The sequence below is a fragment of the Rickettsia canadensis str. McKiel genome (assembly GCF_000014345.1).
Classification (GTDB): domain Bacteria; phylum Pseudomonadota; class Alphaproteobacteria; order Rickettsiales; family Rickettsiaceae; genus Rickettsia; species Rickettsia canadensis.
Map to the genome: position 1 here is coordinate 675,858 of NC_009879.1, position 57,671 is coordinate 733,528.

The window sequence follows — 57,671 nt, forward strand, 5'->3', positions numbered from 1 at the left end:
GGGTCCCAGTCTTTTCTTTTATTTTTTCTGGATACTGTGGTCAAAAGGCCACGGTATGACACTGAACACGTTTTTTACTCCACACAACAATGCCTACACGGGGATGACATCGATTCATGCGAGGATAACATATTACCTCACACTATTAATATATATGTCTCTAGCTTTTCTTAAAATTTTCTCCTCAAGCGTAATAGCAAGATTTGAAGTATTTTCATTAAGTATCCATTGTTTATTTTTACGCATTTCCTCAAATACCTTTACTTCAATTGAATCTGGACTTATTACATTGTCTTTAATAAAAATATTTATTTTAAATCGAAAATTAGGATTAGCACGTGGGCTATACCATTCTGTAATAATCACGCCGCCGTTTGAGTCAGTTGATGCAAGAGGAGCAAAACTTATAGTCTCTAATGCTGCTTGCCAGAGATATTGATTAACCAAACCTACTACAGCTTTAGTAGATTCATTTTTTACCCTACCTGGTCTAAAAACTAATCCTTCTTCACCTGCTATAGAACCTACCTCGTCCCATTTTTGCTCTCGTTCTGTTTTTGGATAATCATCCGCTAAGATACTAGTACTTATTGCACTAAGTATAATTACAATAAATAATCCGATAATTTTTTTCATAACTAATATTTAATTAGTGTGCTTAAGGAAAAATAATAGAGAAGCTTTGACTATTAGTCAAAAATTATTTAAACTCACTTTGGCTTAAGCGTTCAATTTCATTCTTAGCTAAAAGCATAAATCTTATATTGTCATACCTTCACTGGCATGACGACAAAAATATCTTCAGGATTCTCAGGAAATTTAATAAGTACCGGTGCTGAAACACCTGAAAAATATAATTCTACTAAATCTGATTTCACGGCTTTTAAGACATCGTCTAAATATTGGGGATTAAAGCCTATAGCTAAAGACTCATCACTATTATATTCATAAAAACTTTCCTTAGCTTGTGAAGAATTAATAACCTCTTGTGCGTTACCTCTTGCTTCACCGACAGCACTAATCTCTAAGGTTTCACGAGATAACAATAATTTTACTGCTCTAAATTTTTCAACGGTTATTATCGCTATTCGATCGATGCTATCTGCAAATATTTTTCGATTAATTACTAATTTTGAGCTGCTGCTTTCTGGAATAAAAGCACTATAATCAGGAAAAGTACCATCTATAAGCTTTGATAGCATAATGGTATTTTCATTACATATAAATTTAATCTTATTGCTACTCAATAACACTTCTATATCTTGGTTTATATTTTTAGGATCTTTAACTATTTTTAGAATTTCCTCTGCACTTTTCTGTGGTAATATAACACCAAAATTCTTTATTTGTTTTTCTAATGTTACCCATGAAATTGAAAGCCTATGCCCATCGGTACTTGCAGAATAAAACTCTTTATCTTTTATGTGTAAATAAACACCGTTTAAATTATAACGAGTTTCATCTAAAGAAATCGAAAATTTTGTCGATTCAATTATTTTAGCAAAATCCGTGCAGGAAATTTTAAAACTTGCTTCAGGATTAATACTGTCCATTGCAGGAAAAGAACTAACCGGCAAAGTAAATAAATTAAATGTACAATTTTTGCCTTTGATTTCAAGTCCTGTTGTACCAAGATCAGTTAATGTAAGCTCAGAATCGGAAAGCTTTCGGACTACATCGTTTAGAGTTTTAGTAGAAACGGTAAGTTCACCTTCACTTACTACCTGTACTGCTATTTTTTGACTTAAGTACAAATCCATATTAGTAGAACTAAGCTCTAGATTACCGTCTTTTGCTGATAATTTAATATTTGCATACTCAGGTATTACATTACGTTTTTCAATAACAGAACTTGCAAACCCTAGGGACTGAACTAACATTTTTGTTTCAACTATTAACTTTAACATATTGTTATTCTCTTAATGTTCCTTGAAATTTTTGTGAGGTAGCATTCACTAAATCTTTACTAAATGAATTTAAATCAGTATCAGACAAAGTGCGATCATCAGCTTGCAGCTCTACTTTAATCGCTATAGATTTTTTACCTTGAGGTAATTTATCACCGTTATAAATATCAAATAATATAACTGATTTGACAAGCTTTTTATTAAAATTATTTATGTATGAGATTATTTCACCGACACTATGATCTTGATCAACAATAAATGCGTAATCTCTAAAATTAGCTTGGAAATCCGATACTGCAAATTCTTCTCTTTTACCGAATTTAGCTTTTATTACAGGCAAATTCGTAATATTTAGCTCAAATGCAAATATTTCCTGATTAATATCATAATGTTTCAAGATTTTAGGATGTATTTGCCCAAAATGGCCTAATAAATTTTTTCCTAGGGCTAAATTCGCTGATCTAGTCGGATGATAATATTGTGGAGCTGCTGCCCCATTCGCTACTATACATTTATCTATAGATAGCCCTGCATAATCAAATACCTGCTCTAAATTACCTTTAAGATCAAAAATGTCATAACTACGTCCTGACGAATGAGGATTCTTATTATTATATGCACCGGTTATAATTGCTGTTAAATAACTAGCTTCCGTATTTAAATCTACAAAACTAGGTCCAACTTCAAAAAAAGCCATATCTTTTATAGAGCGTGCTAAATTTTTACTCACTATACTTAACAAATTCGGCAGTATAGTAGGACGCATATAATTATCTTCTACACTTATAGGATTAAGCAAAAATAACTCTTCTTTTAATTCAGCAAACAACTTTGCATCTTCACTATTCATAAAAGAGTTAGTTACTACTTCATCATAGCCTTTGCTTGCTAATATCCTTTTAAAAATAGAGATTATTTTATACTCTCTTAGCTTATTATTATCTTGCACTAGTTCAGGTAATTTTATACTCTCTATTTTATCATAGCCATAAATACGTGCGATTTCTTCAGCAATATCTTCTAAAATAGTTATATCGTGACGCCATGAAGGAGCTATTACTTTTATAACATCATCCTTAATATTTGTAATAAAACCTAACTTATTTAATATAGACTCTATATCTTTAATATTTAGTCTAATTCCTGTAATTTTTTCTAAATAGCATGCTGAAAAATCTAAAGGTGGTTTTTTTAGCTCTTTTTCACCAACCTTTACTATTTCCGATATTTCACCGTTCCCACATATTGACAAAATAAGATTAGTTGCTATATCCAAAGCCTTTTCTGTAAAATTTCTATCAATATTACGCTCATTACGATATCTAGCATCCGTATCAATTTGAAATCTTCGACCACTAGCTGCAACAATTTTAGCATTAAAGCAAGCAGCTTCGAGTATTATATTAGTCGTACTATCGGTACAACTACTATCAACCCCACCAATGACACCGGCAAGACCATGAATACTGCATTCATCTTTTATCACTAGATCATTTTCGGTAAGTAAATATTCTTTACCATTTAGGGCGTGGAATTTAACTATGTCACTTTTGTCATACCGTTGTCCAGTATCATCATCCCGCAACTTGACCGCTGGATCCATAGCACAACTTACAGCACTAGTAATTTCATTGGATCCCGTGGTCAAGTCACGGGATGATACTTGTTTTCCCTCGTAATAACGACCTACAATAATCACATCTTTTATCTTATCTGCATCGTAAGCATGCATCGGCTGCCCGAAGCTATAGGAAATGTAATTTGTTACATCGACTAAGCTTGAAATAGTTTTTACCCCGACATTTTTCAATAATTTCCGTAACCAATCAGGACTTGGTTTATTCTTTAAATTTTTTATTTCTCTAAATGTAAATAAAGGGCAGGCTTCTTTATCTTGCACGTTAAGCTTTATTTTAGAAGTAAATGTGCTCTTTATTTCTGGGATTTCTAACTCTTTAAGTGTTCCGAGTCCTTTTGCCGCTAAATCTCTTGCAACACCGTAAACTCCAAGTGCATCACCACGATTAGGAGTAACATTAATCACAAATATAGGATCATCTAAACCACAATATTTAGTAAAATTCTCTCCAAGCACAGCATCTTCAGGTAGCTCTATAATCCCTTCAGACTCTGAAGCAAGCAGCAATTCCTCTTCAGAGCAAAGCATACCGCAGCTTTTTTCTCCTCTAATTGTGGATTCTTTAATTTTAAATTTACCGTTTGGTATTTCTATTCCAATATTTGCAAGCACTACTTTTATACCTGCCCTTGCATTGCTTGCTCCACAAACTATTTGTAGAACTCCATTCTTAGTTTCAACATCGCAAAGCTTTAACTTATCAGCCGATGGATGAGGTTTAACATTTATAATATGTGCTACTTCAAATTTTTGTAACTCCTTGGCCTTATCTATCACCTCTTCTACTTCAAGACCAATAGCTGTTAGGACTTCGGCAATTTCAGCAACTGAAGCAGATGTATCTAAAAATTGTTTTAACCATGATAATGTAAATTTCATTTCGTTAACCCTCCAGCTAAATTCGGTATATCAAAGCCCCCGAAATTATAATGTTTAAGCCAGCGCATATCTCCTTCAAAAAATTGTCTTAAATCTTTAATATTATATTTTAGCATTGCAAAACGCTCTACTCCAAGTCCAAAAGCAAAACCTTGATATTCACTACTATCGATTCCAACATTCTTAAGCACGTTTGGATGAACCATCCCGCACCCTAAAACCTCAAGCCATTGATCATTTTTATTCATCCGAATATCAACTTCGGCAGAAGGTTCGGTAAACGGGAAAAAGCTAGGTCTAAAGCGTAGTTCAATATGAGAATTTTCAAAAAAGCTTCTTATAAATTCTGTGATAACGTATTTTAAATGCCCCATATTGATATTTTTATCAATAACAAGCCCTTCTATTTGGTGAAACATTGGCGTATGCGTCATATCCGAATCGGATCTATAAGTCCTACCTAGTGCTATAAACCTAAAAGGCGGGTTACCATTTTTCATAGCTCTAATCTGCACGGTTGAGGTATGAGTACGAAGCAGCATTGGCTTACTATCTTCCTGACCTTTTAAATAAAAAGTATCATGCATCTGCCTTGCCGGATGATCATCTTCAAAATTAAGAGCGGTAAAATTATGGAAAGTATCCTCAATATTCGGTCCATTGTTTATAGTAAAACCAAACTTTGAAAATACTTGTATTAACTCTTCACTACACTGCGTTATAGGATGAATAGAACCTTGTTTATATTTCCTTGCGGGGATTGTCAGATCAATTTTATCAGCTGCAAGCTTCAAATTTAATTCTTGTTCTTCTAAAATTTCTTCTTTAACTTTTATTGTATTCTGTATTTTATCTTTTAACTTATTGATTTTTAAGCCAAATTCTTTACGTGCTTGTTCATTTAAACTGCCTAACTTCTTAAGCTCACCAGTCACTATACCGTTCTTGCCTAAAAATTCTACTTTATATTCTTGCAGATCTTTTAAGTTTTGTACTAATAAGATTTTTTCCTCAGCAAGCCTTAATATTTTTGCTATATTTTCCATGGTTTTTTCTTACTTGTTTGTTTTTTAAGTGTAGTTTAATTCCTGCCTACACCGGGGATGACATCACAGCTCATATGCCTTTCCTCTATACCTACTAACTTTGCTTTAAATATCTGCCCTATTTCTAAAGGTTTTTCTAGCTTCACCGGAATAAAATTCTCAGTATGGGCGATATTATTATTCTCTACTAATAACTCCACTTTCTGCCCTATGTGTTTTTTAAAGAACTCTGTTAACTGATTTTGCCCCTCTTGCCTTAGAATTTCTGCTCTTTCTTTCCTTATAGGCTTCGGTACTTGCGGCATACGAGCTGCGGGTGTTCCCTCTCTTTCCGAATAAGGGAAAACATGTAAATATTGTAATTCTGCTTCTGAAATTAATTTTCTTGTGTTTTCAAACATTTCAGGAGTCTCCGTTGGAAAACCTGCTATAATATCTGCACCGAATGATACTTCAGGTCTTATTGCCCGCAACTTCCAACAAAACTCTATTACGTTTGTTCTCTTATGTCGTCTTTTCATACGTTTTAATATCATATCGTCGCCTGCTTGCAAGCTAATATGAAAATGTGGCATTATCCTTTCACTGTAAGCTATAAGCTCAAAAAGTTCATCATCTATTTCTGCAACATCTATTGAAGATAATCTCAGCCTTCTTAATTCTGGAACTAAATTTAAGACTCGTTTAATCATTTGTGCAAAGGTTGGACTCCCAGGTAAATCTGAACCGTAAGCCGTCACATCAACACCTGTAAAAACTACTTCTTTAAAACCGTTTAACATCAAATGTTTTACCTGCTCTGTTATAGCTCCTATCGGTACTGATCTACTTTTACCTCTACCGTAAGGGATAATACAGAAAGTACAAAAATGATCACAACCGTTTTGTACCTGAATAAAAGCACGAGATTTACCGTTAAAGCTACTTACCAAATGACCTGCAGTCTCTTTCACCGACATTATATCGTTAACTGCTATTTTTTCATCGGTAATTTGGTAGTAATTAGGTAATAACTTTTCTTCATTACCTATAACCTTGTCTACTTCTGGCATATTAGCGTATATTTGTGGACTCGTTTGAGCGCTACAACCCGTAACAATAATTTTTAAATCAGGATTATCTTTTTTAGCTCCACGAATAGCTTGTCTTGCTTGTTTCTCAGCTGCTTTAGTTACAGTACAAGTATTAAATACCATGACGTTATCAAGACCCGACAATTCAAGATTTTTCCTTATTATCTCACTTTCATAAATATTAAGCCGACAACCGAACGTTACCACATCTTGTTTTAGAGAGTTATTCACAACAATATACTCCTTCAGCTATCAGTGTAGCAGATCCTTGCATTATTATATTGCCATTTTCTTCCTTCATATTAAGGCTACCGTGCTTAAATACTACAGTGCTTGGTGAATGGATAAAACCACGCTTTAAACCGGCAGCAAAACTACCACAAGCTCCGCTTCCACAAGCACCCGTTAACCCTACTCCTCGCTCCCAAACAGATAAATTAATCTTATTATCTTTAATCTCGGCAAAATTAACATTTACCCCATTAGCAAATAATTCTTTAGCCTGCAATGTTTCACCGACAATTTTTTGATCTTGAGACTCTAGCTTACTAAAAATAACCAAATGCGGGTTACCGACATCAACGCAAATAGTTTCCTTTAAATCAATCATATAACGCGCTGCGAATGCCCAAATTTTATCACGACTCGGCATCCAAGTTTCATTAAAACTAACAGCTCCTACATTAACGCTAATCTTATTTTCATCTTCAATACGGCATAGTAATTCTTTATTACCTACTACTATGGTAATATCTTTCTTTCCCGTATCAAGATAAATTAACTTGGCTAAACATCTTGTAGCATTACCACATAATTTAGCACTAGAGCCATCTATATTATATATAATCATTTCATAAAAATTATTATGATTTTCATAAATAATAAACTGATCACAACCAATACCAGTGTGACGATCCGCTATATTTTTTGCTAGTTGCGATAAATTATGTGCATTTAATAAATCTCGTTTATTAACAATAACACAATCATTACCGAGACCATGCATTTTTACAAAATTAATTTTACTAATCATAATCAATTATAATATTTAAGATTGTATTATAGCAATGTATTATAGCAAATTGCTTAGAATTTGCTATAATGAAGTTATATACAAATAGATTTCTATGCTAATTTCACATTTTTTAGACCCTAAAAATAATTAGGCATTTTTAAAAATTTTCGGTACAGAAAAAAATAAGGATATACTTATTCATTTCCTAAATGACATTTTAGGTTATATAGAGGAAGAAGTAATTACTGAAGTTACTTTTTTAAACACTAACCAAGATCCTAATATTGCTGCAGCTTATAGACAATCTATCGTTGATATTCTATGTAAAGATAAGCATGGAACACAATTTATTTGTAGAAGATACAAGTAAGTAAACATCCAGATTTTGAGAAAAGAGCTCACCTTTATGCTACAAAAGATTATTAAAGATAAATAATATAAGAAGATGTAAAAAAAATTGTGGTATATGCAAACTCTGAGGAGTAATATTTTTAGCCATTGTCGATTTTATTTTATTCACCGATAAAAAAAGATTTGTGATCAAATCATAGATTACTTGATACTAAAACTTATCAGCACAACTTACAAGATTTTTATTTTATCTTTTTAGAACTATAATAAAGAAGTATATCAATTAGAGCACCTTCAAGAAAAATTGGCATATTTCTTTAAACATGCAAATGAAAGCACTCTAGAAAAAATGGAACATTTGATAGGTCATGATTTTATTATTAAAAAAGCTTTTTATGTTTTGGATCAAGCTCACTGGTCTGAAGAAGATTTTAATACCTATGAAAAAATTATAAAAACCGAAATGGCTAATTTAGCTGTAGAAATAGCAGAAAATTATAGATGTTGAAGCTAAACGAATAGCTATAGGTGAGGCTAGAGGAAAAGCTAAATTAAAAGAAGACAAAAGCAATTTAGCCAAAAAATGCTTACAAAAAATAGACCTTTAGATGAGATCATAGATTTTACCGGTTTAACCGCAGAAAAAATCAAGAAATTAAAGTAGAAATGAAAGTACTCAATATCATGCTAAGCCGTGACCTTGGCGGAATTCAACAAGCATTTTTGGATTATAGCACTGCCCTTGAAATGCAAAAAATTGAAGTTATAAATACCACTTCTTACAAAGCAAAAATAAATTCTTTTTTACCTAAAAAAAGTTTAAAACTACCAAATATAGTACCATTTGATTTACTCTCGGTACTTATTCTTAAATATATAATTTATAAAACTAAGCCCGATATAATTATAGCACACGGTAATAGAGCAATAAATTTTAGCAAACTTGCTAAAATAGCTAATATTAAGTTAATCGGTATTGCTCATAATTATAATTTAAAAGGACTACGTAAATGTGATTTTGTTATTGCTCTGACACATCATATGCAAGAATATTTACTAAAAAATAACTTTGCTGAATCTAAAATATTTATTCTACCGAACATGATAAATATTACTAAAGATTTTGCTCCAAATAAAATAGATTTCTTGCAGAACGAAGCTAATAAAGAGAAATTTGAAGGAGACTCTTTCACTCGAACTGCAGCGTATACAAGCTTACTTGAGGCTTCGAATACCGGATCAACGTACAAATTACCTTTAGAAGGACGTTATACAAGAAGTTTAATATATGGAAAACCTATCGTAATTTGTGTCTTAGCAAGACTTGTTGCTAAAAAAGGTGTTGATGTTTTCATTAAAGCTATAAAAATTTTAAAAGAAAAAAAATATGATATTCAAGTAGTTATAGGTGGAGAAGGAGAAGAAAAAGATAATTTAATTACTTTAGTACATACACTTAATTTGCAGAATCAAATATCATTTACCGGATGGATTAACGATAAAGATAAATTCTTTGAGCAGAGCAATATTTTTTGTCTTCCATCACTACATGAACCGTTTGGCATTATAGTACTTGAAGCAATGGAGGCAAGTATTCCTATCGTTAGTACAGATACTGAAGGACCTACAGAAATCTTAAGCAACATGCAAGACGGACTTATTTGTAAAGCCGGTTCGATTGAAGATTTAGCAGAAAAAATTGCTTATCTAATAGATAATCCACAAAAAGCAGAGGAATTTTCTAAAAATGCCTATCTAAAATTACAACAAAATTATGATGTTAAGGTTGTTTCTAAAAAGTTACAGCATATTTTAGAAAGCTTAATATAATAGTTTAAAGATTCATAATGAAAATAGTGATAATGCATCTTCCAAGTGGTAGCTACAATTTAACGATCCAATGTTTAAAATTAAGGAATCATTAGCTAATAACTCTGATATTGAACTGGTAATGAGTAATGTGCTAGTGGCAAAAGCACAGCTTAACCTTGTTAAGGCTTATAGATTTGCACAAATTAATTTATCATGTAGAGCAAATCAAACAAAAAAATAGCAAGAAAATAAAAGCACCAAATAAATCAAAATTTGCTAATAATTTAGGACTAGCAAGCTTACTGAAAATTATGAATTAAATTTATGGGGGACAGCTGCAAACACTAGCAGCAAGGCAACTAAAAAAAACTTTCCTTGCAATTAAGTACAGCAAGGAATCGGTACGTTTATCAGTTATAAGTAATGTCACTATAAGTTACTTTAATCTTTTAAGCATTAGACAAACAAATATACCTAACTGAAAAACTAATTAAGGCTCAAACGGAAATTTATAAATTAAATCAGAAATTATATAATCTTGGCTTAGGTGATCTAATATTGGTTAGCGAGGATCTGCATTTAAGCTAGCAGACAGGCGTTATAAACGTGGTAATATAGTTACTTAAATACACAATGCTGACCACAAAGCAAAACATACTACAAAACGAAATTGACGTAGTGGAGTGGCTATAAAATTTTCACAACTAACTTCTATAGTGAATATTTTCCATGCTTTGAGTGGGAATTGGTGAACACATTTTCATACCGCATCTTGACCGCGTATCTCAGGACATAGCATATTTTTAAAAGACCACGAGATTCAAATCACGGGATGACATTAACCTTAATTAAAACCATGTTAAAAACAATAATGAGGAATTTGATATTATAATATTACACGTAATTTAAATTATAGAAATAGTATTAGGAAATTAAAATGTTTGGTATATCTTTCTTAAGATGATAGATTCCTGCTTGCACAGGCATGACATACATTATATTGAACAAGCATGACTGCCGTTATCATCATCTTCACGGATAAATTTTTGCTTTACCTTAGAATTATTATTATACGGCTTACTATTTTTTACCGGTGGATAATTTACAGGCTCATAATTTGTAACAGGCGGTGTATAATTTTGGTTTACCGTAGCATTTGGACAAGTATGTTTTAATATATCACGCTTAGTTTCTCTAAGCATTGCTTTTATCTGCTTTAATTCCTCTTGCATCTTTTTTTCTTTATCGCTATTGTCTTTTCTAACTTTTTTATTTGTTCTACTTAAAGTCATATAATCATCAGATTCAACTTCACCAGCTTCTGCTTTTTGCCTTGCTATATCCCTTTTAATCATCTTAAGATACATTTCACGATTTCTCTTTACAGGATCAATTCTCTCTCCTCTTAAAGCACTGTCGCTATCATAGTCATCATAGTCATCATCGTTATCATAATCAAGATTACCTTCTACTATATTCTTTTTAGCTAAAGTAATATATTTATTATTATATAAAGGTTTTCTTTTGCCGCCTTTAGCACCTTTACTATCAACTAATTTATTATTTGCAGATTTTTGAAAGTAACTTCTCAAATTATCGGTACAACCTGCAAGTAAAAAAATTCCTAAAAATAATATTATAATCTTTTTAAACATAAATTTATATTATTCCAAAACTTTTATTATAATTAATGCCATATAATATCCAAACTTGCAAGAATAAAACACTAAAGTTCTATGTGCTTAATTAAATTATTGTTATTTTGAGGTATTTTTGGTCTTGTTACATGGATCAATTGCCCAATTATCATCCCCACGACTTGATCGCGGGACTAGTTAAAAATACTGACACTATTAGTATTTTAAGTTATATTTTTGGATACCGCATAGTCAAGAGAGCTACGGTATGACATTGAACGCGTTTCTCGATCCATGCAACAAATGCAACAAAGCCTATGTCTGCTTGCAATGACGCAAAACAAAATTTAAATCACCTCTTCTATTAGGTTACTTAATAACTTATGCCCTTCTTTTCTTCTTTTTAATAAATTGTGTGAAGCATCCTCTAATATCTTTGTATTACTTATCAAATCAAGTATTTTATCTGCTAACTTTCCTGCAGAAATATTATTCTGCTCTAAACACCATCCTGCTTTTGTATCTTCCAACCATTTTGCATTGTAATATTGATGATTATCCGCAGCACTAGGTAGTGGAATAAAGATCGCCGGTAATCCTATATATGTCAACTCTTCTATCGTAGAAGCTCCTGCTCTTGAAATCACTAAATCAGCATCTTTATATTGCAATGCAATATTATCAAAAAATTCAGCAAGTTCATAAGTAATGTTTAATTTTAAGTATATATCTTTTATTTTTACTTGATCATCTAATGCAGCTTGCTGAATTATATGTAATTTCAGTTGCGGCTTTTTTTGTATTAAAATTTGGATACTTGCAGGTATTAACTCTGAAAACAGTTTAGCTCCTTGACTACCACCAAAAATAAATATTGTAAAGAGCTTATCATTCCGTGGACCTGCCACAGAACCTAGATTTCTAATATTTTTTCTAACTATCCCACCGGTAACTACTATTTTATTTTTTGCAAATTCCGGTAAATTTTTTATGTTTTTATAAGAAATAGCTATCTTTTTAGCAAAGCTTGTAAAAAATTTATTAACTTTGCCAAGGTAAGAATTCTGTTCATGAATTATAATCGGTACTCTTAAAAAAACTGCCGCAAACATTGAGGAAATAACAGGATAACCGCCAAATCCTACAATGACAGAAGGCTTTATATTATATAATAATCTAATAGCTTTCAAAACTGCAATTGATAATCTTGGTAAAAACAAAAAAATATTACCTGATCGTTTTAAATCTAGTATATGAAAAATTACCTTCATATCCTGACTTATATACTTCTTGCATCTTAAATCAATAATAAAATGAACTTCATACCCACGTTTTATTAATTCTTCTCCAAGCGCAACTGCCGGGAAAAAATGTCCTCCCGTACCACCTGCTACCAAAATTATTTTTTTCATATTTCAATATTATGAATTTTATACGAATTTAAAGGTGTTCGGTGTCTTGTAAAACCAAGAAGCATACCAGTAGCGATAGCAATTGCAAGCGTTGAAGAACCACCGTAACTAATAAACGGCAATGTCATACCTTTAGTAGGAAGTAAATTTAAAGTCACACCCATATTAATTATTGACTGAAGCCCTAATTGGGCAATTATACCACTAGCAGCAAATTGTACAAATTTATCTTTTTCATTTAATAGCTTAATAAGACTTCTTAATACTATAAAAGCAAATATACCTATAACAATCAGACAAATAATAGCTCCAAACTCCTCACCTGCTACGGCAAAAATAAAATCTGTATGTGAGTCAGGTAGCACCTGCTTTACTGCCCCCTCCCCTGGGCCACGTCCATATAAACCGCCATGCTCAAAAGCCTTAAGAGACTTACTGACCTGATAATTCTCGCTACTATCGGGATCTAGAAATGAATTAATTCTTTGCGTGACGTGCGGTAACCAAAAATAAGCAATAGTTATTCCTAACATAACTAAAAAACCTGCTAGAACAATCCAAAATATCGGCATACCCGCAATAAATAGCTGAATACCGAAAACTGCCGTAATCATTACAAGCATTCCAAAATCTGGCTGAATAATTACGAGAATAGCAACAATAGAATAAAGTATTACACAAATAGTAATACTTGGAAAATCATCATTAAATTTTAACGATAATATCCAACCTGTAACAACTGCAAAAAACGGTTTAGTAAATTCTGAAGGCTGAATAGATAGACCTAGAATATTAATCCATCGTACCGCTCCTTTTATTTCATAACCAAGAAATTTAACTGCTATTAATAAAACCACGCTAGCAACAAACCCAAGTATTGCAAAACGCCTTAACCATTTCTTATTAAGACATGAAAATAATAATATAAGCCCTGAAGCGGCAGCTAAATAAAATATTTGTCTAGATGCAAAATAACTTTCCTCAAATCCTACTCTACTGGCTACTGCCGAACCTGAAGTAGTAACTAACATTAAACTAAAAGCAAATAAAATTATTAAAGAAATTATTATTTGCCTATCAGTACTCCTCCACCATAATTTAATAAAGTTATTAGATATTTCGGTATTTTTAAACATTTTATGGTTATAAAATTTTTATTTTGTTGTTAACAAAAGACTTTATTTGGATATCTGTAAAAATGCTCAAGTAGCTTAAGCTAGGCTTATATGACTCAAGAATATTATAACAAATTAATTATATTTGCTACTTTTATTTTATTGCTCAAACTGAATTATAGTAATTTCAATTTTTTAAAAAAGAAATTTATATGATTTGTAAAAATTTAATTGAGAAATTACCTATAATTCTACAAAAACACTATAATATTAAACCTTATTCTAATAACAAAATTACATTAGAAGGAAAAATGAATATTACTATATCAAAAATATTTCAGTGTTTCTCTCCTTTCTGTAGAGCAGTATGGGATCTTACTTCATATCCAGACAATAATCTTCCCGTTGCTGTGATACTAACAAGTGATAAAACTTCACCTATAATTTTAATGCATCGTATTTTTTATTATAAAAATAGAGCTGCTTATCACTTTTATTCAAAAATGATTCTTATCACAGATAATATAATACTTGAATTAATAAGATTTAGAATTGCGATCAAACTACTATATCATCTTGAAAATAATAAAATAATTATGGATTATGGAAGATATGTTTTATATTTAGGAAAATCGCTAATTCCTATACCTTTACATCTTATTATTGGCAAGTTTTTTACATATAAAGAAACAGAAAACGATAAAATATTTAATATGCGAGTAAAGATGGTACATACATTATTCAGTAAAATATTTGAATACACAGGTAAATTTAAAATAGAGGCTTTATAACAATTAAAAAAGTTACAATATTAGGGCTACAGGAAATTTTGGTCGTAAGATATCGACAAAGACTTGCACTTGCTAATGTACAACTCATTCTTGCAGAGGTCATGACAAATAAAATTTACAATTATTAAAACACGATATAGAACAGCTTATTACAGTTAGCTACTTTTGACATAAATATAGAAATTACCGAACAATTACAAAAATTAAAACCTTTTATTGTTATAAATACTTCCAGCCCTTTCCAAAAAATAATTATAACATAACACTAGCTAGGTATTACGCTTGGTACACATTATATTGATAGCTGATTCCAGAAGATTTGCAAGCAAATTTGCTACAAATTTAAATAATATAGTAGAACAGAAAAAATCTCTAGCTATTACCGTAGGCAAGTACCGTACACTATGCTTATCTTCAGCTGTATTAGAATATTATAAAATAGATTATAACACCAGGGACAAAAAACAGAAAAAGGTCTTACAACAACTGCTGGCAGCTTAAATTAAGCTATATAGTATTTTTTTTATGTTTAGCTTTTTCCAAATATAATTTGATAAATAACTCTCCACGCTCTTCAAAATTTTTAAACTGATCATATGAGCTACAACTAGGTGCTAGCAAAATATTTTTCACTGCTGCAGTATCACCTACTGCATCCTTATAAGCAAGATCAAAAACCTGCTTAAGATCATTACATATTACAAAATCTACTATATTTTTAACCGTATCTGCAAACATTTCTTTAGCTTGTCCGTAAAAATAAGCCTTTTTAATTCTATTTAAATAAGGCATTATTTCCTTAATACCGCCTTCTTTTGGTATTCCTCCTGCAAGCCAATAAATATTATCAAGTGCCTTAATTGATTGCAAGGCAGATATAGCGTTTGTTGCTTTACTATCATTGTAAAAACTTATATTATTTATACTACCGATATATTGCATTCTATGAGGTAAACTTTGAAAACTACTTATAGCTTCAATTATTTTTGTAGACTCTTCTAATCCCATTATCTTAGCTACTGCATAACTTGCTGCAATGTTTTCACAATTATGAATTCCCTGCAAGTTTTTATTAAACGGTAATTTAAAATTACTATTACCGAAAAAACTATAGTTAATTATATTATTAACTACCGATATACCTTTCTCAAGAATTTTGGTAACAGAAAAGGGAATTAGTTTTATACGCTGCTCTTGCTGCAATTTCATAAAAATTTTACGACAATAATCATTATCAATATTAATTACTGCATAACTATTTTTATCCATGCGATTAAAAATCTTAGATTTTGCCTTAATATAGCCATTCATGTCCTTATGTCTATCCAAATGATCGGGAGTAATATTAAGAAGTACTGCTATTTTAGCTGTAAAGGTTTTTACTAAATCTAGCTGAAAAGAAGATAATTCAATTACATATCCATCCTTACTATTTTTGGCTTTTAAAGCCGGAACCCCGATATTACCTGCAACCGGGTAATCTAAACCATTACTATTTAAAATATGGCTTATTAAAGCAGTAGTAGTACTTTTACCGTTTGTACCGATTACGGCGATAAAGTTTAAATTTCTTGATTTTTCAAATAATAAATCTATATCAGAAGTAATTGATATATTGAAATGATGAGCAATTCTTACTATTTCATGAGTAAGCGGAACTCCAGGGCTTAAGACAATTTTATCTAAATTTTGCCATCTTGAATCAGATAAAGCAGCAATGAGATTTTTTCCAAATAATTCTTCAAATATATCTCTATTTGCTTTTAAATCATCGTAGACAATTACATCATATTTATTTTGCAATTCCTCGTAAACCGAAATACCAGTTTTACCAAGCCCAAAAATACCTATTTTTTGTTTTGTATGAGAATGCATGAGTTAATTTGAAAGAACATTGTAGTTTATTATCTAAGAACAGGTAGACGAAGGTCAACTTCAAAAAGAGCAAGGAATCCACAAGGCGAGGAACGCAGCGTATCTTAATACGTAAGAATGGCAATTTTTGAAGTTCATCAAGTATACTAATTTATCTCCTGCATTAATGCTTGTTCCCCTTCATTAAATTCACCTTGTCCTTTTATATTATTATAAATTAGTTGACCATTAGGATCAGGTAAATAATAATGAGGTGGAACTTCCAGTGCTTTAGCACGCTGTACTTGATACTCATTAGGTCCGGCTGTTGATATACCTACAGTTTCTTTTAATTTTTTACTACAAGCAGAAGTAATTAATAAAACAGTAAATAATAAAAAAATCTTTTTCACTTAAACACCTTTAATTAAAATTATATTTTATTGTCACCGTTATGATCGGTGTTACGAATTTTTTCAGCCATAGCTTTAATTTGAGCATTATCATAATGCTCTTTAGCCTTTTCTTCAATAATTTTTTTAGTACTATAATAATCTTCTATTAAGATAATTACTCCTATTGTAATAAAGCAATCAGCTAAATTAAATACGGGAAAACTATAATTTTTATAATAAAAATGAATAAAATCAAATACCGCTCCTCTAAACAATCTATCAATTAGATTACCGACGGCACCACCAATCACAAAACTATAACCTGCAAAGCCCCTAATCGTTTTTGAACACACCATTAGGTAGTATAAGTAACAGACTATAATCGAGTTTGTTAATATAAAAACAGCATTACTATATTGATAGTATTCACGCATTAATCCAAAACTAATGCCATAATTCCAAGTATAAACCATATTTAAGAAAGCAGTAACCTTGAGCATTAAACCAGGTTTCCATCGTAAATTATCAATAAACCACCATTTGCTTAACTGATCAATAATAACTAATGTTATTATTATACGACTACTACGAGCAAATGTTAGATAGATTTTTTTTAGTAGTAAAAGCATAAGGATTTTGTGAATGAGTAATGAATAGATCGCTAATGTCCATATTAGCCTAGCTAAAAACAAGAATCCAGTAAAAATAACCTTCGTACAAAATAAACATAATAAAAAACAAGTTTTTTTATATATTACTGGATTCCTATCAACAAGATAATAACATCGAGCGTTTTTCAAAAATTGTCTGGTACTAGAGGTCAATTTCAAAAAGAGCTAGGAGTTTGCAAGGCGAGGTGAGTTGCGTATACTTAATACGTGAGAACCAAAGCTCTTGTAGAATGACAATGCCAACTTTTAAAAGTTACCGATTATCACAAAGAAACTCAACTGTTTTATCAGCTTGCAATTCCTGATCAAGCTTAACATTTAAAGTTTTTATTTCTTGTTTAAATTGTTGAAATTTCTCTAAATTTTTTCCGTTTAATTCTATACCAGGTGTTGTTTTAACTGACATAGGATTAACATGTTTGCCGTCAATTTTAACTTCATAATGTAAATGTGGGCCTGTAGCTCTACCTGTACTTCCAACATATGCTATGATCTGCCCTTGTTTTACTATACTTCCCACTTTTAAATTTTTTGCAAAATTTGAAGCATGAGCGTAAGCAGTAGATAACGTACCACTATGTTTTACTTGAATAAATTTTCCATAACCCGACTTCCAACCTATTTCCGTTATAACTCCGTTTCCTGCGGAATATATAGGCGTACCGACTGGAGCTGCAAAGTCAACTCCCTTATGCATTTTAGTATAACCGAGTATCGGATGCTTTCTATTACCGTAATGTGAAGAAACTTTTATAACCTTTAGCGGAGTTTTAAGTAAGCTTCTTTTTACACTTTTACCATCTTCAGAAAAAAATGCATGATTATTTGCATTATTATTATGGGAATAACGATATATATTATATTCTTTGCCTGAAAGATTTAATGAAACATATAGAATTTTACCGTGGTGGGAAAATTTACCGTCTTCCGTTACGTATTTTTCTGTTATTACAGTTACAGTATCACCGCTTTTTATTTGACGCTGAAAATCGATTTGATAGGCATAAGCATTAATCAGCTCTATTATACTATTATTTGATAAACCCAGTTTTTTAAGGGCAGACATAAAATTTGATTCAATACTTACCGACGCTTTAGCAACTTTTTTATTTAAAGGTACTACAATTTCTTCAACTTTAAAATTATCACTTTCTCTAATTACTTCAATAGTTTTGAGCTTATCGATAATTATGACGATTTTATTTAAGAACGTTACCTCTGAGGTTAAATCTTCATCCTCATTTTCGTTAATTTTTGTTTCATATTCAAAAGTAATGTGTTGCCCTATTTTAAGTGAAGATGATAATTTACCATCTTTTACTAAATTTATAATTTTTTCTATTTCATTTTTAGGGATATTTTGTTCTATCAAAATTGACTTTATAGTATCTCCTTTTTTTACTACTACTTCTTTAAATGAAATCGTTTCTTCTTCAATACTATCAGGCTGTACTAAAGTTATAGATAAAGTGTTGTTAACATAATTATTAACTGCAAAAGAGATAAAAAAAACTAATCCTATAAATAATAATAAGGAAGCAGAGGTGAGGATTTTTCTAAGACGCGCACTAATAAAGGATGATGGTAATACATCATTAAAATCACAAGATAGTACAGTATCATTCATTAAAACTGCTCTGAAGATATTTGAATCAATTTTTCATTACTAATCATCACTAATAATATACACCATATATAAATAAATTACAATAGAAAATTGTAAAATTTTGTTTTATTTGTGTTTCATTAGTTTTTTATTGATTAAAATTAAATTTTAATATAAGTCAATGTTTATATCTCCTGTTTACCTAACCATAATGCTGTCAAATGTCCCAAATAGAATATTATGAGAATATTCCTTTAAATAAAAACTGTCCTATAAATAGTGAAATAGTTCTAGTAGGCGGTTGTTTTGATTGATTACATTACGGTCATATAGAATTTTACACAAAGCTAAAAAACAAGGTAAATACTTAATCATTGCTTTAGAACCGGATGAAACAATTATTAAATATAAAAAGGTCAACCTATCCATAATCAATTACAACGAGCAAAAATTTTAAGTTCTTTCACATTCATCGATAAAGTACTTATATTACCGAAACTGAAAGATTTTAATGATTATGCTCGGTTGGTACAAAATACTTATCCTTCTGTAATTGCTGTAACAAAGGATGATCTTTCCTTAATAAATAAATTCAAGCAAAATTAATTAATACTAATAAAAGTTATCGACTTACTACAACATCCTAATATAGGTACTTTCTAGCTCAAATATTAAAAAATATAGTTTTGCTAAAAATTTATCGATTTTTACTTTAACAAAAATGCATATACATTTATATTAAGTATAAATAATCTATAATATATGCTAATGCTATGAAAAATATTATTACTTTAAGTAGTTTATTGATTTTTAGCAAAATGTGCTTTGCTTCCGAGCCATTACCTTGGCAAGTAACATTCCAGCCACCGGCAAGTCCCATTATGGAGGAATTACATCATTTTCATAATTTTCTGCTTTATATCTCAACGGCTATTGTTTTATTTGTTGCTGGATTACTTGGCTTTGTATGCATCAGATTTAATGCAAAAAATAATCCCGTACCAGCAAAATTTGCACACAATATTTTAATAGAAATAATTTGGACTGTAATACCTATAATAATTTTAGTGATTATTGCAGTACCGTCTTTTAGAATATTGCGTCATGCTGAAAAAATACCTGAAATGGATTTAACTATTAAAGTAGTAGGTTATCAATGGTATTGGCACTATATGTATCCTGATCATAATAATTTGGAGTTTGATAGCGTAATGATCTCTGATGAGAATCTAAAACCTGACCAGAAAAGATTATTGGATGTTGATAATCGAATTGTTATACCTGAAAACGCTAACGTAAGATTTCTTATTACTGCAGGTGATGTGATACATAGTTTTGCTGTTCCGTCGCTTGGTTTTAAAATAGATGCAGTACCTGGAAGAATTAATGAAACATGGACAAGAGTTACCAAGAAAGGCGTATATTATGGGCAATGCTCTGAACTATGCGGCATCAATCACGGTTTCATGCCGATTGCTATAGAAGTAGTAAGTAAAGAGGATTTTGATAACTGGATTGCAAGTAAAAATAAGGTTGCGATGAATGCAAAATTAGCGGCTAATTAATTATATGAAATTTTATAGAAATTCATATTCCTATTACTATGGGTACTAGTTTTATAACTGATAATATAAATCATCCTATGGACTGGTTTGCTACTGCTCCTTTCTTTATTTTTAAACATAGGAATAATTATACTCCTTCCTATGATAAAAGAAGAGATATTATAGTTGGAAACGACGTATGTTTTGGTACAAACTCTACTATTTTTTGCCTGGAGTTAATATTTGGAGACGGAGCAATTATCATAATGGCTAAAGATTTACCACCACATAGTATTGTTGCCAGCAATCATGCAAAGATAATACGCTATAGATTTTTTGACAAAATAATAGAGCAATTACTTGAAATTAAATGGTGGAATTGGGATTATATAATAAAATCACTAAAAATATTCCAATTTTTGGAGCAGATATTGAAAAATTAACACAGGCAGAATAATAATTATGGATATAACTACTAGCGACATTAATCACGATGACTACCATACCCCTCACGGTTGGAGACGATGGCTTTTTTCTACTAATCACAAAGATATCGGCATTATGTATATCATATTTGCCGTTTTTGCTGGAATTGTCGGCGGCTTATTTTCTCTTCTCTTTAGATTAGAACTTGCAATGCCTGGCGGAACATTCCTTAATCATGATTTCCAGCTATATAACGTGCTTATCACAGCACATGCAGTTATTATGGTATTCTTTATGATTATGCCGGCTTTATTCGGCGGATTCGGTAATTACTTTGTACCTCTATTAATAGGGGCACCTGATATGGCATTTCCACGCCTTAACAATATAAGTTTTTGGCTGTTAGTTCCTGCTTTTATCTTACTTATAGGATCAGCTTTTGTTGATGGCGGACCAGGAACAGGCTGGACACTCTACCCGCCTTTAAGTAATTTGAGCGGTCACCCGGGAGCAGCAGTCGATATGGCTATTTTCAGCTTACATTTAACGGGTCTTTCATCAATCCTCGGATCAATTAACTTAATCGTTACTATCTTTAATATGAGAGCACCAGGAATGGGGTTGTTTAAAATGCCATTATTTGTTTGGTCTATTTTAGTAACTGCATTCCTCATAATTCTAGCAATGCCGGTACTTGGTGGAGCTATCACTATGCTACTTACCGATCGTAACTTTGGCACTACTTTCTTTAAACCTGAAGGCGGCGGTGATCCGGTATTATTTCAGCATTTATTTTGGTTTTTCGGTCATCCTGAAGTATATATAGTAATACTTCCGGGTTTTGGTATAGTAAGTCAGATTATCTCAACTTTTTCACGCAAACCTATATTCGGTTATCAAGGTATGGTTGGAGCTATGGTGATAATAGGCTTTGTCGGGTTTATTGTATGGGCTCACCATATGTTTACAGTTGGGCTTTCTTATAATGCACTTAGATATTTCACTGCCGGAACAATGATTATAGCAGTGCCGACAGGTATCAAAATATTTAGCTGGATAGCAACTATGTGGGGTGGTTCTATTACGTTCCTAACACCTATGCTATTTTCAATAGGATTTATCATATTATTCACGATCGGCGGTGTAACCGGCATAATTCTATCAAATTCAGCACTTGATAGAGTACTGCATGATACATATTACGTTGTTGCACATTTCCATTATACGATGTCGCTCGGTGCTTTATTTACAGCATTTGCAGGATTTTATTATTGGTTTGGTAAAATGTCAGGCAAACAATATCCAGAAGTTTTAGGTAAAATTCATTTTTGGATTACCTTTATAGGCGTTAATTTAACTTTCTTCCCACAGCATTTCTTAGGTCTTGCGGGCATGCCAAGAAGAATACCGGATTACCCTAAGGCTTTCACCGGCTGGAATATGGTTTCATCGATAGGAGCAGGTATCTCTATGTTAGCTGCTCTTTATTTTGTATTTATCGTTTTTTATACTTTAAAATACGGCAAAGATTGTCCAACCAATCCTTGGGGTGACGGTGCTGATACGCTTGAGTGGACACTTACCTCTCCACCGCCATTTCATACATTTGAAACACCACCATGTATTGAAGAGTAAATATAATTATAAATGTTATTTCTATGGAATATAACAAAAGTAGGAATCCAGTAACCTCGAATATCATCCCACGAGCTTGTAGAGGGATCCAGTATTTTGTAATTTTTTTCTGGATACTGTGGTGGGGTCAACAAGCCACGGTATGATACAAAAAAGAGCTGGATCCCCGCCTAACGGCTGGGAAAAATGACATAACTGATACAAAAGTAGTAAAACAATAATAAAAATGCATAAAAAACAGATAATAGGTGTTACACCTGATTTAGTTCAAAATTGTGAAAAATATACTTATGCTGCTTTTCCATGGTATGCCTTGCGCAAAAACTATACCGATGCAATTATTGCAGCCGGCGGTGTACCGCTATTATTACCTTATCAAAGCGAAACTATAGATCAGCTTATAAACCTCGTTGACGGCGTTTTAATTCCAGGCGGTGATGAGGACATACATCCTAAATTTTATGAACTGGAATATGCTGACGATGTAGTAATTTCTAATGAAGAACGTGATAATTTTGAGATATTAGTTTTAAAGAAAGCATTGGAGAGAGATATTCCTGTTTTAGGTATATGTCGAGGTATGCAATTATTAAACGTTATTTTCAAGGGTACGCTTATTAAGCATATTCCTGATTATATTGAAACTATAATTAACCATACCCAGCCTCCACCTAAAAATATAGTTTCACATGCAATTAATATAGAGGCAAATACTCAGCTTGCTAGGATAGCAAATAATAATCTAAGAACAATGGTTAATTCGACCCATCACCAGGCTGTTAAACAGCTTGGTAACGATCTTATCATATCTGCAAAAGCAGAAGACGGAATAATTGAAGCCATTGAATCAACAAAACATAAATTTGTTATAGGTGTTCAGTGGCATCCTGAATATTTTAATGATAATAGAGTAGATTTAGAATTATTTAAAGAGCTAGTAAAAGCTAGTAAATGTTACCAATAGCAAATTACTTATGTAATACGCTATGCGTGTTAAATAAATATTAGTTTTCAATATTATCAGATGAAAATATTACAAACGGTTTATTATACATATCCAAGCGGCCAACAACATACGAAATTTTTATAGCTTGCACATACAAATGTAGAACCTATAACATTATCTCCTAGTTGATACTGACCATAAATTACAGGTCTACATTGTTCTTGTCAAGCAATTGAATATTTTGTGTTTCAGCTACCAATAGTTTTAACCAATTGTTGTATTACCAAATCTTCTTGTTGTACTACCTATATATTATCACAATATATGGGAGTTTAAATTATTAGCATAAGCTCCTGACATTATAAGACTATAATTAAATTATATAATAAAAAAATATTATTTATTATATTACACTATCGTAAATAAGATTTATTTCGGACCTTTGATTTGCTATATTTACCGTAAAAAATATTATTTATGGCTGCTAATTATTCTTTTTTGGAAAGCTTTGCTAAATATATCATTGATAAATTAGGTAAAGGTAAAGAGGTTCAAATAATATTACCTAATAATTTTTCATGTTTAGAATTAAAGAAGATTTTAATCGATAAATATAAAATCAAATTACCTGTCATTATTCCCTTTATTTCTATTATTTCAAAAAAAAATCTTGATGCGGATTATATATCTAAAATAGAAGAATTATTTATTTTATCCGAAATCATCACTGAATATAAAGAATTAACTTTTAATATTGAAGAATCACTAAAAGCTGCAAAAATTCTAAGAAAATTGTTTAATGATCTTATACTCAATAATATCGATATAAAATTAATTGAAGTCTATAATAATTCTAGCTATTGGCAAAAGATTTATAAATTTCTAGAATATTGCTTTTTGAGATGGCAAGAAGAAATATCGCCTATAATGAATTCAGACTCATTTTGTGACAGGTGTAAGGAGCGAAGCCTATATACTAATAGGCGCGACGATGAGCAACGAAGTACCAAGTGGAGATCAATTCAATACAATCAAAAACAAACTAAAGCAGTTTATAAATTAAAGCTATTACATGAAGAAATAATAAAGATAAAAAATGGTCATAAGCAGATAATACTCGCCGGAATATTTAAACCTGATCCCTTCTTAAAAAAATTTAAGGAAGAATTAAAAGATTATATAATTCATTATAATCCAAGCTTAAGTGCAAGAGACTTCTTACATAACGTAGATGATAAGCAGGAATTTGTAGAAGATACGGAACGCAGAACCGCAGCATACACAAACGTACATGAGGATTCGAGTACCGGATCGACACACAAATTACCCTTAGACAAAAATTATGCAAGAAGTCTAAATAATATATCTTATTTAGAACCTCATGATATCTATGAAGAAGCTAAACAAATAGCTTATATATGTAGCCGTAATAAAGATAAACGGATTGCAATCATTACAGATAATAATAAGCTTAAAAGAGTATATTGTAATTTTTTAGATAAATATGAAGATCTACTAGGTCATGATTTAAGGCTTACTAATATCGGTGAATTACTCACTTCCATTATTAAAATATTATGTAATAATTTTGATCTAAAAACCTTATTTTTATTACTTAAAAATCCTTTAATTAATTGTCCTATGGTACAAAAATTAGAGTTAATGCTATCTAATAAAAACCGTTTTATATCTTCACCGAAATATTTATTACAATTACAATTTGATAATGAGGATATAAGGGAATATTGCCGTAACTTAATAGATATTTTATTTACCAATACTCCATATAATATACAAGATATTTTAGTAGCTGCTAAAGAAATAGCTGAAAAAATTTTGCCTACTATTTGGGGCAAAGAAGGAGGAACAGAATTACTTGAATTTTTAACAAATTTAACTGCATATTGTAAATATATAAATCCAACAGATAAAAAAGATTTTCCTAAAATTTTCTCTTTTTTACTTTCTAATATCAGATATTACAAAAATACTGAAGCTGCTAATATAATTATCGGCTCGCCTACAGATTTAGTATTATGCGAATTCGACTTAATTATATTACCGCATTTTAATAATGAAAACTGGTCTCCTAATAAACAAGTTCACCCTTGGCTTCTTAACAAGAAAGCTTTGCAGATACTAAATATAGATTACGATGAAATCGATTCTAATCTATATTCAGATTACTTCAATTTATTTCTACAAAATAAACAAGTAATTATACTAAACGCTAAAAAATATGATAAAAAATTAACAACCACTTCTAATTTATTTTTGAAGCTACAGAAGGACTGTGTGTCATCCCACGACTCGATCGCAGGCTTCAGTAATTATATGGATACTGTGTTCAAACCACAGTATAACAATGAGTCTACAGCCCTCAACACCTTTTTTCCAACCACCTTATCAGTAACCGATATAGAAACATTAATACGAAACCCTTACGGTTTTTATGCTAAGAAAATTCTTGGATTACGTAAAAAAGATAATATATGGGAAGAACCTAAAATATCGGACTTCGGTAATTTTATTCATAACGTTTTGGAGGAATATTCTAAAAATTATGACAAACAATATATGAATTTAAATTTGCTTGATAAACAAAATGCTTTAATAAATATTGGTAATCATATTTTATATAGTACTATTTTACCTATATATACAAAAAAAGCTTGGCAAATAAAACTTGTAGCTTTCAGTAAAGCCTTTATTTTATTTGATATAGAACGCCGGAAAAATTGCAAAGAAATCTATTTTGAGATTAAAGGGGAATTACGACTAAATATTGCAGGTCAAGATATAAAAATAATCGGTATAGCTGACCGAATTGAAATAAGTAAATCAAACAATATAACTATACTTGATTATAAAACCGGCACTATTCCAACTAAAAAAGAAATAGAGCTTGGACTCTCACCTCAACTTATTATAGAAAGCTTAATGTTACTTGAAAACGGATTTACAGAATTTTATTCCTGCAAAAGCGGGAACCCAGTTATAAATAAAGAAATCACTATTGCTTACGTAAAAATAACTAGTACCGATCCTTACATACAAACAACGGAAATAGCTTTAAATATCAAAACTTTAAATAGACATAAAGCAGGATTAATAAAATTACTTGAACATTATATTACAAATAAATTTTTTTCTTATGATTTGAATTTATCAAAGTATAATGATTATTTACATTTGAGCCGATGTAATACCGCGATTAAGTCACAGTATGACAAGCAAGATCCACTACTACAACCCAATTACTAACTTAAATCCTTTATTTTTAATAATCTTACTATCTGTATTATAAATAATCGGATCATTAATTTTGTCATGACCGAATCTATTTGTTTTAAATACTGGAATATTTAAACTATCTGCAAAATTACGAAGTACTAACATTGTACCTTCAGAATCTTTATCAAATGAACCAAATATTATGGCCTTAACATCCTCAAGCAATCCTGCTTGCTTTAAGTGCAAAAGATCACGATCTAATCTAAAAGCAACTACATTCACATCTTCTAAGAAAAGAATTTTGCCCCTAGTTTTTATCTGCCAATTTGTACCTATACTAGTTTGCAGCATAGTTAAGTTACCGCCTGTTAGTTTGCCGTTAACAAGATTACTCGATTTTGCTATCTTGTTAAGAGGCACTAAATTATCTATAGTAACCTGCTTTACTTTACCTTGCAATATTTCAGCAATCTTGGTAAAATTACTTTGATCTTTATCAGGTTTTAATAAATCGGCTATATTACTACCATGAATAGTGTGCCATCCCCATTCTTGCGATAAAAAAATATGTAAAGCCGTTATATCACTATACCCTATAAAGAACTTTTCTTTAAGTGGCTTTGAGAGTTTTTGTAAGTATGGAATTAACCTAGCCGAGCCATAACCTCCACGTAAACCCCATACTGCATTATCGGACTCATCAAATAATGCATCTTGTAAACAATTAAATCTTACCTCATCACTACTTGCAAGAAACGGTAACTTAATTTTGGTAAAACATTTAGAAAAAATCTGTAAATTTAGTCCATTAATATTTTTTAAATCGGACAAGGTTTTATTATCAGCACCTGAAGCAGGAGCAACAACGGTAATAGGGATATTTTTTAGAATATTAGCAGCAGAAAAAGCTGAAATTGAAAATAATAATATTATTAGTAGAGATAAATTTTTAAGAATCATAGATAGGTATTTGCGTGTATTATTTTTTTCTTATGTAATTCCCCCCGCGGAAGGGCTTTGTTGCATGGATCATAAAGTATAATCAGTGTCATACTGTACCCCTCTCCACGGTATCCAAAAAAGCAACTTATTATACTAATCAATTTAGTAACTGAATCCTGTGATCAAGTCATAGAAATAATAATTTAAAAATTGATTAGCTATTATAATTAAAATCAAATAAATGCGCAACATTAGCAATTTTCATTTCTTCTTCATGAATTTGATATCACTATAAGTTTTTTAAGAGTTATTATTTAAAACCAAAGATTATTACATTTGCTTTTTGAGCAATTTCTTGTACAACTTTGAAACTTACTTGTTTTTCACAGAACATATGTACTAATACTAACCTAATTCTTTTTGGATATTTACATTCTGTAGGTAATAAGTCGTTATAAAATTCCAATACTTCAAATTCTTATTCTTTAAATAGTTTTATAAAGTCTCCAACATTATACGCGTCACTATTAGTAAGCGTCACTTCAGATTCTAGTGGTTTTGATGTAACTTCTATATCCGACTCAGCATCATACTCTAAATCTTAATGATTTTCTTCATTCAATTTACCTTCAATTTTATCTGCATCTTGTACACTTAGTTCTATTTTATTCTTGAAAAAGACATATGTTATACCATATTTTTCTAAAAACTCTTTAGTTGGAATATTTTCTCATGTTTTTTAAGGACAGTACCCACACATCCATCAACATTAATACTTAATTAATTAGCAAAATGCATAAATGCTACTACACAATCAAGATTTAATTGAGAAAATATTGTTTGAATCTAGAAGTAACATCACTTATTGCACTAGAATGTTGTGTTTCACTTAAAGCTTTTTCACTAATTCAACTTGATTTGAACTCAATTTCTCTCAATTATAAAAACTATTAATGTCCTTAAGCAAATCAGTACTAGGAGCAATTTTTGACCAAAACTCCTTATATGTTATATTATATTTTTTAAATAATTTTCACTCGATATACCATACCACTGAGTAGGATAATTTCCCATATCTTGAAGAGTAATACACATCTATATTAAATACCTAGCGTACTAGCAGTATTCATAAATGATACTACACCATCCAAATTTAATTTGGAGAAATAATTTTTAAATGCAGTAGTTACATCATTTACTTCAATACTAAGTTTTGCTTCTGCTCAAGCCTTGTCGACTAATTCTTCTTGACTGGCGCTTGTTGGGGGTTTGGTTGTTATAGTAATATTACTCTTAATAGTAGCCTCAAGTATATTTTTGAGTATCTAAGGGATTACAAATATGTTTTTTATAATGACTTTCTAATTTTTCATAATTTTTCCTCCTGAATTTATATTTTCAATTATTTCCATATTATATTACTATATGTCAAAATATAAAAATTAACTTTTTGATATACTGCAAGCATGTAAGTCACGTTTAAAATATAAATTATTATTTTTATTCAAGATAATTCGGTAAATTTGGACATTTTCAAGTACTCTTTGAACGTAATCTCTTGTTTCTTGATAAGGTATCAGTTCTATCCAGTCAATAACTTTTCTTGTATCCTTTATATCCCTTGGATCGCCGAACATATCTATCCATTTTACTACATTATGAATTCCGGCATTGTAAGAAGCAATAGATAGAATATAAGAACCTTTATGACCATCTAATAATTTTTTGAAATAATGCGAGCCAAGTTTAATATTATATAACGGATTTCTAGTTAAATCTTCCACATTACATTTAACATTTATGGATCGTGCAGTATCACAAGCAGTACCTTTAATAAGTTGCATGAGACCCATAGCATTTGCATAACTTACTGCTTTATGATCAAAAACCGATTCCTGTCTAATTATTCCATAAGTTAAATGAGGTGGGATAGGTAAACCTGCTAGATTATACGGAGTTGGAAAAGCACAATCCAGAATAAAAGTATTATTTTGGGCAGCAATTTTTGCCACCTCAACCATATAATTAGTATTATTATTTACTTTAATAATATTTGCAATTATTTGCACTTCTGCAGGATTTTTAGTATTTTTAATCGCTGCTTTGGAATATATCATGGCTAAGTAGTTTTTATTATATTTAACCAGTAACCTTATTGCTTGAATAATTTCTTTATTTTCTATAGTTTTCCTTTCTTCAGAAGTTATTACAGGAATATGAGGCAAAACTAGCTTTGTCCTATTTAATTCAATATTTGCTACCTGCCCGTAAAAGGTAAAAGAATATTTGGCTGCCTGCTCGTAAAATTTTCTAGCCATTTGCTTATCGCCTTTTGCTTCATAAGTGCGACCGAGCCAATAAAACCCACGTGCCAAACTAATCGGAGTCTTAACAACTTTAATAAACTTATTAAAATGTACTAATGCCTGATCAGTCTTTTTTAAAAAACTTAAAGAAAGCCAGCCAGCAAGCCACGCCTGTTCTCTTATGGTTTTAGGACAAGTAGCAAAAGGAAGCGTTGCTATTTTATAGCTACCTGCAAAATCTTTATAATCGATAAATTTACGAGCATAATAAGATTGAATACGGCACCATTTAGCAAAATGTTTACGGTTATTTTTGGCTTTTTTAAACAAAGTCATCAATTCCTTTGTAGGCTTTTGCATTTTTTTAGAATCTAAATAACGATATAACAAGCCGGAAGTATAGTATTTTTCAGGAACGCTTCTAAAAAATTGTTCAGCATTTGGTGATTTATTAATAATTGCAATTTGTGCTTTAAAAGAATTACGATAACCTTGATCTACATATTTTAGGGATTGCTCAGCAGACCTAATATCATTTTTCCATAAATGTTCTTCTATTCGTTCTAAATGATCATTCACAGTTAAATATTTATGCCACTTATTATAATATGCATTTTCTTCTTCAGGAGTAAAATTGGCATATACCCAAACTTCCTTAATAATAGGTAATAATATTTTCTGATCTTTGATTAAACTACTTGCAGCAATTGCATAAAATTTATAACCTTTACCAGTAAGAGGCGGATGTTTACTAAACCAATCAAAAATTACTTTTTTATTCGTACTATTATTTAAATATTCTTCCGCCCTTTCTTGAAGCAGCTTACTTTGAGGCCAATCCGGATTATCACATAAAAATTTTATTACCTGTTCAAAACTATTATCTGAATATTTATTATCTAAAAATTTTTGCGAAAGCACAATTTTTGTTAAAGCTTTACTATTTACTTCTAAAGCTAAATCCTCGGCTTGTAACCAATTTTTTTGATCGATATAGGTAAAGATTTGTTTGATATTATCTACAGGATTGGAATTAGCATTTACATTTAAAGCTGCTAATAAGAATATAATAATTAATAATTTTATTTTCATAAAGATATAAGATTATTATGTCATTTCCGTGTAGGCGGGAATCCAGTAAACCATAAAAAACAAGTTTTTTATATGGTTATTTTTCAAGTATACACTATTTTATACTATTGATTCTGGATTAACACCTTCGCGAGAATGACATAAGAGCTAACTAAACACCTGTAGAGCCGAAGCCGCCGCTACCGCGTACTGTTTCCTCAAGCGTATTACTTTCTTTCCATAATATACGTTCGTACTTGGAAATTATCATTTGAGCAATTCGCATGCCTTTTTCTATAATGAAATCTTCTTTACCGAGATTAATAAGAATAACTTTTATTTCGCCTCGATAATCGGAATCAATAGTACCCGGTGAATTGGCAACCGTAATACCGTGTTTAACGGCAAGACCTGAACGAGGTCTTATCTGTGCTTCAAACAAATCCGGCAATGCTATAGCAATACCAGTCGGGATTAGCTGTATTTCACCGATTTTTATAATTATAGGTTGTTTATTTGCGGCTATTAAATCCATCCCTGCACTATGCTCTGTAGCATATTTCGGCAAACTACCAAAAAAATTTTCTAGTTTCTGAATTTTAAATTGTGTTATAGTCATAGTTATTTGATATCAAATTTATCGTTAATCATTTTATTTTCAACGGCATTAATTAAAGAATTAGCAAGATTATCAGTGAATATCTTGCTTCCCATACCAAGTTTCTTTTTAAGCCAAGGCTGTTTAGCACAAACATATTGAAACTTAATATTATCGCCGAACTTTTGTTTCATTACACTATACATATCACCTATACCGTCAATTAAACCGTAATCAAGAGCTGTTTGTCCTGCCCAAAATTCGCCATTAAATAAAATTTCGTCTTGCTGAGTTAACTTCCCTGCTCTTCTTGTTTTAATATAATCTACGAAATGCTCATAAACCTGCTTCTGCAAATTTTTGATAATTTTAAGGTCATCTTTATTAATAGGTTGAAAAGGATCCAATACTGATTTATTTTTTCCTTCAGTATAAACTCTTCGCTCTATCCCAAGTTTATTAATTGCTTCATGAAAACCGAATCCACTTGATACTACTCCAATACTACCAATAATCGAACTTGATAAAGCATATATCCGATCACCACTGCAAGCAAGCCAATATCCACCTGAAGCCGCCATATCTTCAATAAAACTATAAATTTTTATTTTATTTTCTTTAGCAAGATCACGAATACGTTTGGCAATAAGTTCAGATTGTACTGGAGAACCACCGGGAGAATTAATAATTAAACATAACGCTTTTAATTTCTTGATTTTAAAAGCTTTTTCTATTAGCTCATTTAATGATTCTAACGTAAGCCCTGATTGCATGGTACTGACTTTACCAATAACACCGCTAAGGCGTAAAACTGCAATCACATTTTTAGCATCACCAAAAACTGCAGCAACTAATTGATCTAATTTACTTATCTGCCGTTTGGTTATTATCTGATCAAATTCTGCACCTGCAATAGTCGATTTATTCACTTCATTCATTAATTTTGCTCATTTTTAATTTGTATGTTACTTTCCTTCATTGTATCATTTTTTATTGGCTGCAAAGGCTTAGCCAGTTTATTAAGAGATTGCTCATTGTAACTATTCTTGGGCTCAGGATAATTTCCTGGGATAGACGATAAAATAGTTTCTCTAGTTCTCTCATCATACCAATTCGTATTACCGACAAAGCTAGTTACTATTTTGCCGTTTGGGTCTATTAATATGCTAGTAGGTCGACTTACTATACTCAAAGCTTCAAATAGTTGATTTCTATAATCATAGTAAATCGGTAAATATCTTATTTGATAACTTTTAAAATATTCCTTAATAACTTTTACATCTTGATAATCGTCCGAAATCGGAATTACTGAAAAAGGTAAATTTCTGAAATCTTTTTGCAACATATCAAGAGCTGGAATCTCATTAACGCACGAAGCACTCCAAATAGCCCAAAATACTAACAATATAGTCTTTCCTTCAAACTGATCAAGAGAATATTGATTTTTTTCTTCATCAAAAAAAAATACGTTATCAGGAACACTTGAGCCTCTTAAAAATTCTAATTTATCCTGATGCTTAGAGTAAATTTTAGGAATAAAAAGTATTATAGATAATAAAAATACTATAATATATAAAAAATATTTATTATAATTTCTTAAGGTCATATAATAATTTATGTAATGAAAACATTTTATTTATTCTTATTAACGTTTATATGCATTATATTATACGGTTGCGGTATAAAAAAACCTTTAGAAGCACCGCCACCCCAGAAGGAAGCACTATTGTCAGCCCGCAACTCGATCACGGGATCCAGTCTTTCTTAATTTTTTGTGGATACCATGGAGAGGCCACGGTATGACATAGAGTGTAGTTTTCAATCTATGCAACAACACACCCCATCAAAAAACTATAGCATGACATTATTAATACCTCTTAAGCGTCGTACCTTGCAGTACTAAATCAAAACAATACGACACTATATTTTCTTGCGGTTCAATCAATATTGGATTCACTTCACCACACTCATTAGCACACATATTTTTATTAGATAAATCTAATTGTGTTTCTAAGGTAGTAAGGCTAGGATGTTCTACTCTTATATTTGCATTTCTTAAATAACGAGAAGATTTATAAGGTAACATACTAATGAAATAATATTCTCCTTTATTATTAGTAGTAGCAGTACCGGAACCGGTAAAGCTTGAATCGCTTTCACTTGTAAATCTTCTTTTATCAACCCTATTTTTTAAAGGTTCATAAGGATATTTACCACCGCTTCCTGCTTGCCATAAATAAACTTTAGCATCTGCAACCGGTACACAATTTTGATCTAATACTTTTCCTTTAATTAATATTCTTTCACCGTAAAATTTTGATAATCTTCCTGTTTTACGTAATAAATTATTAGTAGTTTCAAAAACTTTTGGTTCATAATCATTAAATATATTTCTAGTAATTTTACAATGATTAAGCTTATTAGGGTAAGTTTTAGAAGCAGCAAACATTTTTAATGTACATAAACATAAAAAACAAAATATAAATTTTTGCACTTTTCACCACTTTTATATTTATTAAATTCTGCATCTAAATTTAGATCAATTATTTATATTAATCAAATTATTTTTATTCTCATTTGATTATTAAGTAATTGATTGTTATAGTAACTTTATGATACTAAAATATATTATATATGCAAAAATTTTTATCTTTAATAATTGTAATTCTAATACTTTACAATATAGTAAAGTTAAAAATATCTCCCGAAAACAATAATCCTATAACTTTAGAGCACACGGCTTCAAATAATTCATCTACCGATGAAAAGCAAACTAGTACAAATAATGAATTACCTATTGCATTAAATGGTAATTTATTTGAACGTACGGTTTCAAAAATAGTAATAAATGCTCTTAAAACCGAAGAAGGGAAAGCATTCTTTGAAAATATTTTACAGCCGTTAAATGGACCTATCAATCCTAATGACTACACTATTGAAGTACGTAAGGATTTAGTAAAAACGCTGTTTAAAATTAATACGCTTGGTAAAGGTAATATCGGTCCGGCTTCTTGTGGACATGTAGTTACTGTATTTTATCAAATATCGGATATCAATAATAATTTAATATCGGAAGATACTAAAACTTTTACTTTAGGCTCTGCTCCTATAATGCTTGGCTTAGATAATGTAATAATCGGTATGATGGTAGGAGAAGCACGAGAAGCGATTATTCCGGCAAAATACACCATTAATAATAGTAATAATATTATCTTTGATAATGCTTATAATTACAAAGTAAATGTAATGTTAAAATCTATATTACCGCAAAATTTTGTTAAAAGTAATGAAACTAAAATTTATGATGATGAGATAGCTTATCGTGTTCCTTTATTATGTGGTGAAAAAGTAAGTTTTAATGCTAAAATTACTCGCTTATCAAATGGTAAAATATTATATGACTCAAAAGCCAAAGGACAAAAAATAGATATGAAAATAGGCGATATTACATATCCTTTCATTTTTTCTTACGCCTTGCAAGGTAAAGTACCAGTTGGAACACGCAGTGTTATTGCTGAAGGCAAAACTTTTAAAGCCTTAGGTTCTAATATAAATAAAATTATTTCTCATGAATTACTACCGATAAATGAATATCTTTTACTTGAACTTAATGATTTTAAACAAAATTAAATAAATATGACACAACATAAAATATCGGATAACAAAAAACAAAAAAATTATATTTTATTATCTATCCTTGTCATTATGATAATAATTGTATATCTTATAGCTTGCATAAAAATTGCAGGATAAATTTTGTGTTTATTTAAAATTTGCAACATAAAAATTGCAGCATAAAAAGAATATTTAATTTTGGAAAAAATTGGTCTAAATTCCTCGGAGCGTAGCATATATTATATAAGACTTTGCACCAATTTTTAAACTAGTATATAAGAATCTTACCTTAAACTTTAATGACGCTAGGAGTTTAGTATGGCAATTATTAAAAAAAATCAAGATATTATTATAATAGTAGTAGGTTTAATATTTCTAGCAGCAATCATTTATATCTCTACAAATAAGAGTTCTAACAATAAAACAAATGATAATATATTAGAAGTAAAGATAGCTATAAAAGATCATAAATTTGTTCCGAATATAGTTGAAGTACCGAAATCTACTAAGATAAAGTTAATTGTTCATAATGAAGATGATACGGTAGAAGAATTTGAAAGTCATGATTTACATCGTGAAAAAATAGTTATGCCACATAAGTCAATAAATATTATACTTGCACCCCTTAATCCTGGGAAATATGAATTTTTTGGAGATTTTCATCAAGATCGGGGTTTTATAATTGTTAATGATTAGATAAAAATATGTTTAAAATTGCTTTAGTAGTGTTTCGTGAATGTTTAGAAATATCTTTATTACTTGGTGTAATACTCGCCGTAACAAAACAAATAGAAAAATCTCGTCTTTATATTATTGCGGGAGCAATGCTTGGAGTAGTATTTGCTTCAATTTTTGCATTTTTTACACGTAAATTATCTTTATCTTTTGGCGGAATAGGAGACGAGTTATTCGATTCCGGAATTATGATACTAATAACAATTCTGATTAGCTGGACCATAATATGGATGCAAGGTTACAGTATAAAAGTAAAACAACATATAAACGACTTATCAGTAAAAATTCATGAAGGTAATGCCAGTTATTTCATGTTGGTTTTTTTAGTTGCCACTACTATATTACGAGAAGGTGCAGAAATTATTATTTTAGTATATAGCATATCTTCAGTTGAAACGCTATCAAGCAGTATTTACTTGCAAGGAGTAATAATAGGTGCTACAAGTGGCTTCTTACTTGGTTTAGTAATATATTTTGGTTTAATTAAGATTGCTAATCAAAAATATATTTTTAAAATCTCTACCGTATTATTAATGCTAATAGCAGGCGGATTTGCAGCAAGTGCGGCAGGTATTCTAACTTCTTCCGGTTTAGTTATGTTTTTATCCGATCAACTTTGGGATAGTTCATGGTTAGTAGCAGATAGAAGTATGGTCGGCAAAATCTTACATATTGTTACCGGTTATATTGCAAGACCTAACGGACTGCAAGTACTTGCTTATTTTGCTACTATATTACTGATAAATATTTTTATACAAATAAAATTAAGATATTCCACAAATACCTTAATATCAGTACAAAACAAATGAATCAAATTAATTTTATTAAAGAGAGCAATTAAATTAAATATGTTAAAACTTTTATCAGAAATTGGTCCAGTAATAGCATTTTTTGCAGGCTTTTTTTATGGAGGCGGTATACAAAACGCTACTCTTTATATGCTTATTACAGCCATTATTTGTGTCACTATTTGTTATTTTGTAGATAAAAAAGTATCAAAACTTTCTATTATTTCCGTATCGGTTTTATTAGTTTCAGGGATTATAACTTTAATTAGCGGCAATTCGATTTATATAAAAATCAAACCTACTATATTATATGTTATTTTTGGAATAATATTTCTTATGAGCGGTATAAGAAAAAATCCTTTCATTAAATATGCTTTAGAGAGCATAGTACGTCTTAAAGAAGAAAGTTGGATAACTTTAAGCTATAGGGCAGCAGCTTTTTTCTTTTTTATGGCTGTAGTTAATGAAATAGTTTGGCGTAATTTCTCAGATGAAACATGGGTCAAATTTAAAGTATTCGGAGTAATACCGATTACCTTTATATTTATTTTACTGCAATTACCTCTTTTATTAAAGAATAAATTACCAGATAGTAAGATATGATTTATATAAAAAATATATTATACTTCTTGCATAACCTATCTTATAAAGAGGAATTTGAACGAAACACTTCACCTTGCACCTTAGCGTATATAGACAATCACACGGATGCGAGTACTGGCTTAACGTATAAATTACCTTTAAAAGCAGGTTATCCAAGAAGTCTATTAAGAATTTTAATTTTTATAGCTCTCTCTTTTAATTTATCCGCTTGTTTACCTACCATATTTACCGTAGCGACCACTACGGGCATTGTTGCATCAAAAGATCAACCAATGTCTCAAACATTAAATGATTCAAGGATTTCTGCCGGTATTAAAACTGATTTAGTAAAAAATAATTTTAGAGATTTAGGAGCTAAAATAAAGGTTACAGTATCACAAGGAAGAGTATTATTAACAGGAAATATTCAAAAAGAACTGGATGCATTAAAAGCCGTAAACATTGCTTGGAATCAAAAAGGCGTAAAAGAAGTTATTAATGAGTTAAAAGTAAATAAAAACAGTAATCATTTTGACTTAGCCCAATATACTAAAGATTGTATGATAACCACACAAATTAAAGCTAAAAATTTAGTCAGAAAAGACATTAAATTTGCTAATTATACTATTATAACTATAGATAATATTGTTTATTTATTTGGAGTTGCAAGATCAGAAGAAGAGCTAGAAAAACTTGCTTCTATTGCATCAAAAATAAAAGGTGTTGAAAAAGTTGTGTGTTACGCTAAAATAATGGATAACTTTAATAAACATGAGGATTATGATACGACACCATAAACTTAGTTTATTAATTTTATTAATATTTTGTTTTGGTCTAAGCGGTTGTAATACCTCAAAACAAAAACAATTACTTTATTCCCACAAATATTCATACAAAGAATTATCAAAAGATGATCCTCATAATCTAACTTATAAAGGGTATTACAAAGTCGGTAAAAATTATAAAATAAAAGGCAAAACTTATAAACCTCATAATCCTAAATCTTTTACCGAAATAGGCTATGCATCATGGTATGGTGGGCGTAATGGTTTCCACGGTAGGCAAACAGCTAACGGCGATAGATTTAATAGAAATATATTAACTGCTGCACATAAAACTCTTCCACTTCCCTGTTTAGTCAAAGTTACCAATAAAGCTAATAATAAATCAGTAATTTTAATGGTTAATGATAGAGGTCCTTTTAAGAAAAATCGTATAATAGATGTTTCTCAAAAAGCGGCTGAAATTTTAGCATTTAAAAATCAAGGTATAACTAAAGTAAAAATAGAATATTTACCTGATGAAACCGAGCAGTTTCTAAAAAAGATTAATTTAAAAAAACCACAAAGTAAAACTTTAGCTAAAAACTCTAAAAAATCTTCATCGACTAAAGTAGCAAAAAATGGTAAATGTAGTATTAACTGTCATATAAAACTTGTGAATTTAAAATATAAGCTGTGGCAGTAAATCCTTATGGGGCATGGATATAAATCATCATTACGAGGGAATTTAGACTTTGTTGGCATGGCTCGAAAAACCGTCATTGCAAGGGGCAACTAAAAGGACCATGACAATCTAGAAAAAAATAATATATCAACTACGTATATTCTTTTTCTTCATTATTTTTGATTTAGCTTTTGTAGTAGATTTATTATTAGAAGCAAGCTTGATTGAACGCTTAGCGGCTATAGGCTTAATATTAAAATAATGATCCAACAATCCAATCATTTTTTGATCACGAGATACAGCACTTCTACTTCCTGTAACAACAGCAATCAATGATTTACCGTTTCTAGAAGCAGTAGTTACTAAATTATAACCTGCAGGCGTATGAAAGCCTGTTTTCATACCTTCCGCACCTTGATAATTTTTAGTAACTCTATTGTGTCCGTTTATTATGTTTCCACGAAATACAAAGCTGGTTTTAGAAAATAATGGATAATATTTAGGATAATCTCTCTTCAGGGCCATAGCAAGTTTAGCTATATCTCTTGCAGTAGTTTGCTGCAATGGGTCATGCCAACCTGAAGCATTTTTAAAATAGGTATTTTTCATACCGAGCTGTTTAGCTTTAACATTCATTAAGTGAGCAAAAGCTTTCTCAGAACCTTTCATATTCTCAGCCACCGTTACAGCAGCATCATTAGCAGACTTTATTATTAACCCATTAATTGCCTCTCGAACGGTTATAGTTTCTCCTGCTTTTAAACCAAGCTTACAAGGCGGCATTTGTGAAGCTTTTGCTGATACAAATAATTTTTTATCTAAAGACAACTTACCGGCTTCAATTGATTCAAACATTAAGTATAGAGTCATTAGCTTAGTTAAAGAAGCAGGATAAATTGGAATTTGTGAATTATGGGACTGTAGCACTTTACCACTTTTTGCATCAATTACTAAACTAGTTTGAACAGGCGGTTTAAGGGTATTTTGTACATTTTTCTTTGCTTCACTTATTGGAGCAAAGAAAAATGTTGCGATAAAAATATAAGGTAATAAAAATTTACTAAACATTTTAAATAAATAAAATATTATTTGAATCAAGCAGGATTATGTTTTTTCTATCCAGTGACTTGATCGCGGGATCCAGTTAAAAATACCAAAATTATTAGTACTTAAAATTGTTTCTCTAGATACCGTGGTCAAGCCACGGTATGACAATAATACTTATTATATTTTAACCTTGTTATTAAGATACATTAATATAAACAAAGCAGGCAAGGCTAAAATTATAGTAAAGATGAAAAACCCATCCCAACCAAGCATATTTACTAATTTACCAGCATAAATAGTGACAGTATTGTTACATAAACTACTTGCACTACTAAGTAAAGCATACTGCGTTGCAGAATATTTCTTATTACATAAATTACCAATATATCCGACTAAAGCAGTAGCACCCATAGCGGCAGCAAAATTCTCTATAGTAATAGCAATTAACAAAGCTTCAAAAGTAGGAGGTTGCTGATTAAGCCAAATAAATGCAAAATGCGTTAAACTTTGAGCAATACCGGTAATAATCAAACCTTTAAAATTCCCCACCCTATACATTACAATACCACCGGCAAAACCACCGACTAAGGTTGCAATCAATCCATAAAGTTTAGCGATTATTGCTATTTCACCTTTCGTATAACCAAGCTCTATATAAAACGGTGAAGCAACCGCTCCAAGCATAGCATCTCCTAATTTAAAAAATATTACCGCGAGTAAAATAGTTACAGCAAATTCTCTTGTAAAAAAATCTTTGAAAGGATTAATGACTGTATAAATCCATGAAGTAATAGAAGTAATATTAATGTTTTCTCTTACTAATTCTTTTTCATTTACTGTTATTATAAAAAGGACAGAAACAGCAAATATTATAGCTATAACAAAGAAAGTAAGTTGCCAATTATTTCCGGTTATTTCTGCAAGATATAAAGCACCTGCCCCTGTAATAAGCATACCGATGCGATAACCAAGTACGGCAGTTGCACCAGCTATGCCCTGCGTTTCCTGATCAAACTTATCTATACGCAATGCATCAACAGCAATATCGAAAGTACTAGATAAAAAGCCTAATACTATAGTTAACAAATATAAAGCAGTTAAAGAAACTTCAGGATTTTGTTTGCTCATAGCAATTAGCACTAAAGCCATTAAAGAGCTACATAATATAAGCCAACTTTTTCGATGCCCCCACCTACTTAAAAAAGGTATTTTAAAATTATCGACTAACGGTGACCAAAATACTTTTAACGAATATGATAACCTTGCAACTGCAAAAGTAGTAATAACAGCGATATCTATATCGGATTCTTTTAACCATACCGAAAGAGTAGAAAAAATTATAACTAGCGGCATACCGCTAACTATCCCTAAAATCAATATTTCAAATAATCGATAATCTTTAAAAATCTTGGTAATGAGCATTGTATTATCCTTTGTGTTGATGTCATTACCGCGTAGGCGGCAGGTGGAAATCCAGAAAAAAGTAAAGTAACCTTCATGATATTTATTAATTACTGGATTACCGCTTTTAGCTCAGAATGAAATGAAGCATTATTTAATAATAACTTAAGAAGTATAAACTATTTACTTTATAAATCAACTATTTTCTCTTAATTCTTTATTATATAACCTATAATACTCTTCCTTATTCTTAAGTAATTGTGTGTGAGTACCCTGCTCACAAATCTCACCGTTTTTCATGACAATAATATTATCAAGATCAGTAATACTGCTTAAACGATGTGTAATAATTAAAGTGGTTTTTCCTTGGCGTAATTTCTTTAAAGATTCTAGAATTTTCTTTTCGGAAGCTTGATCTAAGCTACTCGTTGCTTCATCCAAAATTAAAATAGGTGCATCTTTTAGGAAAGCTCTAGCAAGCGATAAACGCTGACGCTCACCGCCTGAAAGAGTCATCCCCTGCACTCCTATCATAGTATCGTAACCGTTCGGCAGATGCATAATAAACTCATGAGCATCGGCATATTTTGCTGCTCTAATTATTTTTTCTCTTGTAGTATCAGCTTGAGCATATGCTATATTTTCGGCAACTGTTGTATCAAATAAATGAGTATCTTGAGTAACTAAGGAAATCTGACCTCTAAGCGAAGTAAGCTTAATATCTTTAATATCATGATTATTAATTAAAACTCTTCCATCATTTGGATCATAGAAACGCACTAATAAATTACTAAGCGAAGTTTTACCGCTACCTGAACGCCCAACAAACGCAATCATTTTATGAGGTTCTAGCTTTAAATCTATATATTTTATAGCTATTTTACTTTCAAAACTTAAAGCTAATTTTTCAAAAGTAATCTGTGGATTATATAAATCTACTTCTTTAGCATCTTCACGATCTTTAATAAGAGGCTTGCTATCTAAAATATTAAATACTCTTTTAGCAGCTGCAATTCCTTCTTGCAAATTGACATTTAACGATACTAAGCTTTTAAACGGTCTATAAGCCGCTGCAAAAGAAGCCAAAAAAGCAAAAAGAGCACCGGGTGTACTTTTTCCATTAAGGACTAAATTACCTCCATACCATACCATCCCCCCGACTGCAAGACCGCTTAACCCCTCCATAATCGGCGAAACCATTGCATCTAACTTAGAAGCTTTCTTATAAAACTCTAAAATATTATTAACAATTAATGACGCTCTATTACTTTCTATTTTTTCACCAACAAAAGATTTTATAATCTTAATTGACTGAAATGTTTCATCAAGCCTAGAAGTATAATGTCCTAGCTCCTCTTGGGATTGTGATGATATTTTACGTATTATTCTTCCCATTTTTTGTACAGGATAAACAGCAAGCGGAAAAACAAAAAAAACTACGTAAGATAATATTGGTTCTAACTGAAACATCATCCCTATCAAAAATACTACCGTTAGGAAATGTTTAGCACACCCGACAAGCAAATTAGAAACAGCCCCACGCATCAAAGAAATATCATTAGTAACACGAGATATAAGACGCCCTGAAGATTGGTTTTGAATAAAAGCAATATCAGCAAATAATAAATGCTCATACATTTTCATCTGCAAATCGTTTAATACCCTCTGCCCTACAAATTTTATTAGATAATTCTGATAATATTCCGAAATCCCTTTTATAAAAAAAGTAATAGTCAGCACTATCGGCATCATTACAAGCATTTTCCTATCATGCGTTAAAAAAATCTTATCAATAATAGGTTGGACTGCATGAACTATAACAGCCGTACAAATTGCTGCAATAGACATACAAAATATCGCAAAATATATTTTACTTGCATAAGGTTTAACATGCTCTTTTATCAGCCTTGTTATAATGTAAACGGCTGTGTAACTATCATTTAAATTATTATTACTCATTATCGTTAAAAATATTAAATTGATTATGTGATTTATTCGGCACCGGCATTTTTAAATGTTCAAAAGCGGCAATCGTGATTACCCTACCTCTAGGTGTTCTTTGCAGTAAACCTATCTGTATAAGATAAGGTTCTATGGTTTCTTCAAGTGCATCACGCTGTTCAGACAAGGCGGCTGCAATCGTTTCAATTCCAACGGGACCGCCATTATAATTAGCCGCTATGAATTTTAAATAACGATAATCGTTGCTATCAAGCCCTATATGATCAACTTCCAAGCGATTTAAACCGAAATCAGCTATTTCTTTATCTACCACCGATTTACTGTCAACTACTGCAAAATCTCTTATACGACGAAGCAATCTTAATGCAATTCTTGGTGTTCCTCTACTTCTTTTAGCTATTTCCTCAGAACCAGATTCTGTTAAATCAATATCGAGTAATTTACTCGCTCTGTTTAAAACTTTCTTAAGCTCATCGTTATTATAAAAATTAAGCCTCATAGGAATGCCGAACCTATCACGTAAAGGATTACTAAGCAGTCCAAGCCTAGTGGTCGCTCCTATTAAAGTAAAGTGTGGCAAATTTATTTTCACCGATCTTGCGGCAGGTCCTTCACCAATAATTATATCAAGCTCAAAATCTTCCATAGCAGGATATAAAACCTCTTCAACTGAAGTATTTAAGCGGTGGATTTCATCGATAAATAATACGTCATTCTTTTCAAGATTGGTGAGAATAGCAGCAAGATCAGCTGCCTTAAGTATAGCAGGACCGGAAGTAGATTTAAAATTAACTCCGATTTCGTTAGAGACAATCTTAGCAAGCGTAGTCTTACCAAGTCCAGGTGGACCATAAAATAAAGTATGATCAAGATGTTCATTGCGCGATTTTGCAGCTTTAATAAATACCAAGAGATTTTCTTTAATTTGCTGCTGACCGACAAATTCTTGCAAATATGACGGCCTTATAGGCAATTCTTGATCATTTTCACTTTTTTCAGGTGATAATATATTAGTCATTATGTGCTTATAATTTAAATTCTGATATCATTCCAGCAATGACCGAACATTGTTACATGAATCCTATGTCAGTACAAACAATATAATGACTAATAATAGCTAAAAAATAGTTTTATGCTATATTTAATTTATAAATCTATATCTCATTATTACTATATCTCATTATTAAAGTACTCAATCTACATTTATTGGTCTTCATTTATGAATGTTATATCTGAAAATTGTAATAAGATGCTATACGCTTCATTATTTCTAGGGTGAAATAACCTGTTGCCGGATTTTTTACAATTCTGGTCATTTTAAAAAATACTTTTTTATATCATCATCTGTATTTTGGATTATAGCATCTAAATTGTCATAGTTTACTTTTAGTTCTTGTAAATACTCTTTACGAGGTAAATTGTGACATGATTTTAAATATTTACAAATTTCACTATTGCCAACTTCCGACTTCTTGTTATGAAAATCTTCTTAAGATCGGTTTTATTTCCTTTGCTGCCTCTTTTAATACTTTCTCCTATACATGTTTATTTTTTTCAAATTTGTAGCAGTAATTTCTCTAATATCTTTAGAGAATTGTTTTCTTGTTCTATTTCTTGTCCGAATATCCATTGTATTCTTGCTCAATTGAACAGCTAATAATTTTACTATTTCTTATTGAAGCTAATAACTGTTTTATTGACCATTTACTTATTTCTCTCGCTAAATAAAAACTTAATGAGATAGTGTAATCATGCCTTTCTAAAAAATAAGATATAGCTGCTACTCTATCTAAATAAATACCCTGCATATCTAAGCATAAATAGGCAAATCTCGAGAAAACTCTTTATAAAGAATCCAAGCACAGATTAAATATTATATCATGTCTCAACAAACTCTAGAGTTTGTTGTGTTTATTAATGGAAGTAGTTCTATTATATCTTGCTGTGTTAAACAATAATTTAATATAAGCTAATTAACTTTACTCTTGTTAAAAAAATTATTAAGACTATCTACTAACCTATCTGAATATGAGAAATAATTTTCTACATTAGCAAGATAGCAAACTTTTAAATTAGGTTTCCAAGAAATATTAGCTAAAAATGCCTTAAATTCAGAAGCTTTGATCCAAGTATCACTCCAATTAAATTAACTTCTTGAATAGTATTATTTTTAAAAGCCCCTAAAATAATTGCAAGTTTTTCATGATCTACCAAACTGCTATCTATTTTAATACTAGTAATACGACATTCACGATCTATTAAAAATAAAGATAATAATGAACATTTGTTAATTGCAAATAAACTTATAAATATTAAATTTTTAATATCAGTATCCTTTAAGATACTAAATAACTTATTTAAATTATCTGCTAAATACAACTTCATGTAATTATGTATATTAAGGTAGATAATCTCTAATTTTTCAAGAATATAACTATATTTTCCAAAAAAGTTTTTTATTCTAACATACCTTATGTTAATTTTTAGTTACTAAATTAGTATGAAATAAATGTTATCAACTAAAAAACTTAGAATTTCGATTTTTTAGGGCTGTTTTGATTAATTCATCAATAGAGATTTTAGGATTTTGAGTAATAATTCCTTGAACGACGTTTTGTGCTTCAAATCTGGAAAAACCAAGATTTATTAGAGCCTTCATTACTTCATTACTTGTGACGGGTGTGATATTCTTAATATTTAAGCTATCTTTAATAGCCGAGCTGCTTGATATTTTTGTTACTTTATCTTTCAGTTCTAATACTATACGTTCAGCAAGTTTAGCTCCGACTCCGGATATTGCTTTAAATATATTTTTATCTTCATTATTTACAGCAATTTGGATATCGTCAGGAGTCAGGTTTGATAAGATAGATAAAGCCATTCTAGTTCCTATACCGTTTACTGATTGTAGCAAATTAAAAAAGTTTTTCTCTTCTAGCGTCAGAAAACCATAAAGATGAATATGTTCCTCTCTAACATGGGTTTCAATAAATAGTTTATAAAACTCCCCTTCAACAAGTTTATCTAAAGTTTTACCTGAAGCATAGACCAAGTACCCTACTCCGTTTACATCAATTATAACATAATCATCACCTTGGGAATCAGCTTTACCACTTAATTTACCGATCATATCATTTTTTCTCTTTTTTCTTACTTTTACTATATATTAAAACTAGAGTTGGTAAAGCTGTAATAATTGCTGCTAAGATATAATGAATAACAAACGGTCTATCCATCATATGACACTGCCCATCATTTGGAATCGTTTTAGCTAACACCATATACGCAACTATTATAGTTACTACTATATACAGAACGGTAAAAAACAAATATTTTATAAAATTTTTCATTTTAATCTCCTGTGAATCCACTGTGTCCATGTCTCATACCGTGACTTGACCAGTTCTATGTCATCCTAGCTAACTTGAATCGCGGGATCCAGGAAATAAACATAAAAATCACTATAAGTTGTTTTCCTAAATACTATGATCAAGCCACGGCATAACACCAAATGTGTTTTTTAATCCATACAACAACTACGTAAACCTATAATAAGTCTAATTCTTAAGACCTTTACTTATGAAAAGTCTATACTCTAAACCATAAATTAAATCTCTACTAGCCCCGTGGCCATAGAAATATTTTTATGTACATTAATATAATCTTTTCTAGAAACCATTTCTCTATTAAATTAACCTTAGCAAATCCAATTCTAGATAAATGGTTACTTGCTTCATATGTTACATTATTACTATATAAATCAAATAAACCTGCCATTAATAATGATATTCGTTTGACAGGCAGAGCAAGAATATGCAAGCTCGACGCCTTTAAAAATACCTGCGCCACTTTCTGCTATTTTCCATTATCTGCTACTAATCCTTGCATTAATATCTCATGTGCTTTTCATAGCAATTGAAACTCAAAAGGATTAAATATTGTTAGATCATTATATAATTTTATAGCATTATTATAGAATATCTTTTTCAGGTGCAATTATACACTTGCTGTTTATTAAATCAGTTATCTACTCTATGCTTAAAGTATTACCTTCAATTGCTAAAGGAGAGTGGATAGTTTTAATTGGATTATTTTTGCGAAGTTTTATAGACTGAGAGTAAAGCTTGCTACCAGCTAAAATACCAAGCTCATAAGAAATATCTTGTGATAATCCCAAGATTTTATTAGTTATTTGCAAAGGCGGTTTATCACTCATATAATGATAGTATCTCACTGTCTATAAAGAAAATTTTCTTATGTCATGCCTACAAAAGAGTGAATCCATAAATGGGTGTCATACCTTGGCTTGACCATGTTATCTAGACAACAAACTTTTAATAGTCAATTTCTAGATCCTCCGATCAAGTCACGGGAGATCATATTAGAAGTTACAGGATTTCTGCTGTCGCAGGCATGACATAATTAGCTTTTTAAGATTACCTATCTTAATATCTTCTATCACTCCGCTTTTGCGGTTTTTAAATTCAACAATATTATTTGCGGCTTTTTTAGGACCGATTATAATTTGATAAGGTGAACCGATAAGATCATGTGTGGCAAATTTACTGCCAGGACGTACATCAGTGTCATCATATAACACTTCTATATTTTGAGCTGATAGCTCCTTATAAGCTCTTTCTGCAAGCTCCGTACATTTACTGTCATGAATATTTAAATTAATTAAAGAAACCTTGAAAGGAGCAACGCTAGAAGGCCATATAATACCTTTCTCATCACAATTTGCTTCTATAATAGCTGCAACTAATCTTGAAATACCTATACCATAAGAACTCATTTCTACAGGAGTTAGTTTACCATGCTCGTCATTAATAAGAGCATTCATATTAACCGAATATTTTGAGCCAATATAAAAAATATGCCCAACTTCTATCCCCTTACTACTCGTTATTTCTTGTTCAGATATAGGCAATTTATTTACATCATGTTTTTCCTCAGATGCTGCATACCAGCTTTTAATTTCCTCTACATCGATATCAGGATTATCTTTGAATATCTTAAATCTCTTATCATAATAAAGAGTGCTTTCACCGGTCTCAGCAATAATATGAAATTCATTGCTTAAATTTCCGCCGATCGGACCGTTATCGGCAATAACAGGAATAGCAAACACGCCTAAATCCCGGAAAGTATTAATATAAGTCTTAAACATTTGATTATAGGTCTTAACGGCATTTTCTTCGTTTATATCAAAAGAATAAGCATCTTTCATTAAAAACTCCCGTCCTCTCATAACACCAAAACGAGGTCTAATTTCATCACGAAATTTCCATTGAATATGATAAAGATTTTTTGGCAAATCCTTATATGACTTAATATTATGACGAAAAATATCTGTAATCATATCCTCATTAGTCGGCCCGAATAGTAAAGTATTATCGTGACGATCTTGAAATTTTAACATTTCCTTACCGTAATTCTCAAAACGCCCCGATTCCATCCATAAATGTGCCGGCTGAATGCAAGGCATTAGAACTTCCAAAGCTCCTGCTTTATTCATATTTGAGCGTACTATATTCTCGATATTCTTCAATATTTTTAGACCGAGTGGAAGCCATGTATATATACCGGCAGCTTGCTGCCTAATCATTCCACTTCTAAGCATTAATTTATGTGAAGTTATTTGAGCTTCACTTGGTTCTTCCTTTAAAACAGGTAAAAAATATTTTGATAATAACATAGAATTTTTTTAGTTTAATATATACGTATATTTTGTAGTTCTATGTCATGCCCACGAAAGCAGGAATGACATTATATTATACTTATATACTTATCTTGTAGCAGTCAGGTTCAGAAATTCATGGCGATACTTTTGTTGTTCGGCAAATATACCCGTATAATGCATAGTGTTCATAATGCTGTTATCTTGTATCACACCACGTATAGACATACAACTATGCAAGGCAGAAATCCTAACTGCTACGCCGAGTGGTTTTAAATTATCTTGTACACTTTCAGCAATTTGTACTGTCATTTTTTCTTGAATTTGTAGCCTTCTAGCAAAAACATTTACTATGCGTGCTAGCTTACTTATGCCAATAATACAATTATCAGGAATATAAGATATATGTACTGTACCATTAAAAGGTAACATATGATGTTCGCAGAAAGAGGTAAATCTTATGCCGTCCAGTGAGATAAAATCCTGAAAATTACAAGTATCATAAAATTTTGTACTTAATATTTCAGCTACATCTTTTTCATAACCGGAAAATATTTCCATATAGCTATTAATTACCCTATCAGGGGTTTTAAGTAGCCCTTCTCTATTTGGATCTTCACCAATAAATTTTAATAACGTTCTTACGGCTTCTTTAGCTTCTTCTCTAGACGGTTTTTCAAGTTTCATAAGCTTGTTTGTTTTTAAAAACATTGTTTTACCATAAAAATACACAAACATCAAGCCGCCTACTATGGCAATGAGAGCCATCCTACCCATTATTAAATAGCTTAGCAGATAACGGCATTACACTATTTGGATCTTTGCATAATCCTGTAACCACCGGCAAGTGCTAGCCTAATATGTGCAGAACCTGCAACCCCATAGGTTAGGAGGTAGATGTTATTTATTATGTAATTCCCGTGAGCTTGTAGTGGAAGCTCTGTGTCTAGATACCATAGTCAAGCCACGGTATGACATTGATAAGAGCCATTCAAACCCCATACCAACCAAACATAAAATATAAGCAATACCACCTAGATATTGCATATGATTTGTATAAAATTTTTTAAATGCTCCGTCAATAATGTCATAAGATATGTGACCGAAAATAATAAGAATACCAAAAATAAAATTTAAATAAAGTAAGAACAAATAGAATGTTTGAAATTTTAATTCTCTACCTATTAGCTCTTTAAATAAAATAACCAAGATAAATATTAATATTTGAGTATATATAAATTGTAGTAAATAACCTCCGCTCCAAAAAAGTAATTCATAATAAAATTCTATCTCAATTGGAATAATTTGGATTATGTTTTGCAAACTATTATAAGACCAACAAAAACAAACACAACTTAAGATAAACATTATAATAGTCGATAATATGGTAAAATTAACTAGACTACTTAAGTTCGTCCAATCAAAGAAATATAAAATATTTATAGCGTATAATAGCAGCGTAACGCCAAATAAGCTTAACCCTAAAATAAATACGATATTTTCAAGCATCGGTATATAATTATGCATGACCGGATTATGTCCTGCTATAGGAGAAACGGCTATAAGAATCGTGCTTAAGAAAGCAAGTTTAGGGTAGATGTTTGGGTTCAGTACAACTATGTCATTCCCACGAAAGCGAGAATCTAGTATATTTTTTCTAGATTCTCGCTTTCGTGGGAATGACAAAGACCAAATACTAGCAGTGATAGATAATAACCAAATCAATACCGACACATTAACATAAATCATTAAAGCCGATTTGAAAATATGAGGATTTGGGAAAAAACTTGATAATTGCGGGGTATGTAATATCACTAAAATAATTGAATATAAACTGGCAAACCCTAAGGATAAAACACCAAGTTTAAGCCAAGAGTTAGTTAAGCTATTATTTCGTAATTGAGTAATAGAATTCATGATTATAGCAAAATATTAAACAACTATAACAAATATCTCACCATATGATAGAGAATCAATATTTTTTATTTACTTTTATTTACTTTAAAAATTAACATAAGTTATTAATAAGTTAATTAAGAGTTAATAGTTAGATATGACTAACCACCTACGTATTGGCATCGGTATTTTAATCTTTAATAATAGAAATGAAATTTTTTATTATTATTAGGTAAACGTATTAATTCTCATGGCGAGTCTAGCTATGCACCTGCGGGTAGGGCTTTATGATTTGGGGAAACATTTGAAGAATATGGATTTAGACGAAACAAATCTAATCATTGAAAACCCAAAGTTTATAGCTGTGACCTAACGACATCTTTGAAAAAGAACAAAAGCATGATGTCTTGATTTTCTTCAAAGCTCATTGTTTAAATAAACATGAATTATAGAATCTAGAAACTCATAATAAGGTAGAAATATGGCAGTGGTTTGCTCTTAATAATTTACACTATAACCTTTTGCTGCCTCTAAAAAAACTGATTGAGAAAAATGTCATTTATAAAAGAAATTATTGATTAACTGAACTTCTCAGATTTTTAAAAAAATTAGTAGCTGCAATTTGAGCGATATTTTTTCTTTTTCTACTTCAGCAACAGTAGATTTTTTAACAAAACTATCCTGTATTTCTTGTTCTTCTTCTATCAAATTTGTATTTTTTCATAATCAAATCTTAGTTTAGCAATATCATTCTAACTTAGCAATATTGATAAATGATCATCTTATTTAAATAATATAAATTTTATTGTTATAGGGATTTAGTGGTGGGTTTGAGAAGACTTGAACTTCCGACCTCACGCTTATCAGGCGTGTGCTCTAACCACCTGAGCTACAAACCCACAATTCAAGAATATCATGGATGTGGTGAGCTCGCCGGGATTCGAACCCGGGACCCTTTGATTAAAAGTCAAATGCTCTACCGACTGAGCTACGAGCTCTTCAATATAAATATATTCAAAAATTATGTTTTACTTTATCGCTGAAAAAGGCTAATCTGTCAACAATTATTTTATCATGACTAATCTAAATATGGATAATTTGAGAACTCTAAGTCATTGCAAGGAAATTTACACTAGTAAATTGACGCAGCAATCTAGTTAATATTTTTTATTTTTTTCTGGATTTCCACAATCCTTTTAGTTACTTGCAATAACGATATTTATTTAATTAAATGTAGTAAATGTATGAAGCATTCAGATGTTGCTGTAATTATTCCATCAAGGTTAAGTTCCACTAGGCTCAAACAAAAACCTTTACAGCTTATAGGTTCTATAACTTTAATAGAGAGAGTATTTAAACAAGTAAGTCAGGCTAACCTTGAACATACATACGTTACAACTGACTCAGAAGAGATAGCAAAAATTATTAAAAAAGTCGGAGGGAAAGTAATATTCACGAATAGTAATATTCCAACTGGTACTGATCGTACTTATGAAGCTTTTAAATTAATTCCAAATAATCAAAATATTAATTACATAGTTAACGTACAGGGAGATATGCCGTTCATTGAACCTAGCTCTATTTTAAAAATTATAGAATATTTAAAAAACAGCGAATATGATATTGTTACACCGGTAGTAAAAGTAGATAAGGAATCAGTGGAAGCTGCTAGTAATGTTACCGTAGCCGTTAACTCGGCGGGGAAAGCATTGTATTTTTCGCGTAGTCTTATTCCAAATGGTGCAGAAGAATTTTTATATCATGTAGGCATCTATGGTTTTTGCAAAAGTGCTTTAGAAAAATTTATATCTATTAAGCCTACTTTTCTAGAAAAAACAGAACGTTTAGAACAACTACGTATTCTTGAAAACAATATAGCTATAGGCACATGTCTAGTTAATAATGTTCCTATTTCCGTGGATACGGAAGAAGATTTACAAAAAGCAATAAAATTTTATGAAAATATTAGTAAACTATGACACAAATAGTGAATTAATACACCATGCAATAAATATTGAATATAAAAAGCAAAAGCCAGCTTCCACCTTTAATTATATAAATAATATTTTGAAATCGGGATTTAGAACCGCTTCAAATTCCAATTTCTACAACTTAAATCAATAGCAAATTACCTATAGTAATTTTGCTATTAGCAATAAACCAGGTTTGTAATAAATAACGATATTGATTTATGGTAAGTATCATTTTTGTTAACGGTGGCATTGTTTCATCACTCGGTAAAAGGTCTAACCGCTGTATCTCTTGCTATATGCTATTGCAAGCAAAAGGTTTTAGAGTAAGTGTACGAAAACTAGACCATTATCTTAATGTAGAACGGAGAAGTATATGTCGGATGACGGAGCAAAAACCGATCTAGAGCTTGGACACTATCAACGTTTTACCAGAGTTTCAGCATACAAATTTGATAGCATCACAACAAGTACTATATATTCAAGATTACTTCAAGATGAACCTTTACGAAATTACACCGGCGTTACCATTCAAGTCATCCCGCATGTTACGAATATAATAAAAGATTTTTCAAACACCAAGGATTTGGATTTTGTTATTTACGAAATAGGTGGTACAGTCCGGCAATATTAAAGGTGTACTGTTTTTTGAAGCTATAAGGCAAATCGGTAACAAATTAAAAAGTGAGCATTGTTTATTTATTCATTTAATATTATTACCGTATGTTAAAAGCGCTTGTGAACTATAAAAACAAAACCTTACCCAACACTCAGTTAAAGGATTATGTGCTATAAGGTATTGCACCTAATATATCGTGTGTCGTGTAGAACATAACATTTCAAAACATAAAATAGATAAAATAGCTTTATTTTGTAATTATAGAGTCTGAGTATGTTAATAGATCAAAAAATATATATTTAGTATCGATTACATATCACAAGTCAGATCTTAACAATAAAGTATTAAAATTTTTTAATCTTAATATTACAACGTCTAAATTAGATAAATGGCATGATATAATTGATAGACTAAAAGATTCTAGCTCTAAGATCGCTATTAATAACTAACATATCATAAATTAAAAGACGTTTATAAATCAGTAATCGAAGCACTGTACCGTGCCGGTATTTATTACAAATACAAAATTGATTTAGTATCGATAAACATCGAAAATCTAACCGAAGAGAATATTAATAAAAAATTATTAGGTATAGACAAACATTTTAGTCCCTGGAGGAGTTGGAGAGCGGGCCACTGAAGAAAAAATTATAGCAATAAAATATGCTCGTACTAATAATATTCTTTTGTAGAATATATTTCGGTATGCCACTTGCGACGATTGAAATAGCTCATAATTTAATTGGTATTACTGTATCAGAAGAGTTTAAAATAGCAGGCACAAAGATTATTGAAAAAATATGTAAGAATGATGCAAATTTAATAAACTCAAAAATAACAATTAATGTAAAACAGACTATACGTCTCGGCTCTTATCCTTGTAGTTTGATCGCGAGTACCATTGCAGCTAATGCTTATAAAAGCCTTGAAATAAATGAACAACATCATCATAGATACAAATTATAATTAATGAATTGCAAAATTTTTTTGAAAAAACGGGATAAAATTTAGCGGTTTTGTAAAGATGAAGAGATTATAGAAATAATTGAACTACTATCACTGCACTGGTTTATAGGAGTACAATTTCATCAAGACTTTAAATCTAAACTTTTTGAAGCTCATCCTTTATTTACTGAGTTTGTTAAGGATACAATTGAGTATAATAAATATGCAAAAAGTAATCAACAATATAGAGTACTATAAAAAACCTTGACATAATTTTTGTTATAGTTTAGGTTGCATAAAAATAAGCTCATGTGTAAATTAATGGATGCCTTAGATTCGAACTTCACAATTTGGAACAAAGCTAGAAACAGTAAATATAGGCATATAGTATGGCCGATTAGATCGTATGAATTAACCAAATTCATTCCAATGGCTTTATTAATGTTTTTTATTCTACTTAATCAAAACTTAGTTCGTAGCATTAAAGACAGTTTTGTTGTTACCTTAATTAGCTCAGAAGTATTGAGTTTTATCAAACTTTGGGGTGAAATGCCTATGGGCGTTTTATTTGTTATTCTTTACTCTAAACTTTGTAATCTTATGACAACAGAGCACGTTTTTAGAATAATTACTGGTACTTTTTTATTTTTCTTCACAATTTTTGGTTTTATTTTATTTCCGCATAGAGATTTTTTTCATCCCGATCCGGAATTAGTCAAACATTATATAATCATTCTTCCTCATTTAAAATGGTTTTTAATCATGTGGGGGCAGTGGAGTTTAGTATTATTTTATATTATGGGAGAGTTGTGGCCGGTTATAGTATTTACCCTTTTATATTGGCAGCTTGCGAATAAAATTACTAAAGTTGAAGAAGCACCAAGATTTTATTCGTTTTTTACTTTATTCGGACAAACTAATTTACTTATCTCAGGAACCGTAATTATTTATTTTGCTAAGAGCAATCATTTCTTACTTCCTTTATTTTCCCATCTAAACGATACAAATGAGATTCTTTTAAAATCATTTATTACAGTTATTTTAATATCAGGATTAATTTGTTTAGCTCTTCATAAATTTATTGATAAATCAGTGGTAGAAGCTGACAAAAATGTTAAATTTAAAAATCAAAGAACGGATATACTAAAATTAAGCTTAGTCGAAAGTGCAAAAGTAATATTCACTTCTAGATATCTTGGTTTTATTTATCTTATTGTAATGTCTTATTCTATAAGTATTAGTCTAATAGAAGGATTATGGATGTCAAAAGTAAAACAACTCTATCCTGCTACAAAAGATTTTATATCTTATCACGGTGAAGTATTGTTTTGGACGGGAGTAATCACGTTAGTTAGTGCATTTTTAGGAAGTAGTTTAATTAGAATATGCGGCTGGTTTTGGGGAGCTATCATAACACCGATTATGATGTTTGGAGCAGGCGTTATGTTTTTTTCATTTACAGTTTTTGAAAATCACCTAGTAAATGTTGCAAATACTCTTGGTTATAGTTCACCGCTTGTCATTATAGTTTTTATCGGCGGACTTTGGCATGTACTTTCTAAATCCGTCAAATATTCACTTTTCGATGCTACTAAAGAAATGGTATATATTCCACTCGATAGTGAAATAAAGACCAAAGGTAAAGCTGCTGTTGATGTTATGGGTACTAAAATCGGCAAATCAATAGGTGCTATTATTCAATTCATATCCTTTAGTATTTTTCCGCATGCCGTGCATAACGACATAACCGGTTTATTGATGTTTAGCTTTATTATCGTATGTTTATTATGGCTATACAGTGTGAAAGTGTTATCGAAACACTATAATAATCTCATTAAACGCTAAAACTTTTTTAAAATAATATCCTTTCAAAAAATCTTTTCTCTCATAAAGTTTTATAAGTATAGTAAATAGGTATATTAATATTGTAGAGGGAGTAATGAAAAAAAATCCAAAAATCTCATTAATAGGTAGCGGTAACATAGGTGGTACGCTTGCTCACTTAATTAGCATTAAAGAACTCGGTGATATCGTGTTATTTGACGTGGCTGAAGGAGTGCCGCAAGGAAAAGCACTTGATCTTATGCAAGCCGGGACGATGTTAGGCTCTGATATAAAAATAAAAGGAAGTAACAACTATAAAGATATTGAAGGGTCTGATGCAATAATTATTACTGCCGGTTTACCAAGAAAACCAGGAATGAGTAGAGACGATCTCATTAGCGTTAATACCAAAATCATGAAAGACGTAGCACAAAATATAAAAAAATATGCTCCGAGTGCTTTTGTAATAGTAATTACTAATCCTCTTGATGTTATGGTATATGTCATACTTAAAGAAAGCGGGTTACCTCATAATAAAGTAATCGGTATGGCAGGGGTACTTGACTCATCAAGATTTAATCTTTTTCTTGCCGAAGAGTTTAAAGTTTCAGTAAACAGTGTTAATAGTATAGTTCTCGGTGGTCATGGTGAGGCAATGGTACCTCTTGCTAGGTATTCCACAGTATCAGGTATACCGATACCTGACTTGATAAAAATGGGCTTATCAAGTAATGAAAATATTGAAAAAATAATTGATCGTACTAGAAACGGCGGTGGTGAGATTGTGGCATTACTTAAAACAGGTTCTGCGTATTATGCCCCCGCAACCTCAGCAATAGAAATGCTTGAATCATATTTAAAAGATAAACGTCAAATTCTCACTTGTGCTGCTTATTTACAAGGCGAGTACGGCATACATGATTTATATGTCGGAGTGCCTATTATTATTGGTACAGAAGGCGTCCTAAATGTAATAGAACTACAGTTAACTAAAGAAGAAAAAGCATTATTTGACAAATCGGTCGAGGGAGTTAGAAAACTAATTGAGATGGTGAAATAAATGATAAGATTATATTTTTTTAATTGCAGCACAAATGTAACAAAATTTAAAATATTGAATTAATATTAATTATTAGTATTATTAGTTTAACATAAATGCAGTTTAGTTTATTTTTATTATTAGAGAAAAATTATGAAACGCAAAAATGAATGAGACCAGCTAATAAGAAATCTTTATTTAATAAAAAATACTAATT

46 protein-coding genes, 2 tRNA genes and 9 pseudogenes are annotated in these 57,671 nt (G+C 30.7%); 23 read left to right on the forward strand and 34 right to left on the reverse strand.

Translation table 11 applies throughout. The features are described from left to right. Positions 1 to 132: 132 nt before the first annotated feature. The 6 genes from A1E_RS02910 to dapF all read right to left on the reverse strand — a co-directional run bounded on the left by A1E_RS02910 (position 133) and on the right by dapF (position 7,577). Positions 133 to 636, reverse strand: coding sequence for a DUF3576 domain-containing protein (locus A1E_RS02910; protein ID WP_012148782.1), 504 nt, complete (start codon positions 634 to 636; stop codon positions 133 to 135). A gap of 131 nt (positions 637 to 767) precedes the next feature. Beyond that, positions 768 to 1,907, reverse strand: coding sequence for a DNA polymerase III subunit beta (gene dnaN / locus A1E_RS02915; protein ID WP_012148783.1), 1,140 nt, complete (start codon positions 1,905 to 1,907; stop codon positions 768 to 770). Positions 1,908 to 1,911: 4 nt separating this feature from the next. Then, a complete protein-coding gene (pheT, locus tag A1E_RS02920) occupies positions 1,912 to 4,425 on the reverse strand; it encodes a phenylalanine--tRNA ligase subunit beta (RefSeq protein ID WP_012148784.1) in 2,514 nt (837 codons plus the stop codon). Further along, positions 4,422 to 5,471 carry a phenylalanine--tRNA ligase subunit alpha gene (gene pheS, locus A1E_RS02925; protein WP_012148785.1) on the reverse strand — a complete coding sequence of 350 codons (1,050 nt, stop codon included), beginning with the start codon at positions 5,469 to 5,471 and terminating at the stop codon, positions 4,422 to 4,424. The genes pheT and pheS overlap by 4 nt, the downstream gene beginning before the upstream one ends. A gap of 35 nt (positions 5,472 to 5,506) precedes the next feature. Further along, complete coding sequence (mtaB, locus tag A1E_RS02930; RefSeq protein WP_012148786.1) at positions 5,507 to 6,775, reverse strand: tRNA (N(6)-L-threonylcarbamoyladenosine(37)-C(2))-methylthiotransferase MtaB; 1,269 nt, start codon at positions 6,773 to 6,775, stop codon at positions 5,507 to 5,509. Beyond that, positions 6,768 to 7,577, reverse strand: a complete 810-nt coding sequence (gene dapF, locus A1E_RS02935; protein WP_012148787.1) for a diaminopimelate epimerase — start codon at positions 7,575 to 7,577, stop codon at positions 6,768 to 6,770. The genes mtaB and dapF overlap by 8 nt, the downstream gene beginning before the upstream one ends. 145 nt (positions 7,578 to 7,722) lie before the next feature. Here dapF and A1E_RS07465 point away from each other — a divergent pair, with 145 nt between their 5' ends. The 5 genes and pseudogenes from A1E_RS07465 (at position 7,723) to A1E_RS07150 (ending at position 10,042) form a co-directional block, all read left to right on the forward strand. Next, positions 7,723 to 7,929 carry a PD-(D/E)XK nuclease family transposase gene (locus A1E_RS07465; protein WP_155799184.1) on the forward strand — a complete coding sequence of 69 codons (207 nt, stop codon included), beginning with the start codon at positions 7,723 to 7,725 and terminating at the stop codon, positions 7,927 to 7,929. Between the two features lie 330 nt (positions 7,930 to 8,259). Then, positions 8,260 to 8,418 (forward strand): hypothetical protein, encoded by a 159-nt coding sequence (locus A1E_RS06870; RefSeq protein ID WP_231259257.1) that lies wholly within the window; start codon positions 8,260 to 8,262, stop codon positions 8,416 to 8,418. Between the two features lie 158 nt (positions 8,419 to 8,576). After that, positions 8,577 to 9,047: pseudogene (locus A1E_RS07285) on the forward strand (glycosyltransferase); the annotation flags it as partial. 150 nt (positions 9,048 to 9,197) lie between these two features. Continuing rightward, positions 9,198 to 9,740 (forward strand): annotated as a pseudogene (locus A1E_RS07295) (glycosyltransferase); the annotation flags it as partial. Positions 9,741 to 9,916: 176 nt separating this feature from the next. Continuing rightward, on the forward strand, positions 9,917 to 10,042 hold the full coding sequence (locus A1E_RS07150) for a hypothetical protein (protein WP_269146067.1): 126 nt from the start codon (positions 9,917 to 9,919) through the stop codon (positions 10,040 to 10,042). A 675-nt stretch (positions 10,043 to 10,717) separates the two neighbouring features. Here the strand turns inward: A1E_RS07150 and A1E_RS02955 are convergent. The 3 genes from A1E_RS02955 to ftsW form a co-directional block, all read right to left on the reverse strand. After that, positions 10,718 to 11,377 (reverse strand): hypothetical protein, encoded by a 660-nt coding sequence (locus A1E_RS02955; RefSeq protein WP_012148791.1) that lies wholly within the window; start codon positions 11,375 to 11,377, stop codon positions 10,718 to 10,720. A gap of 329 nt (positions 11,378 to 11,706) precedes the next feature. Continuing rightward, complete coding sequence (gene murG / locus A1E_RS02960) at positions 11,707 to 12,771, reverse strand: undecaprenyldiphospho-muramoylpentapeptide beta-N-acetylglucosaminyltransferase (protein WP_012148792.1); 1,065 nt, start codon at positions 12,769 to 12,771, stop codon at positions 11,707 to 11,709. Further along, positions 12,768 to 13,907, reverse strand: coding sequence for a putative lipid II flippase FtsW (gene ftsW, locus A1E_RS02965; protein ID WP_012148793.1), 1,140 nt, complete (start codon positions 13,905 to 13,907; stop codon positions 12,768 to 12,770). The genes murG and ftsW overlap by 4 nt, the downstream gene beginning before the upstream one ends. 191 nt (positions 13,908 to 14,098) lie before the next feature. Between ftsW and A1E_RS02970 the strand changes: the two genes are divergently transcribed. Then, positions 14,099 to 14,677 (forward strand): DUF4166 domain-containing protein, encoded by a 579-nt coding sequence (locus tag A1E_RS02970; protein WP_012148794.1) that lies wholly within the window; start codon positions 14,099 to 14,101, stop codon positions 14,675 to 14,677. A gap of 507 nt (positions 14,678 to 15,184) precedes the next feature. On the opposite strand, the gene murD is transcribed toward A1E_RS02970, so the two are convergent. The 4 genes from murD to A1E_RS02995 form a co-directional block, all read right to left on the reverse strand. Next, the gene (gene murD, locus A1E_RS02980) at positions 15,185 to 16,552 is read right to left on the reverse strand and encodes a UDP-N-acetylmuramoyl-L-alanine--D-glutamate ligase (protein ID WP_012148796.1); all 1,368 of its coding nucleotides are present in this window, start codon (positions 16,550 to 16,552) and stop codon (positions 15,185 to 15,187) included. 146 nt (positions 16,553 to 16,698) lie between these two features. Beyond that, the gene (locus tag A1E_RS02985) at positions 16,699 to 16,944 is read right to left on the reverse strand and encodes a membrane lipoprotein lipid attachment site-containing protein (protein ID WP_012148797.1); all 246 of its coding nucleotides are present in this window, start codon (positions 16,942 to 16,944) and stop codon (positions 16,699 to 16,701) included. Positions 16,945 to 16,964: 20 nt separating this feature from the next. Beyond that, complete coding sequence (gene lspA / locus A1E_RS02990; RefSeq protein WP_012148798.1) at positions 16,965 to 17,555, reverse strand: signal peptidase II; 591 nt, start codon at positions 17,553 to 17,555, stop codon at positions 16,965 to 16,967. Positions 17,556 to 17,850: 295 nt separating this feature from the next. Beyond that, on the reverse strand, positions 17,851 to 19,224 hold the full coding sequence (locus A1E_RS02995) for a M23 family metallopeptidase (RefSeq protein ID WP_012148799.1): 1,374 nt from the start codon (positions 19,222 to 19,224) through the stop codon (positions 17,851 to 17,853). Positions 19,225 to 19,392: 168 nt separating this feature from the next. On the opposite strand from A1E_RS02995, the pseudogene A1E_RS07470 reads away from it, so the two are divergent. The 6 genes and pseudogenes from A1E_RS07470 (at position 19,393) to A1E_RS03020 (ending at position 27,018) form a co-directional block, all read left to right on the forward strand. After that, positions 19,393 to 19,809, forward strand: a pseudogene (locus A1E_RS07470) (adenylyltransferase/cytidyltransferase family protein). A gap of 167 nt (positions 19,810 to 19,976) precedes the next feature. Further along, positions 19,977 to 20,768 carry a cytochrome c oxidase subunit II gene (gene coxB / locus A1E_RS03000; RefSeq protein ID WP_012148800.1) on the forward strand — a complete coding sequence of 264 codons (792 nt, stop codon included), beginning with the start codon at positions 19,977 to 19,979 and terminating at the stop codon, positions 20,766 to 20,768. Between the two features lie 38 nt (positions 20,769 to 20,806). Continuing rightward, positions 20,807 to 21,190 carry an LbetaH domain-containing protein gene (locus tag A1E_RS03005; protein WP_012148801.1) on the forward strand — a complete coding sequence of 128 codons (384 nt, stop codon included), beginning with the start codon at positions 20,807 to 20,809 and terminating at the stop codon, positions 21,188 to 21,190. Positions 21,191 to 21,209: 19 nt separating this feature from the next. Next, positions 21,210 to 22,808, forward strand: coding sequence for a cytochrome c oxidase subunit I (gene ctaD, locus A1E_RS03010; protein WP_012148802.1), 1,599 nt, complete (start codon positions 21,210 to 21,212; stop codon positions 22,806 to 22,808). 226 nt (positions 22,809 to 23,034) lie between these two features. Further along, positions 23,035 to 23,772, forward strand: a complete 738-nt coding sequence (locus tag A1E_RS03015; protein ID WP_012148803.1) for a gamma-glutamyl-gamma-aminobutyrate hydrolase family protein — start codon at positions 23,035 to 23,037, stop codon at positions 23,770 to 23,772. 459 nt (positions 23,773 to 24,231) lie between these two features. Next, complete coding sequence (locus A1E_RS03020) at positions 24,232 to 27,018, forward strand: PD-(D/E)XK nuclease family protein (RefSeq protein WP_012148804.1); 2,787 nt, start codon at positions 24,232 to 24,234, stop codon at positions 27,016 to 27,018. Here the strand turns inward: A1E_RS03020 and A1E_RS03025 are convergent. The 6 genes from A1E_RS03025 to A1E_RS03050 form a co-directional block, all read right to left on the reverse strand. Further along, positions 27,001 to 27,948: an LD-carboxypeptidase gene (locus A1E_RS03025; protein WP_012148805.1), complete on the reverse strand. Its 948-nt coding sequence runs from the start codon at positions 27,946 to 27,948 to the stop codon at positions 27,001 to 27,003. The genes A1E_RS03020 and A1E_RS03025 overlap by 18 nt on opposite strands. Before the next feature lie 1,424 nt (positions 27,949 to 29,372). Further along, positions 29,373 to 31,328: a lytic transglycosylase domain-containing protein gene (locus A1E_RS03030; protein WP_012148807.1), complete on the reverse strand. Its 1,956-nt coding sequence runs from the start codon at positions 31,326 to 31,328 to the stop codon at positions 29,373 to 29,375. 151 nt (positions 31,329 to 31,479) lie between these two features. Next, positions 31,480 to 31,926, reverse strand: coding sequence for a dUTP diphosphatase (gene dut, locus A1E_RS03035; protein ID WP_012148808.1), 447 nt, complete (start codon positions 31,924 to 31,926; stop codon positions 31,480 to 31,482). A 2-nt stretch (positions 31,927 to 31,928) separates the two neighbouring features. Beyond that, a complete protein-coding gene (locus A1E_RS03040; RefSeq protein WP_012148809.1) occupies positions 31,929 to 32,843 on the reverse strand; it encodes a S49 family peptidase in 915 nt (304 codons plus the stop codon). Continuing rightward, positions 32,843 to 33,511 carry a TlpA disulfide reductase family protein gene (locus tag A1E_RS03045; RefSeq protein WP_012148810.1) on the reverse strand — a complete coding sequence of 223 codons (669 nt, stop codon included), beginning with the start codon at positions 33,509 to 33,511 and terminating at the stop codon, positions 32,843 to 32,845. Before A1E_RS03045 ends, A1E_RS03040 begins: the two co-directional genes overlap by 1 nt. Positions 33,512 to 33,772: 261 nt before the next feature. Next, positions 33,773 to 34,399 carry a dioxygenase family protein gene (locus A1E_RS03050; RefSeq protein ID WP_012148811.1) on the reverse strand — a complete coding sequence of 209 codons (627 nt, stop codon included), beginning with the start codon at positions 34,397 to 34,399 and terminating at the stop codon, positions 33,773 to 33,775. Between the two features lie 140 nt (positions 34,400 to 34,539). On the opposite strand from A1E_RS03050, the gene A1E_RS03055 reads away from it, so the two are divergent. The 6 genes and pseudogenes from A1E_RS03055 to A1E_RS03080 all read left to right on the forward strand — a co-directional run. Then, the gene (locus A1E_RS03055) at positions 34,540 to 35,535 is read left to right on the forward strand and encodes an FKBP-type peptidyl-prolyl cis-trans isomerase (protein ID WP_012148812.1); all 996 of its coding nucleotides are present in this window, start codon (positions 34,540 to 34,542) and stop codon (positions 35,533 to 35,535) included. Between the two features lie 303 nt (positions 35,536 to 35,838). Then, the gene (locus tag A1E_RS03060; protein WP_012148814.1) at positions 35,839 to 36,216 is read left to right on the forward strand and encodes a cupredoxin domain-containing protein; all 378 of its coding nucleotides are present in this window, start codon (positions 35,839 to 35,841) and stop codon (positions 36,214 to 36,216) included. 8 nt (positions 36,217 to 36,224) lie between these two features. Then, entirely contained in the window at positions 36,225 to 37,064 is an 840-nt protein-coding gene (locus A1E_RS03065) for an FTR1 family protein (RefSeq protein ID WP_012148815.1), read from the forward strand. A gap of 39 nt (positions 37,065 to 37,103) precedes the next feature. After that, a complete protein-coding gene (locus A1E_RS03070) occupies positions 37,104 to 37,646 on the forward strand; it encodes a septation protein A (protein ID WP_012148816.1) in 543 nt (180 codons plus the stop codon). A 170-nt stretch (positions 37,647 to 37,816) separates the two neighbouring features. Continuing rightward, positions 37,817 to 38,422 carry a BON domain-containing protein gene (locus A1E_RS03075; protein ID WP_041405281.1) on the forward strand — a complete coding sequence of 202 codons (606 nt, stop codon included), beginning with the start codon at positions 37,817 to 37,819 and terminating at the stop codon, positions 38,420 to 38,422. 7 nt (positions 38,423 to 38,429) lie between these two features. Then, positions 38,430 to 39,115 (forward strand): annotated as a pseudogene (locus tag A1E_RS03080) (septal ring lytic transglycosylase RlpA family protein); the annotation flags it as partial. A 103-nt stretch (positions 39,116 to 39,218) separates the two neighbouring features. Here the strand turns inward: A1E_RS03080 and A1E_RS03085 are convergent. From A1E_RS03085 to A1E_RS03145, 13 genes and pseudogenes are all read right to left on the reverse strand, one after another. Beyond that, positions 39,219 to 40,139 (reverse strand): D-alanyl-D-alanine carboxypeptidase family protein, encoded by a 921-nt coding sequence (locus A1E_RS03085; protein WP_012148819.1) that lies wholly within the window; start codon positions 40,137 to 40,139, stop codon positions 39,219 to 39,221. 156 nt (positions 40,140 to 40,295) lie between these two features. Continuing rightward, entirely contained in the window at positions 40,296 to 41,540 is a 1,245-nt protein-coding gene (locus A1E_RS03090) for an AmpG family muropeptide MFS transporter (RefSeq protein WP_012148820.1), read from the reverse strand. 174 nt (positions 41,541 to 41,714) lie between these two features. Next, complete coding sequence (locus tag A1E_RS03095) at positions 41,715 to 43,478, reverse strand: ABC transporter ATP-binding protein (RefSeq protein ID WP_012148821.1); 1,764 nt, start codon at positions 43,476 to 43,478, stop codon at positions 41,715 to 41,717. After that, positions 43,471 to 44,499, reverse strand: coding sequence for a Holliday junction branch migration DNA helicase RuvB (gene ruvB, locus A1E_RS03100; protein ID WP_012148822.1), 1,029 nt, complete (start codon positions 44,497 to 44,499; stop codon positions 43,471 to 43,473). Before ruvB ends, A1E_RS03095 begins: the two co-directional genes overlap by 8 nt. A 589-nt stretch (positions 44,500 to 45,088) precedes the next feature. Then, positions 45,089 to 45,289 (reverse strand): hypothetical protein, encoded by a 201-nt coding sequence (locus A1E_RS03105; RefSeq protein ID WP_012148823.1) that lies wholly within the window; start codon positions 45,287 to 45,289, stop codon positions 45,089 to 45,091. Between the two features lie 286 nt (positions 45,290 to 45,575). Then, positions 45,576 to 45,866, reverse strand: coding sequence for a hypothetical protein (locus tag A1E_RS03110; protein ID WP_012148824.1), 291 nt, complete (start codon positions 45,864 to 45,866; stop codon positions 45,576 to 45,578). A gap of 130 nt (positions 45,867 to 45,996) precedes the next feature. Then, a complete protein-coding gene (gene ruvA, locus A1E_RS03115; RefSeq protein ID WP_012148825.1) occupies positions 45,997 to 46,611 on the reverse strand; it encodes a Holliday junction branch migration protein RuvA in 615 nt (204 codons plus the stop codon). A 1-nt stretch (position 46,612) separates the two neighbouring features. Further along, entirely contained in the window at positions 46,613 to 46,831 is a 219-nt protein-coding gene (locus tag A1E_RS03120; RefSeq protein WP_041405282.1) for a hypothetical protein, read from the reverse strand. A 207-nt stretch (positions 46,832 to 47,038) separates the two neighbouring features. Beyond that, positions 47,039 to 47,697: pseudogene (locus A1E_RS06880) on the reverse strand (hypothetical protein). Positions 47,698 to 47,862: 165 nt separating this feature from the next. Further along, on the reverse strand, positions 47,863 to 49,179 hold the full coding sequence (gene proS / locus A1E_RS03135) for a proline--tRNA ligase (protein WP_012148829.1): 1,317 nt from the start codon (positions 49,177 to 49,179) through the stop codon (positions 47,863 to 47,865). A 90-nt stretch (positions 49,180 to 49,269) separates the two neighbouring features. Further along, positions 49,270 to 49,848 carry a GTP cyclohydrolase I FolE gene (gene folE / locus A1E_RS03140; protein ID WP_041405283.1) on the reverse strand — a complete coding sequence of 193 codons (579 nt, stop codon included), beginning with the start codon at positions 49,846 to 49,848 and terminating at the stop codon, positions 49,270 to 49,272. After that, a pseudogene (locus tag A1E_RS07475) lies at positions 49,849 to 50,072 on the reverse strand (hypothetical protein); the annotation flags it as partial. A gap of 79 nt (positions 50,073 to 50,151) precedes the next feature. Next, positions 50,152 to 51,078, reverse strand: a pseudogene (locus tag A1E_RS03145) (hypothetical protein); the annotation flags it as partial. 136 nt (positions 51,079 to 51,214) lie between these two features. Between A1E_RS03145 and A1E_RS07300 the strand changes: the two are divergent. Further along, positions 51,215 to 51,509: pseudogene (locus A1E_RS07300) on the forward strand (nucleotide triphosphate diphosphatase NUDT15). Positions 51,510 to 51,879: 370 nt separating this feature from the next. Here A1E_RS07300 and A1E_RS03150 read toward each other — a convergent pair. Beyond that, a tRNA-Ile gene (locus A1E_RS03150) sits at positions 51,880 to 51,956 on the reverse strand. 23 nt (positions 51,957 to 51,979) lie between these two features. Beyond that, positions 51,980 to 52,055 (reverse strand) — tRNA-Lys (locus A1E_RS03155). A gap of 246 nt (positions 52,056 to 52,301) precedes the next feature. Here A1E_RS03155 and A1E_RS03160 point away from each other — a divergent pair. From A1E_RS03160 to mdh, 4 genes and pseudogenes are all read left to right on the forward strand, one after another. Beyond that, positions 52,302 to 53,036 carry a 3-deoxy-manno-octulosonate cytidylyltransferase gene (locus A1E_RS03160; protein ID WP_012148833.1) on the forward strand — a complete coding sequence of 245 codons (735 nt, stop codon included), beginning with the start codon at positions 52,302 to 52,304 and terminating at the stop codon, positions 53,034 to 53,036. 212 nt (positions 53,037 to 53,248) lie between these two features. Next, positions 53,249 to 54,849 (forward strand): annotated as a pseudogene (locus A1E_RS03165) (CTP synthase). A 63-nt stretch (positions 54,850 to 54,912) separates the two neighbouring features. Then, the gene (gene tlc2, locus A1E_RS03170; protein WP_012148835.1) at positions 54,913 to 56,436 is read left to right on the forward strand and encodes a nucleotide exchange transporter Tlc2; all 1,524 of its coding nucleotides are present in this window, start codon (positions 54,913 to 54,915) and stop codon (positions 56,434 to 56,436) included. 94 nt (positions 56,437 to 56,530) lie between these two features. Next, a complete protein-coding gene (gene mdh, locus A1E_RS03175) occupies positions 56,531 to 57,475 on the forward strand; it encodes a malate dehydrogenase (protein WP_012148836.1) in 945 nt (314 codons plus the stop codon). The last annotated feature ends 196 nt before the right edge of the window (positions 57,476 to 57,671 follow it).

Coding starts and splice junctions, on each gene's coding strand:
- A1E_RS02910 (WP_012148782.1), bottom strand. CDS start 636: ATGAAAAAAATTATCGGATTATTTATTGTAATTATACTTAGTGCAATA.
- dnaN (WP_012148783.1), bottom strand. CDS start 1,907: ATGTTAAAGTTAATAGTTGAAACAAAAATGTTAGTTCAGTCCCTAGGG.
- pheT (WP_012148784.1), bottom strand. CDS start 4,425: ATGAAATTTACATTATCATGGTTAAAACAATTTTTAGATACATCTGCT.
- pheS (WP_012148785.1), bottom strand. CDS start 5,471: ATGGAAAATATAGCAAAAATATTAAGGCTTGCTGAGGAAAAAATCTTA.
- dapF (WP_012148787.1), bottom strand. CDS start 7,577: ATGATTAGTAAAATTAATTTTGTAAAAATGCATGGTCTCGGTAATGAT.
- A1E_RS06870 (WP_231259257.1), top strand. CDS start 8,260: ATGGAACATTTGATAGGTCATGATTTTATTATTAAAAAAGCTTTTTAT.
- A1E_RS02955 (WP_012148791.1), bottom strand. CDS start 11,377: ATGTTTAAAAAGATTATAATATTATTTTTAGGAATTTTTTTACTTGCA.
- murG (WP_012148792.1), bottom strand. CDS start 12,771: ATGAAAAAAATAATTTTGGTAGCAGGTGGTACGGGAGGACATTTTTTC.
- ftsW (WP_012148793.1), bottom strand. CDS start 13,907: ATGTTTAAAAATACCGAAATATCTAATAACTTTATTAAATTATGGTGG.
- A1E_RS02970 (WP_012148794.1), top strand. CDS start 14,099: ATGATTTGTAAAAATTTAATTGAGAAATTACCTATAATTCTACAAAAA.
- murD (WP_012148796.1), bottom strand. CDS start 16,552: ATGCATTCTCATACAAAACAAAAAATAGGTATTTTTGGGCTTGGTAAA.
- lspA (WP_012148798.1), bottom strand. CDS start 17,555: ATGCTTTTACTACTAAAAAAAATCTATCTAACATTTGCTCGTAGTAGT.
- A1E_RS02995 (WP_012148799.1), bottom strand. CDS start 19,224: ATGAATGATACTGTACTATCTTGTGATTTTAATGATGTATTACCATCA.
- coxB (WP_012148800.1), top strand. CDS start 19,977: ATGAAAAATATTATTACTTTAAGTAGTTTATTGATTTTTAGCAAAATG.
- A1E_RS03005 (WP_012148801.1), top strand. CDS start 20,807: ATGGGTACTAGTTTTATAACTGATAATATAAATCATCCTATGGACTGG.
- ctaD (WP_012148802.1), top strand. CDS start 21,210: ATGGATATAACTACTAGCGACATTAATCACGATGACTACCATACCCCT.
- A1E_RS03015 (WP_012148803.1), top strand. CDS start 23,035: ATGCATAAAAAACAGATAATAGGTGTTACACCTGATTTAGTTCAAAAT.
- A1E_RS03020 (WP_012148804.1), top strand. CDS start 24,232: ATGGCTGCTAATTATTCTTTTTTGGAAAGCTTTGCTAAATATATCATT.
- A1E_RS03025 (WP_012148805.1), bottom strand. CDS start 27,948: ATGATTCTTAAAAATTTATCTCTACTAATAATATTATTATTTTCAATT.
- A1E_RS03030 (WP_012148807.1), bottom strand. CDS start 31,328: ATGAAAATAAAATTATTAATTATTATATTCTTATTAGCAGCTTTAAAT.
- dut (WP_012148808.1), bottom strand. CDS start 31,926: ATGACTATAACACAATTTAAAATTCAGAAACTAGAAAATTTTTTTGGT.
- A1E_RS03040 (WP_012148809.1), bottom strand. CDS start 32,843: ATGAATGAAGTGAATAAATCGACTATTGCAGGTGCAGAATTTGATCAG.
- A1E_RS03045 (WP_012148810.1), bottom strand. CDS start 33,511: ATGACCTTAAGAAATTATAATAAATATTTTTTATATATTATAGTATTT.
- A1E_RS03055 (WP_012148812.1), top strand. CDS start 34,540: ATGCAAAAATTTTTATCTTTAATAATTGTAATTCTAATACTTTACAAT.
- A1E_RS03060 (WP_012148814.1), top strand. CDS start 35,839: ATGGCAATTATTAAAAAAAATCAAGATATTATTATAATAGTAGTAGGT.
- A1E_RS03065 (WP_012148815.1), top strand. CDS start 36,225: ATGTTTAAAATTGCTTTAGTAGTGTTTCGTGAATGTTTAGAAATATCT.
- A1E_RS03070 (WP_012148816.1), top strand. CDS start 37,104: ATGTTAAAACTTTTATCAGAAATTGGTCCAGTAATAGCATTTTTTGCA.
- A1E_RS03085 (WP_012148819.1), bottom strand. CDS start 40,139: ATGTTTAGTAAATTTTTATTACCTTATATTTTTATCGCAACATTTTTC.
- A1E_RS03090 (WP_012148820.1), bottom strand. CDS start 41,540: ATGCTCATTACCAAGATTTTTAAAGATTATCGATTATTTGAAATATTG.
- A1E_RS03095 (WP_012148821.1), bottom strand. CDS start 43,478: ATGAGTAATAATAATTTAAATGATAGTTACACAGCCGTTTACATTATA.
- ruvB (WP_012148822.1), bottom strand. CDS start 44,499: ATGACTAATATATTATCACCTGAAAAAAGTGAAAATGATCAAGAATTG.
- A1E_RS03105 (WP_012148823.1), bottom strand. CDS start 45,289: ATGCAGGGTATTTATTTAGATAGAGTAGCAGCTATATCTTATTTTTTA.
- A1E_RS03110 (WP_012148824.1), bottom strand. CDS start 45,866: ATGAAGTTGTATTTAGCAGATAATTTAAATAAGTTATTTAGTATCTTA.
- ruvA (WP_012148825.1), bottom strand. CDS start 46,611: ATGATCGGTAAATTAAGTGGTAAAGCTGATTCCCAAGGTGATGATTAT.
- A1E_RS03120 (WP_041405282.1), bottom strand. CDS start 46,831: ATGAAAAATTTTATAAAATATTTGTTTTTTACCGTTCTGTATATAGTA.
- proS (WP_012148829.1), bottom strand. CDS start 49,179: ATGTTATTATCAAAATATTTTTTACCTGTTTTAAAGGAAGAACCAAGT.
- folE (WP_041405283.1), bottom strand. CDS start 49,848: ATGAAACTTGAAAAACCGTCTAGAGAAGAAGCTAAAGAAGCCGTAAGA.
- A1E_RS03160 (WP_012148833.1), top strand. CDS start 52,302: ATGAAGCATTCAGATGTTGCTGTAATTATTCCATCAAGGTTAAGTTCC.
- tlc2 (WP_012148835.1), top strand. CDS start 54,913: ATGGATGCCTTAGATTCGAACTTCACAATTTGGAACAAAGCTAGAAAC.
- mdh (WP_012148836.1), top strand. CDS start 56,531: ATGAAAAAAAATCCAAAAATCTCATTAATAGGTAGCGGTAACATAGGT.